Annotated in this window: 52 protein-coding genes and 1 tRNA gene (1 of these 53 running past the window's edge); 25 read left to right on the forward strand and 28 right to left on the reverse strand. The window is 60.3% G+C overall.

Annotation, left to right across the window (positions count from 1 at the left end):
• Positions 1-35 precede the first annotated feature (35 nt).
• A complete protein-coding gene (locus B3N48_RS12620; RefSeq protein ID WP_296184052.1) occupies positions 36-494 on the reverse strand; it encodes a MarR family winged helix-turn-helix transcriptional regulator in 459 nt (152 codons plus the stop codon).
• A gap of 266 nt (positions 495-760) precedes the next feature.
• Entirely contained in the window at positions 761-1,813 is a 1,053-nt protein-coding gene (locus tag B3N48_RS12625) for a 2,5-dihydroxypyridine 5,6-dioxygenase (RefSeq protein WP_296184054.1), read from the reverse strand.
• 343 nt (positions 1,814-2,156) lie between these two features.
• Between B3N48_RS12625 and B3N48_RS12630 the strand changes: the two genes are divergently transcribed.
• The 5 genes from B3N48_RS12630 to B3N48_RS12650 all read left to right on the forward strand — a co-directional run bounded on the left by B3N48_RS12630 (position 2,157) and on the right by B3N48_RS12650 (position 7,575).
• On the forward strand, positions 2,157-3,305 hold the full coding sequence (locus tag B3N48_RS12630; protein ID WP_296184055.1) for an FAD-dependent monooxygenase: 1,149 nt from the start codon (positions 2,157-2,159) through the stop codon (positions 3,303-3,305).
• On the forward strand, positions 3,302-4,120 hold the full coding sequence (locus B3N48_RS12635; protein WP_296184056.1) for an alpha/beta fold hydrolase: 819 nt from the start codon (positions 3,302-3,304) through the stop codon (positions 4,118-4,120). Before B3N48_RS12630 ends, B3N48_RS12635 begins: the two co-directional genes overlap by 4 nt.
• Before the next feature lie 168 nt (positions 4,121-4,288).
• Positions 4,289-4,936 (forward strand): N-carbamoylsarcosine amidohydrolase, encoded by a 648-nt coding sequence (locus B3N48_RS12640; protein WP_296184057.1) that lies wholly within the window; start codon positions 4,289-4,291, stop codon positions 4,934-4,936.
• Between the two features lie 92 nt (positions 4,937-5,028).
• On the forward strand, positions 5,029-6,342 hold the full coding sequence (locus tag B3N48_RS12645) for an MFS transporter (RefSeq protein WP_296184058.1): 1,314 nt from the start codon (positions 5,029-5,031) through the stop codon (positions 6,340-6,342).
• Between the two features lie 156 nt (positions 6,343-6,498).
• On the forward strand, positions 6,499-7,575 hold the full coding sequence (locus B3N48_RS12650) for a nucleoside hydrolase (protein ID WP_296184059.1): 1,077 nt from the start codon (positions 6,499-6,501) through the stop codon (positions 7,573-7,575).
• A 367-nt stretch (positions 7,576-7,942) separates the two neighbouring features.
• Here the strand turns inward: B3N48_RS12650 and B3N48_RS12655 are convergent, their stop codons facing one another.
• Entirely contained in the window at positions 7,943-8,905 is a 963-nt protein-coding gene (locus B3N48_RS12655; protein WP_296184060.1) for an aldo/keto reductase, read from the reverse strand.
• A gap of 197 nt (positions 8,906-9,102) precedes the next feature.
• On the opposite strand from B3N48_RS12655, the gene B3N48_RS12660 reads away from it, so the two are divergent.
• Positions 9,103-9,462 (forward strand): hypothetical protein, encoded by a 360-nt coding sequence (locus B3N48_RS12660; RefSeq protein WP_296184062.1) that lies wholly within the window; start codon positions 9,103-9,105, stop codon positions 9,460-9,462.
• Between the two features lie 869 nt (positions 9,463-10,331).
• Here B3N48_RS12660 and B3N48_RS12665 read toward each other — a convergent pair.
• Positions 10,332-10,673, reverse strand: a complete 342-nt coding sequence (locus B3N48_RS12665; protein ID WP_296184063.1) for a carboxymuconolactone decarboxylase family protein — start codon at positions 10,671-10,673, stop codon at positions 10,332-10,334.
• A gap of 113 nt (positions 10,674-10,786) precedes the next feature.
• Between B3N48_RS12665 and B3N48_RS12670 the strand changes: the two genes are divergently transcribed.
• On the forward strand, positions 10,787-11,173 hold the full coding sequence (locus tag B3N48_RS12670) for a cupin domain-containing protein (RefSeq protein ID WP_414704229.1): 387 nt from the start codon (positions 10,787-10,789) through the stop codon (positions 11,171-11,173).
• 198 nt (positions 11,174-11,371) lie between these two features.
• Here the strand turns inward: B3N48_RS12670 and ligD are convergent, their stop codons facing one another.
• Together ligD and B3N48_RS12680 are read right to left on the reverse strand one after the other, a co-directional pair.
• On the reverse strand, positions 11,372-14,029 hold the full coding sequence (ligD, locus tag B3N48_RS12675; RefSeq protein WP_296184065.1) for a DNA ligase D: 2,658 nt from the start codon (positions 14,027-14,029) through the stop codon (positions 11,372-11,374).
• A 78-nt stretch (positions 14,030-14,107) separates the two neighbouring features.
• The gene (locus B3N48_RS12680; protein ID WP_296184068.1) at positions 14,108-15,028 is read right to left on the reverse strand and encodes a Ku protein; all 921 of its coding nucleotides are present in this window, start codon (positions 15,026-15,028) and stop codon (positions 14,108-14,110) included.
• A 245-nt stretch (positions 15,029-15,273) separates the two neighbouring features.
• Here B3N48_RS12680 and B3N48_RS12685 point away from each other — a divergent pair, with 245 nt between their 5' ends.
• Positions 15,274-16,467 (forward strand): MFS transporter, encoded by a 1,194-nt coding sequence (locus B3N48_RS12685; protein WP_296184480.1) that lies wholly within the window; start codon positions 15,274-15,276, stop codon positions 16,465-16,467.
• Between the two features lie 170 nt (positions 16,468-16,637).
• Entirely contained in the window at positions 16,638-17,360 is a 723-nt protein-coding gene (locus B3N48_RS12690; RefSeq protein WP_296184069.1) for an SDR family oxidoreductase, read from the forward strand.
• 57 nt (positions 17,361-17,417) lie between these two features.
• On the opposite strand, the gene B3N48_RS12695 is transcribed toward B3N48_RS12690, so the two are convergent.
• The 8 genes from B3N48_RS12695 to B3N48_RS12730 form a co-directional block, all read right to left on the reverse strand.
• Positions 17,418-17,588 (reverse strand): hypothetical protein, encoded by a 171-nt coding sequence (locus tag B3N48_RS12695; RefSeq protein WP_296184070.1) that lies wholly within the window; start codon positions 17,586-17,588, stop codon positions 17,418-17,420.
• 354 nt (positions 17,589-17,942) lie between these two features.
• A complete protein-coding gene (gene metC, locus B3N48_RS12700) occupies positions 17,943-20,684 on the reverse strand; it encodes a cystathionine beta-lyase (protein ID WP_296184071.1) in 2,742 nt (913 codons plus the stop codon).
• A 201-nt stretch (positions 20,685-20,885) separates the two neighbouring features.
• A complete protein-coding gene (locus tag B3N48_RS12705; RefSeq protein ID WP_296184072.1) occupies positions 20,886-21,542 on the reverse strand; it encodes a glutathione S-transferase family protein in 657 nt (218 codons plus the stop codon).
• The gene (locus B3N48_RS12710) at positions 21,539-22,135 is read right to left on the reverse strand and encodes a cysteine dioxygenase (RefSeq protein ID WP_296184074.1); all 597 of its coding nucleotides are present in this window, start codon (positions 22,133-22,135) and stop codon (positions 21,539-21,541) included. Before B3N48_RS12710 ends, B3N48_RS12705 begins: the two co-directional genes overlap by 4 nt.
• A gap of 195 nt (positions 22,136-22,330) precedes the next feature.
• Positions 22,331-23,170, reverse strand: coding sequence for an amino acid ABC transporter ATP-binding protein (locus B3N48_RS12715; RefSeq protein WP_296184075.1), 840 nt, complete (start codon positions 23,168-23,170; stop codon positions 22,331-22,333).
• The gene (locus B3N48_RS12720) at positions 23,157-23,945 is read right to left on the reverse strand and encodes an amino acid ABC transporter permease (RefSeq protein ID WP_296184077.1); all 789 of its coding nucleotides are present in this window, start codon (positions 23,943-23,945) and stop codon (positions 23,157-23,159) included. The genes B3N48_RS12715 and B3N48_RS12720 overlap by 14 nt, the downstream gene beginning before the upstream one ends.
• A complete protein-coding gene (locus tag B3N48_RS12725) occupies positions 23,935-24,687 on the reverse strand; it encodes an amino acid ABC transporter permease (protein ID WP_296184078.1) in 753 nt (250 codons plus the stop codon). The genes B3N48_RS12720 and B3N48_RS12725 overlap by 11 nt, the downstream gene beginning before the upstream one ends.
• A gap of 3 nt (positions 24,688-24,690) precedes the next feature.
• The gene (locus B3N48_RS12730; protein WP_296184080.1) at positions 24,691-25,533 is read right to left on the reverse strand and encodes a transporter substrate-binding domain-containing protein; all 843 of its coding nucleotides are present in this window, start codon (positions 25,531-25,533) and stop codon (positions 24,691-24,693) included.
• Positions 25,534-25,914: 381 nt separating this feature from the next.
• Here B3N48_RS12730 and B3N48_RS12735 point away from each other — a divergent pair, with 381 nt between their 5' ends.
• Positions 25,915-26,769 carry a LysR substrate-binding domain-containing protein gene (locus tag B3N48_RS12735; RefSeq protein ID WP_296184082.1) on the forward strand — a complete coding sequence of 285 codons (855 nt, stop codon included), beginning with the start codon at positions 25,915-25,917 and terminating at the stop codon, positions 26,767-26,769.
• Between the two features lie 97 nt (positions 26,770-26,866).
• Here B3N48_RS12735 and B3N48_RS12740 read toward each other — a convergent pair whose 3' ends face one another.
• The 3 genes from B3N48_RS12740 to B3N48_RS12750 form a co-directional block, all read right to left on the reverse strand.
• Positions 26,867-27,586: an alpha/beta hydrolase gene (locus B3N48_RS12740; RefSeq protein ID WP_296184084.1), complete on the reverse strand. Its 720-nt coding sequence runs from the start codon at positions 27,584-27,586 to the stop codon at positions 26,867-26,869.
• Positions 27,587-27,856: 270 nt separating this feature from the next.
• Complete coding sequence (locus B3N48_RS12745; protein WP_296184085.1) at positions 27,857-29,182, reverse strand: LLM class flavin-dependent oxidoreductase; 1,326 nt, start codon at positions 29,180-29,182, stop codon at positions 27,857-27,859.
• Between the two features lie 15 nt (positions 29,183-29,197).
• Entirely contained in the window at positions 29,198-30,145 is a 948-nt protein-coding gene (locus tag B3N48_RS12750; RefSeq protein WP_296184086.1) for an aliphatic sulfonate ABC transporter substrate-binding protein, read from the reverse strand.
• A 218-nt stretch (positions 30,146-30,363) separates the two neighbouring features.
• On the opposite strand from B3N48_RS12750, the gene B3N48_RS12755 reads away from it, so the two are divergent.
• Entirely contained in the window at positions 30,364-30,813 is a 450-nt protein-coding gene (locus B3N48_RS12755; protein WP_296184088.1) for a hemerythrin domain-containing protein, read from the forward strand.
• A 163-nt stretch (positions 30,814-30,976) separates the two neighbouring features.
• Here the strand turns inward: B3N48_RS12755 and B3N48_RS12760 are convergent, their stop codons facing one another.
• The 5 genes from B3N48_RS12760 to B3N48_RS12780 all read right to left on the reverse strand — a co-directional run bounded on the left by B3N48_RS12760 (position 30,977) and on the right by B3N48_RS12780 (position 37,103).
• A complete protein-coding gene (locus tag B3N48_RS12760; protein ID WP_296184090.1) occupies positions 30,977-33,643 on the reverse strand; it encodes a DUF3616 domain-containing protein in 2,667 nt (888 codons plus the stop codon).
• 144 nt (positions 33,644-33,787) lie between these two features.
• The gene (locus B3N48_RS12765; protein ID WP_296184093.1) at positions 33,788-34,786 is read right to left on the reverse strand and encodes a bile acid:sodium symporter family protein; all 999 of its coding nucleotides are present in this window, start codon (positions 34,784-34,786) and stop codon (positions 33,788-33,790) included.
• A gap of 110 nt (positions 34,787-34,896) precedes the next feature.
• The gene (locus tag B3N48_RS12770; protein ID WP_296184095.1) at positions 34,897-35,127 is read right to left on the reverse strand and encodes a hypothetical protein; all 231 of its coding nucleotides are present in this window, start codon (positions 35,125-35,127) and stop codon (positions 34,897-34,899) included.
• A 186-nt stretch (positions 35,128-35,313) separates the two neighbouring features.
• A complete protein-coding gene (locus B3N48_RS12775) occupies positions 35,314-36,489 on the reverse strand; it encodes a GGDEF domain-containing protein (RefSeq protein ID WP_296184097.1) in 1,176 nt (391 codons plus the stop codon).
• Between the two features lie 314 nt (positions 36,490-36,803).
• Positions 36,804-37,103, reverse strand: coding sequence for an ArsR/SmtB family transcription factor (locus tag B3N48_RS12780; RefSeq protein WP_296184099.1), 300 nt, complete (start codon positions 37,101-37,103; stop codon positions 36,804-36,806).
• Positions 37,104-37,191: 88 nt separating this feature from the next.
• Here B3N48_RS12780 and B3N48_RS12785 point away from each other — a divergent pair, with 88 nt between their 5' ends.
• Together B3N48_RS12785 and B3N48_RS12790 are read left to right on the forward strand one after the other, a co-directional pair.
• Positions 37,192-38,283, forward strand: a complete 1,092-nt coding sequence (locus tag B3N48_RS12785) for an NADH:flavin oxidoreductase/NADH oxidase (protein ID WP_296184101.1) — start codon at positions 37,192-37,194, stop codon at positions 38,281-38,283.
• A gap of 297 nt (positions 38,284-38,580) precedes the next feature.
• Positions 38,581-38,991, forward strand: a complete 411-nt coding sequence (locus B3N48_RS12790) for a hypothetical protein (protein WP_296184102.1) — start codon at positions 38,581-38,583, stop codon at positions 38,989-38,991.
• A 185-nt stretch (positions 38,992-39,176) separates the two neighbouring features.
• Here the strand turns inward: B3N48_RS12790 and B3N48_RS12795 are convergent, their stop codons facing one another.
• Together B3N48_RS12795 and B3N48_RS12800 are read right to left on the reverse strand one after the other, a co-directional pair.
• Positions 39,177-39,317, reverse strand: a complete 141-nt coding sequence (locus B3N48_RS12795) for a hypothetical protein (RefSeq protein ID WP_296184489.1) — start codon at positions 39,315-39,317, stop codon at positions 39,177-39,179.
• Between the two features lie 16 nt (positions 39,318-39,333).
• Positions 39,334-39,582, reverse strand: coding sequence for a hypothetical protein (locus B3N48_RS12800; RefSeq protein WP_296184103.1), 249 nt, complete (start codon positions 39,580-39,582; stop codon positions 39,334-39,336).
• Between the two features lie 105 nt (positions 39,583-39,687).
• On the opposite strand from B3N48_RS12800, the gene B3N48_RS12805 reads away from it, so the two are divergent.
• From B3N48_RS12805 to B3N48_RS12830, 6 genes are all read left to right on the forward strand, one after another.
• Positions 39,688-40,005, forward strand: coding sequence for a hypothetical protein (locus B3N48_RS12805; RefSeq protein ID WP_296184104.1), 318 nt, complete (start codon positions 39,688-39,690; stop codon positions 40,003-40,005).
• Positions 40,006-40,091: 86 nt separating this feature from the next.
• Positions 40,092-40,532 carry a tryptophan-rich sensory protein TspO gene (gene tspO / locus B3N48_RS12810; RefSeq protein WP_296184105.1) on the forward strand — a complete coding sequence of 147 codons (441 nt, stop codon included), beginning with the start codon at positions 40,092-40,094 and terminating at the stop codon, positions 40,530-40,532.
• A 333-nt stretch (positions 40,533-40,865) separates the two neighbouring features.
• The gene (locus B3N48_RS12815) at positions 40,866-41,345 is read left to right on the forward strand and encodes a formate dehydrogenase subunit gamma (protein WP_296184107.1); all 480 of its coding nucleotides are present in this window, start codon (positions 40,866-40,868) and stop codon (positions 41,343-41,345) included.
• Complete coding sequence (locus tag B3N48_RS12820) at positions 41,342-42,901, forward strand: NADH-ubiquinone oxidoreductase-F iron-sulfur binding region domain-containing protein (protein WP_296184108.1); 1,560 nt, start codon at positions 41,342-41,344, stop codon at positions 42,899-42,901. The genes B3N48_RS12815 and B3N48_RS12820 overlap by 4 nt, the downstream gene beginning before the upstream one ends.
• Positions 42,898-45,783 (forward strand): formate dehydrogenase subunit alpha, encoded by a 2,886-nt coding sequence (gene fdhF / locus B3N48_RS12825; protein WP_296184110.1) that lies wholly within the window; start codon positions 42,898-42,900, stop codon positions 45,781-45,783. Before B3N48_RS12820 ends, fdhF begins: the two co-directional genes overlap by 4 nt.
• Positions 45,780-45,995 (forward strand): formate dehydrogenase subunit delta, encoded by a 216-nt coding sequence (locus B3N48_RS12830; RefSeq protein ID WP_296184112.1) that lies wholly within the window; start codon positions 45,780-45,782, stop codon positions 45,993-45,995. Before fdhF ends, B3N48_RS12830 begins: the two co-directional genes overlap by 4 nt.
• A gap of 89 nt (positions 45,996-46,084) precedes the next feature.
• Here the strand turns inward: B3N48_RS12830 and B3N48_RS12835 are convergent, their stop codons facing one another.
• From B3N48_RS12835 to B3N48_RS12845, 3 genes are all read right to left on the reverse strand, one after another.
• Complete coding sequence (locus B3N48_RS12835) at positions 46,085-46,912, reverse strand: DMT family transporter (RefSeq protein ID WP_296184113.1); 828 nt, start codon at positions 46,910-46,912, stop codon at positions 46,085-46,087.
• A gap of 75 nt (positions 46,913-46,987) precedes the next feature.
• Positions 46,988-47,893 (reverse strand): transcriptional regulator GcvA, encoded by a 906-nt coding sequence (gene gcvA / locus B3N48_RS12840; RefSeq protein ID WP_296184114.1) that lies wholly within the window; start codon positions 47,891-47,893, stop codon positions 46,988-46,990.
• A 154-nt stretch (positions 47,894-48,047) separates the two neighbouring features.
• A complete protein-coding gene (locus B3N48_RS12845; protein ID WP_296184115.1) occupies positions 48,048-49,586 on the reverse strand; it encodes an IclR family transcriptional regulator domain-containing protein in 1,539 nt (512 codons plus the stop codon).
• 170 nt (positions 49,587-49,756) lie between these two features.
• On the opposite strand from B3N48_RS12845, the gene B3N48_RS12850 reads away from it, so the two are divergent.
• The 4 genes from B3N48_RS12850 to B3N48_RS12865 all read left to right on the forward strand — a co-directional run bounded on the left by B3N48_RS12850 (position 49,757) and on the right by B3N48_RS12865 (position 54,025).
• Complete coding sequence (locus B3N48_RS12850; protein ID WP_296184117.1) at positions 49,757-51,103, forward strand: MFS transporter; 1,347 nt, start codon at positions 49,757-49,759, stop codon at positions 51,101-51,103.
• Between the two features lie 10 nt (positions 51,104-51,113).
• Complete coding sequence (locus B3N48_RS12855; RefSeq protein ID WP_296184119.1) at positions 51,114-52,088, forward strand: hydroxyacid dehydrogenase; 975 nt, start codon at positions 51,114-51,116, stop codon at positions 52,086-52,088.
• Between the two features lie 28 nt (positions 52,089-52,116).
• Positions 52,117-52,755, forward strand: a complete 639-nt coding sequence (locus tag B3N48_RS12860) for an RraA family protein (RefSeq protein WP_296184121.1) — start codon at positions 52,117-52,119, stop codon at positions 52,753-52,755.
• 307 nt (positions 52,756-53,062) lie between these two features.
• On the forward strand, positions 53,063-54,025 hold the full coding sequence (locus tag B3N48_RS12865) for an AEC family transporter (RefSeq protein WP_296184124.1): 963 nt from the start codon (positions 53,063-53,065) through the stop codon (positions 54,023-54,025).
• A gap of 321 nt (positions 54,026-54,346) precedes the next feature.
• Here the strand turns inward: B3N48_RS12865 and B3N48_RS12870 are convergent.
• Positions 54,347-54,437, reverse strand: a tRNA-Ser gene (locus B3N48_RS12870).
• A 255-nt stretch (positions 54,438-54,692) separates the two neighbouring features.
• On the opposite strand from B3N48_RS12870, the gene B3N48_RS12875 reads away from it, so the two are divergent.
• On the forward strand, positions 54,693-55,367 hold the full coding sequence (locus tag B3N48_RS12875) for a Bax inhibitor-1/YccA family protein (RefSeq protein WP_296184126.1): 675 nt from the start codon (positions 54,693-54,695) through the stop codon (positions 55,365-55,367).
• Positions 55,368-55,476: 109 nt separating this feature from the next.
• Positions 55,477-55,736, forward strand: partial view of a sulfurtransferase complex subunit TusD gene (tusD, locus tag B3N48_RS12880; protein ID WP_296184127.1) — the 5' portion only. It continues 133 nt past the right edge of the window; 260 of the gene's 393 nt are visible here — the first part of the coding sequence; its start codon is at positions 55,477-55,479; its stop codon lies beyond the right edge, outside the window.

Genomic DNA, 55,736 nt, shown 5'->3' on the forward strand with positions numbered 1-55,736 from the left:
CAAGCGCGCTCCTACAGGTGAGGGATCGTGAAGGTTTATTCCTCCGGCTCATCAATCAGCTTGCGCAACAGAAACAACACTGCCACGCGTTCGGCCGGATTGAGTTTGCCGAGGGTGATTTCGCTGATCTGTGCGGCGCGGGGCACCGTTTCCTGCACCAATTGGAGGCCGCTGTCGGTCAGGCTGCAAATGACTTTTCGTCGATCCTGCGGGTCCGGTTCCAAGGTGATCAGGTCGCGAGCCTTTAGCCGGTCGACGATGCCACGAATGGTGGCTTGGTCCACTGCGGTGGCCTTGACCAACTCGGTCTGCGAGCTGGGGCCGTGATCGCGCAAGGCGCACAGGGTGACAAACTGCACTGCCGTGAGCTGGGAATCGCCAACGTTCTGCTGGAAGATCGCCAAGTGACGCTGGTAGGCCTTGCGCAGCAAATGGCCGACCTGTTCGGAAAAGGTGTAGGACTGATCGTTGCGGGAGGGGTTGTCAGTGGACACGGATGACTCGTCGGGCGGGCAGTTGAGAATGGTGGGTACATTAACGGTTGCGGGGGACTAAAGGGAGTCTTCAGATCAACGCAAGTCGAAACTGCAAAGCAGAGCGTGTTCGCGATCGCAGAGTGTCAGCGACTCAATCAGCGCCTGGAAGGACGCATTCGCCAGCAAGCCGGCTCCCACAGATCACGAGGAACCTGAGGACCTGCTTCTGGCCGAAGGCCGTGGGAGCCGGCTTGCTGGCGAACGGTGTGACGCGGTCTTAAGCCTTACTTTGCCTTCGAGGCCTCTGGCGCCACCACATCACCACCCAGCACCACCGCCAGGTCATCCAGATAGATGTCGCAATGGCGCAGCGGGATGTCCAGGTGACAAGGCGTCTTGCGCTTTCCGCCTACTTCCGTGTTAGGCCCGGTGGAGAACAGGAAGTTGCCGTAGAACGCCCGGGCATCCATGCACATGCCGTCGTTCTTGTCATGCAGGCCCATGGCCGTCCACTGTGCTCGCGGTTGCAGTCCCCAGCCGATATGGGAAATGCCATACACCTCGGGGTCGTTGAAATACTTCATGTAATCGCGCAGGTATTCAGCTTCGAACCCGCCGTGAATCCGGGTGATGAAGCCCTTGTCGATCTCGAGGGTGATTTGCTCGCGGGAATAGGTTTTGAACGGCAACATGATGTCGCCCACGTCGATGACCAGCGTGCCCTCGGCGGTATCTTCGTTGGGCCAGGAGAACAGAAAACCGCTGGGCCAATGGTCCCAACGCCCCGGCTCGTCAGCGAAGCCGTATTCGGTCACGGAAGGGTACTGGCCCAATTGCGCCCGGAAATCGCTGCCCGCGCGCGATTTCACCTGGATCGACCGCGCGCCTTTCAGCACCTGCTCAGCGGCCAGCACCCGCGCTTTGTCCGCCAGCGTCGGCAGCATGCGCGCCAGTACTTCCGGGGGTTCGACCGCCAGCAAAATCCGCGTGCCGGTCTTGAGGATCTGCTCCTGCTCCGGCGAATGCAGCAGCATCATCGTATCGACGATCAGGTCTGCCGCTTCCAGCGCTCGTTGTGCGGCGAGATTGCCGGTGAGCGCCGTGTCGCCGCAATAAGCGGTCATGTCGTTGCCCATGGCCTTGGGGTGATTGAACGACGGCAACTCCACCGCATAGACCTTCGCGCCCAGACGCTGGGCGGCCTCCATCGCCGAGCGCACGGTGCGCTGATCGGAATAATGGCTCTTGAGCACGGCAACACTCTGCGTGGCGTCGACTTTCGACAGTTTCAACACGTGCTCGAACATTTGGGTCAATTCGCAATCGCTAACCGGCATTTCTCGTCTCCTCGTCATTCGGCCTTTCGCCAAATGCACCATTGAAAGGCATCGCGCTTCAGACTAGTGCATATTTTCAAGCGTATACACTGTATAAAAGCGATCAGACATCAAAAGGATGCTGCGTGCAATAGCCACGCCACTTCGTTACCAACGCACACAAACCCCTATTTTCAAGGTTACCAAGGGTGACATGCCTGTTTGCGACGTCGCACGATTATTTTCGAGACGCCTATTCACATTTAAAAAATTCAGCGTATACACTCTAAAAACACCATGCGACGAAGAACCTTCATCGCCTGTCACTCATCCGAGATTCACGAAACACGAAGGAAAGCGCGCCATGTCCACTACGCAAAAAATCGCCATCGTCGGAGCCGGTCTGGGTGGAGCAGCTGCCGCCACGCTGCTGCAACAGGCAGGGTTTCAGGTCGATGTGTATGAGCAAGCTCCGGAGTTTTCCCGCATTGGTGCAGGGATCCACATGGGGCCCAACATCATGAAAATTTTCCGGCGCATGGGCATCGAGCAGGCGCTGAGCGACATGGGCTCGCACCCTGATTTCTGGTTCAGCCGCGATGGCGCCACCGGTGACTACCTGTCGCGTATCGCACTCGGCGAATTTTCCCGAAAGGAATACGGCGCGGCCTACATCACGGTGCACCGCGGCGACCTGCATGCCCTGCAAATGTCGACGCTGGCGCCGGGCAGCGTGCACTTCAGCAAGTGCCTGACCACCCTCGAAGAACGCGACAACGGTGTGCGCCTGAACTTCGCCGATGGCACCCACGCTGACGCCGACATCGTGATAGGCGCCGACGGCATCAACTCGAAGATCCGCGAAGAACTCCTCGGTCATGAAAAACCGCTATACAGCGGCTGGGTCGCCCACCGCGCGCTGATCCGCAGCGAGGTCCTGACCAGGTACAACCTGGACTTCGAAAACTGCGTGAAATGGTGGAGCGAGGACCGTCACATGATGGTCTACCACACCACCGGCAAGCGCGATGAGTACTACTACGTCACCGGCGTGCCGCACCCTGCATGGGATTTCGACGGCAACTTCGTCGACAGCAGTCAGGCAGAAATGTACGAAGCCTTCGCCGGTTATCACCCCACCGTGCAGGCGCTGATCGAGTCCACTGAAACCGTCACCAAATGGCCATTGCTCAATCGCAACCCGCTGCCGCTGTGGAGTCGCGGGCGTCTGGTGCTGTTGGGCGACGCCTGCCATCCGATGAAACCGCACATGGCTCAAGGTGCCGGCATGGCCATCGAAGACGCCGCGATGCTGACCCGTTGCCTGCAAGAGACTGGCATCAGCGACTATCGCACCGCCTTTGAATTGTATGAAGCCAATCGCAAGGAACGCGCGTCCCGCGTGCAGGCCGTGTCCAACGCCAACACCTGGCTGCGCACCCAGGAAGACCCGGCCTGGGTCTACGGTTACGACCTCTACGGCCAGGAACTGAAATCGGGGGTGATCGCATGAGCACGTTCATTCACGGCGGCAACGTTCAAGCCAACGGCATTCGCCAGCATTATTTGCGCTACGGCGGCACCCAACACGCGGGCAAACCGGCGCTGATCCTGATTCCCGGCATCACCAGCCCGGCGATCACCTGGGGCTTCGTCGCCGAACGCTTCGGTCAGTCGTTCGACACCTATGTGCTCGACGCCCGCGGACGTGGTTTGTCGTCCACAGGCCCCGATCTGGATTACAGCGTCGACACCTGCGCCGATGACATCAGCGCCTTTGCCGCCGCAATGGGCATTCACAGCTATCACTTGGTGGGGCATTCGATGGGTGCGCGGTTCATCGCGCGAACCTCGGTGCGTCACCCAAGCGGCCTGAAAAGCCTGGTGCTGATCGATCCGCCGGTGTCCGGCCCGGGTCGCCGCGAGTACCCGTCGAAACTGCCGTGGTACGTCGACTCGATTCGTCAGGCACAGAACGGCATGAGCGCCGACGACATGCGCGCCTTCTGCCCGACCTGGACCGAAGAGCAATTGCAACTGCGCGCCGAGTGGCTGCACACCTGCTACGAACCGGCCATCGTTCGTGCTTTCAACGACTTCCATGAAGAAGATTTCCATCAGGACCTGCCGAAGATGCCGGTCCCTGCCCTGCTCATCGTCGCGACACGTGGCGGCGTGATTCAGGCCGAAGACGAAGCCGAAATCCGACAACTGCAGCCGAACATTCAGATCGCGCGGGTCGAAGACGCCGGGCACATGATTCCGTGGGACAACCTGTCGGGGTTCCTTGCAGCGTTTGGGGATTTTTTGGGTGCGCCTTTGGCTTAACGCTATGCGCGCTCTCTGTAGGAGTGAGCTTGCTCGCGATTGAGATACGTCAGGCACTGTTGCAGCGTCTGGTTCGACGCATCGCGAGCAAGCTCACTCCTACAGGATCCGGATCAGACTTCAGACCGGATGCCACTATTCGAAACCGTGCGTCCAAAGGAGAACGGGATGAGCAACCACCAAACCGCCAACGCCAATTACCAAGGCGTCTGGGGCAATCGCATCGGCTTCGGGCAAAAACCGGCGCTGCTGATGATCGATTTCATGCAAGGCTACACCCAACCCGGCGCGCCGTTGTTCGCGCCCGGTGTGGTCAGTGCCGTGGCCGAAAGCGTCGAGCTGCTGGCCAGCGCGCGGCAGCACGGCATTCCGGTGGTGCACACCAACATCCGCTACCATCCGACACATTTTGCCGACGGCGGGATCTGGGTGAAAAAAGCGCCAGTGATGAAGGACATGGTTGAGGGCAACCCCCTGGCCGCGTTCTGCGAAGGCGTGCTACCGCTGCCGGAAGAAGTGGTGATCAGCAAGCAATACGCCAGTTCGTTCTTCGGCACCTCGTTGGCATCGATGCTGCACGCTCGAGGGATCGACACCGTGGTGCTGGCCGGTTGCTCCACCAGCGGCTGCATTCGGGCCACGGCAGTGGACGCGGTGCAACACGGCTTTCGCACCATCGTCGTGCGCGAATGCGTCGGCGACCGTCACCCCGATCCCCATGAGGCCAATCTGTTCGACATCGACAGCAAATACGGCGATGTCGTCAGCAAGCACGAGGCGCTGGAGCAGTTTCGAGCGACACGCCAGGAGCTATGAGCTACGAGTTGCAAACTAGAAGCTAGAGCGCGACGCAGCCTGCTCTTCTCTTGAAGCTTGCAGCTCGCAACTAACGACGCCAGGAGACACCCATGCCCTCTGCGAATGTAGAAACCGCTGCGACAGACGCCGCGGACCCGATCAAAGCGCTCTACCACAAGATCACCTGGAAGCTCATCCCGTTCCTGTGTTTCTGCTACCTGGCGGCCTACCTGGACCGCATCAACATCGGCTTCGCCAAGCTGCAGATGCTCGACCAGCTGCATTTCAGCGAAACCGCGTTCGGCCTCGGCGCCGGGCTGTTTTTCGTGGGCTACATCCTGTTCGAAGTGCCGAGCAATCTGGTGCTGGAGAAAGTCGGGGCGAAAATATGGATCGCCCGGATCATGATCACCTGGGGTGCGCTGTCGGTGTGCACGCTGTTCGTCAGCACGCCAATGCAGTTTTACGTGCTGCGTTTCTTCCTCGGCGCCGCCGAGGCGGGTTTCCTGCCAGGCGTGCTGTTCTACCTGACCACTTGGTTCCCGACCTATCGCCGCGGGCGCATCATCGCTTTGTTCATGATCGGCCTGCCGCTGTCCAGCGTCATTGGCGGCCCGCTGTCGGGCTGGATCATGGGCCATTTCGATCAGACGGCCGGGCTGCGTGGTTGGCAGTGGCTGTTCCTCATCGAAGGCATTCCCAGCGTGTTGCTCGGCGTGCTGACATTCTGGGCCCTGCCGAATGCGCCAAAAGACGCGAAATGGCTGAACACGGCTGAGCAGACGTTGCTCGAAGGCGAGCTGCGCCTGGACGATGCCGAGGGCAAGGACAGCAAGCACAGCTTCCGCGATGGCTTCTTCAATCTGAAAGTGTGGATGCTCGGCGGCATCGATTTTTCGATTCTGCTCAGCGCCTACGCCATGGGCTTCTGGATGCCGACCTTCATCAAAAACGCCGGGGTCACCGACACTTTCCATATCGGGGTACTGACCGCCCTGCCCAGCGTGGCCGCGCTGATCGGCATGCTGATGATCGGCGCCAGTTCCGACCGCCGCCGTGAGCGCCGTTGGCACATCATCGTGCCGTTCTGGATCGGCGCCGTGGCCATGGCCGCCAGCCCGTTCTTCACCCATAACGTCATCGCTACGGTCGCCCTGTTCGCTGTGGCTTCGGCTGCGATCATCGGCGCGGTGCCAGTCTTCTTCAGCTTGCCCGCGACCTTCCTCAAGGGGCGCGCGGCCGCGACGGGTTTCGCCCTCGCCTGCTCGCTGGCGAATATCGCCGGGCTGGTGAGCAACTCGATGATGGGCATCGCCATCGACGTCACTGGGAGCAGCGCCGGAGCGCTATGGTTCTTCGCCGGGTGTCTGGTGCTCAGCAGTTTGCTGGTGGTGGCATTGCCAGCGAAGTTGGTGAATCGGTAATTTCTCCAGCCAGACACGGTCCCTGTGGGAGCCGGCTTGCTGGCGAAAGCGGTGTATTAGCAGCAGAGGTGGCGCCTGACACGCCGCCTTACCCAGCAAGCCGGCCCCCACACTGGAACTGCGTTTATCCAATAACAACCTTGGAACGAACCAACCATGCAGGCACTCCTCAAACGCTGCGCTCTGGCCATCACCCTGGGCCTATCTGGCACTTCGCTGTCGGCGGCAGAAAAAGTCATCTTCGACACCGATTTCAACGTGCTCAACGACGACGGTCAGGCCTTCATCATGCTGGCGCAACTGCACGCGCAGAAACGCATCGACCTGCTGGGCATGACTCTGGTCAGCGGCAACGCGTGGGTGGATCAAGAACAGGTCGACGCGCTCAAAGCTGTCGAGCGCATGGGCGTGGAGAAAGAGATCGGCGTGTATTCCGGCGCGGCCTATCCGCTGCTGCACGATTACGCCACGTATGAGCAAGAAAAAGCCCTGTTCGGCGCAGGCTGGCCGGGGGCGTTCAAGCACCCGCGCCCGACTTCGCCTTCACAGCTGGTCGCGCCGCCCGATGGTCTGGCGACCCACACAAAACTGCGCAACGAATCCGCCGCTCAGTTCATTGTCGACAGCGTGAAGAAGAACCCCCATGAGGTGACGATTCTCGCCGTCGGCCCGCTGACCAACATTGCGCTGGCGATTCGCAGCGCGCCGGAGATCGTGCCGCTGATCAAGCGCATCGTGTACATGGGCGGCGCCATTGAAATCCCCGGCAACACCACCCCTGCGGCGGAATTCAACTGGTGGTTCGATCCGGAGGCCGCAAAAATCGTCCTGCGCTCGCCGATCGAACACGTGATCTTCCCCAATGATGTCTGCGAGAAAGTCACTTTCAACGCGTCGGTGTATCAACGGATCATCGGCAAACCCGGGGTGATTCCGGACCTGTACAAAACCGTTCTGGGCCCTGAATTCAGCAACGACCCGAACTACCAGAGCTTTACCTGGGACAGCCTGCCCGCGCTGTACCTCGTACACCCGGAACTGGTGACGGAATCGAAGGATCTCTGGGTCGACATCGACACCCATTTCGGCCCGGACTACGGCCGCTCGCTGGGCTACAAAAAAGGTGCGCCAGTAGGCACGCAAAAGGCCAAGGTGGTGTATGCCGTCGATCAGCCGAAGTTCTGGGACGAATACGTGAAACTGGTGACGCTGCCTGCGCCGGTGAAGCGTTGATACGCCGCCTTCTCGCGGATATCTCCTGTGGGAGCCGGCTTGCTGGCGAAGGCGGTGAGTCAGTCAATTCATATGAACCTGACAACCCGAATTCGCCAGCAAGCCGGCCGCCTTCTCGCGGATATTTCCCCTGTGGGAGCCGGCTTGCTGGCGAAGGCGGTGTGTCAGTCAACCTATATGAACCTGACAACTCGAATTCGCCAGCAAGCCGGCCGCCTTCTCGCGGATATTTCCCCTGTGGGAGCCGGCTTGCTGGCGAAGGCGGTGTGTCAGTCAACCTATATGAACCTGACAACCCGAATTCGCCAGCAAGCCGGCTCCCACAGAATAAAAGCCTGCTGCATGACCGCATTCAGCCCCTCAACGCCTAACCCATCAGCGCAATCAACTGCTGCCGCTGCGCATCGGTCAACAGCGGTCCCAGCGCCGCCCCGGCGTTGTCCTTCATGTATTTGGGGTTGCCCGTGCCCGGGATCGCGCAGGTCACGGCAGGGTGCGAGATCAGGAATTTCAGCGCCAATTGCGCCCAGCTGTTGGCCTGCACTTCCCCAGCCCAGCCTGGCAACGGTTTGTCACGCAGCCGCCCGAGCAACCCGCCGCCGCCAAAGGGTCGATTGCAGATCACCGCCACTCCACGTTCCCGGCATAACGGCAACAACCGCGCCTCGACCGCCCGGTCGTCGAGCGCGTAGTTGATTTGCAAGAAGTCCAGTGGCTCGGCCTTGAGCACGGCTTCCACTTCGTCGTAGGCCGATGGGGTGTAATGAGTGATGCCGATGTATCGAATGCGCCCCTGCTCCTTCCACTGTCGCAAGGTGGGCAGGTGAGTTTTCCAGTCCAGCAGATTATGGATTTGCATCAGGTCGATGCGGTCGGTTTGCAATAAGCGAAAAGAGTCCTCCATCTGCGCAATGCCCTCCCGTTTGCCCCGGGTCCAGACTTTGGTGGCCAGAAAGGCAGGCGAGCGCGGCTGATGGATCGACAGCAATTCCCCTGTCGTCTGTTCAGCGCGGCCGTACATGGGCGAGCTGTCGATCAGCGTGCCGCCGGCCATGAACAGTTCATCGATGACATGGGGCAGCGCTTTATAGTCGTCAGTGTCGGGCGCGACGTCGAAGCCTCGGTAGGTGCCGACGCCGATCATCGGTAACGGTTCGCCACTGGAAGGGATGTTTCGGGTAAGCATCGTGCGACCTCCTTGAGTACCAGCCGTTGTGACCTGTGGGAGTGAACCTGCGCGTACGGCAGCAGCCTTCAGCATCAGCGCGGCCGAAGCGCCCGCCGCAAGGATGAGCAGGCGTCGTCGAGTGAGAGCGGTCGAGTCAGTCATGCTGGGCACCGCATCGATGCGCGCCGGGGAGGTGTCTGGAGCGGGCCATGGCGGCTCTCCTGGTCGGGCCATGAAGGATCGACCGTCGAAGGTCGGGATCGGTTCACCGGCTATTTCGTCCACGCCGACAAGATAGGCGGAACGCACCTTGTGAGCTGCGCGTCACACCTTATGCACTCACCCACGGAGCCAACGACATGAAAGCGCTGATTACCTTGCAAGAACTCGCTGAAGCAGACCTGCGTCCTTATAAAGAAATCTGGCTGACCTCGGCACGAGCGGTGGCCGAAAGCGGTCATCAGGAAGATGAGTTGTGCCTTTGGCGATCCGACATGGTCTTCAATCACGACATGATGAGCGAAGGCACCCACGATCAGAACCTGCAAGGCATCTGGCTGGTGGTGGACAACCTCGACGACCCCGATCAAGTACTGGAAGTCGAAGACGAAGTGCGTCAGCGATTGATAGCGCTGAACATGGAAGGCGAGTTCTACCCGGCGGAAGTGGGCGATGGGCATTCGTTTGCGCAATCAGCGACGCACCCACAGGGCGATTGAGCCTGCCACCTGAATCCCTGCTGAACAGGCTGTGTCGACACCATCGGTTTCGGCCACAGATTGCCCCTCGAACACAGGGAAGAAGCCGCTTTGCGCATCGAATTCAAGACAAACGGCTTCAGCGAGGTAAACCTGTGCTGCGCTACCAGCCAGCAACGGGCTGAAATACTGAGTCCTCTCAAAGCCGAACGCGCCGCCCCCGCTGAACGCTGAACATCCATCAGCACCTTAGTAGACGTCGACGCCAGCGGCCCGGTGCCGCCATTACCGTAGCGCTCAGGAAATCGTCATGAAGGTGATGATGTCCGCCGCGACCGAGATGGCCACCGAAGGCGTGTAGTGCGGGTGCCTGATTGAGCAGTCTGGAAGGCAGCCCCAAAGACAGTCCCGTGTAGGGGCTTTCCGAAAATCCTGTAGTCAGGCCGTTTTTGGCGGTGTGTCTGATGACACCTGTCGAATCGCGTCTCTATCGTTGCGTCCTCATTTCACTGGAGCAGGACGCTTTTCCCGTGTCGAAACCTCACGTATTTGTGAACGATCGGCCCAGTCCTACCACGACTTGCGCGACCGCCTGCTTGCTATCCCCAATGGCGCTCGTCCAAAGTTCGATCAACTCAATCAGTACCACAGCGCGACTGCGTTAATGATGTGCCGCTGAGCCTGCGTATCTGGACAGCGGGCCCCATATTGAGCAGTTGTCTGATGCTGGTGGCCGCCGTTGGCTATTGGTTTTTGGAGCAGATCTGGAAGGAGCAGTCCGGCTTGCCGGCGGTAGCGATTTGAATGGCGCCACAACCGGCAAGCCGGACTGCTAAGAAACGATATCGCCTTCATCAACAAGCGGAACGGTTACAGAACGACTGCTCGCCTCACTTCTTCAACGCATCAAACGCCTCAAGCGCGTGCATCGAGTAGATGTACGCCGCCCCGGCATTCAGCGAGATGGCGGTCGCGGCGGCGGCCGCCACTTCTTCACGGGTCGCACCGGCGGCAATGGCGGCTTCGGCGTGAGCCCCAAGACAACCGTCGCAGCGGGTGGTGATGGCCACGGCGAGGGAAATCAGCTCGCGGGTCTTGGCGTCGAGGACGTTGTTTTCCGCCGAGGCCTCGCCAAGGGCCATGTAGGCCTTGACCATTTTCGGGTTGGATTTGGACAACGCGCCAAAGGACTGCTTGATGGTGGAAACGAGGTCGGGCCAATTGCTGAACATGGTGGTATCTCCTGAGGGCGGCGACTAGACTGCGCCGGGAACACATACAGTTTCCGCCAGCAAGGCTTTCCTGACTTGCTCGTTTGGCTCATTTCTTTGTCCGAAAGTCGCATATGCACGCCATCGACACGCTCATCACACTTGCCGACGTTCGCGGGCGCCTCGATCTTCGCTGTCAATTCCAGGGCGACTGGGCCCTTGACCATGAGGCGGAAGCCGATGGCGTCGCGCCCTACCACATTGTGCTGGCGGGCCACTGTCAGGTGGAGTTGCCCGATGGCCCTCGGTTGAAGCTGGTCGCCGGAGACATCCTGGTGCTACCAGGCGGCATCCCTCATGTTTTGGTGAGTCCTGGCCCGCGAGTGCCTGCATCGACACCGCGCGCAGAAACCGGGGGGCTGTTGACGGTCCACAGGCTGGGTGAAGGTGCCGAGTCGGACCTGCTTTGCGGGCGATCGGGTGACATCCCGGCTCGAGAAATACTGTTCGGATTTCACTGATTGGCGCTTGGGCAGATTCTGTAGGAGTGAGCTTGCTCGCGAAAAGGCCTGCCCAGGCGTTGCATCTCCTGCGCCTGGCAAGCAGCCTTCGTGAGCAAGCTCGGCCTACCGGTACACGACTCGCTGACAAACAGATTGAGCATCCATGGGCTTAGCCTGGCCGCGAAGGGTGATTTCAGATGTTGCCCATTTGACCAATCATACCGGTGCCTTTACCCCCAGTCGCTTCCACATCGGCTTGGTCAGGCGCTGGGTGTTTTTGTACCCCGCCCAGGGGTCGGCTTTGAGTTTGCGCAGGCGTTTGAGCAGGTTGCCGATGTTCCACTGGGCTGAGGATTTCAGCCCGGCGAGTTCATCACGAGCGATGGGCACCGAGACTGGCAACCCTGGCCGAGCACGGACCGAATAGGCGACGACGGTGCTGGCGCCTCGCGAATTGCGCAGGTAGTCGATGAATATTTTGCCGACGCGGTTTTTCGGGCCGGACGTCGCGGTGAAGCGCTCGGGCAATTGCTGCGTGATGAACTGGGCGAGCGCTTTGGCAAAGGCTTTCACGGTGTCCCAATCGGCCTTGCGCGCCAGCGGCACCAGGATATGCATGCCCTTGCCGCCGCTGGTTTTGACGTAGGCGTCCAGCCCCAACTCATCGAGCACCGAAAGGGTCAGTTGCGTGGCTTCGACCATGCTCCGCCAAGGCAGATCGGGGTCCGGGTCAAGGTCGAGGACGAAGTGGTCGGGCAGTTCGATCTTGTCGTAGGTCGAGCCCCACGTGTGTAACTCGATAGTGCCCATCTGCGCCGCACCGACCAGCGCCTGTACGGTGTCGATTTCCATCAACCGCGCATGACCGGGATCAAGCCCGGGCTCCAGCTGTTTGATGTTGGGAATGGCCAGCCGCTCGGAATGCTTCTGAAAGAACTGCTCGCCCTCGACCCCTTCCGGACAGCGCAACAGCGCCACGGGGCGATGATCGAGGTGGGGCAGAATCCAGTCGGCAATCGACTCGTAATAGTGCGCAAGGTCGATTTTGTGCAGCCCGCTCTCCTTGTCGATCACCCGCTCGGGATGGCTGATGATCACACCTGCCACGTCTACCTTCTCCTTTGCCGTCCGTTTACTGGCCGGTTTGGGCGGCGACGCTGGCGCTGCAGAGGCCCCGGATTTCGAGGCCTTGGATTTAAAAGGCGCTTTGATGTCTTTAGGTGTTTTCGGGTATTCGTGGACCACTTCACTGGCTGGTTTGTCGCTGCGCAGGGCAATAAAGGCCGCATGACGAATGATGCCCTCGCGGGTCCACTCGCCAAACTCCACCTCACCCACCAATGTCGGTGCGATCCAGTGCACGCCCCGGGCCTGGGCGCTGGTGAGCTTTTTCTTCAGCGGCGACGCGTCCTGCTCCAGCATCTTCATCTGCTCAAACATCTCCCCAAGCATCTTCTGGTTGAAGCCGGTCCCCACGCGGCCGGCGTACACCAACCCGGCACCCTCTTCGTTCACCGCCAGCAGCAACGCGCCGAAGCCGCTGCGTGAGCCCTGGGGTCGGGTGTAGCCGACGATGACGAACTCCTGCCGCAACTTGCACTTGAGCTTGATCCAGTCAGGACTGCGACGGGACTGATAGGGGCTGCCCGAGCGCTTGCCCACGACCCCTTCCAGCTGCAACAACGCGGCGCTTTCGACAATGTCGCGATGATTGGCCGAGAACGCATCCGAGAACCTGAGCATGCCCTTGCGTTGCCGACCGAGCATTTTCTTCAGCAATGCCCGGCGTTCTTCCACCGGTTTTTCGCGAATGTCTTCGCCTTCAAAAAACGGCACATCGAACACGTAGTAAACGATGTCTTTGCTGCGACCGATCTCGAACGCGTTTTGCAACGCTTGAAAATCCGGCAGTCCCGCGTCATTGAGTACGACCATTTCGCCGTCGAGCCAGCCATCGCCCAACTTCAGATCGGCAATCGCCTTGGCCTGCAAGGGCATACGCTCGGTCCAGTCGTGACCGTTGCGGGTGATCAGGCGCACCTCGCCGTCCAGAATCCGGGCCATGATCCGGTAGCCGTCGAATTTGATTTCGTACAGCCAGTCGCCTTCAGGCGGCGTGTCCATCAGGGTCGCTAATTGCGGCGAGAGCTTGTCCGGTACACGGGATGTTTTCTTCGCAGGCTTCTTGCCCGCCTTGCTCGAGGGTTTCGGCTCCGATGCTTTCCGATCAGCAGCGTTTTCATCGGTAGCCTGGGTTGACGCAGCCTTTTTGCGCTTCGAGGGCTTGGCCGGGGCGCGCGCCTCGCCGACTGTCGCGCCACTGACCACGCTTTCCGGCCTGTCCAGGACGATGTCGTACTCCTCTTCGGGACGCACCGCGTGATCCTTTTCCTTGATCAGCAGCCACTGCTCCTTGTCGCCGCTGCCGCGCAAATGCGTGCGCACCAAGGCCCAATCGCCTGTGAGTTTTTCACCGATGAGGGTGAACTTGAGCTTGCCGGCGGTGTAGGTTTCTTGGGGATCGCCATGGGGCTGCCAGATGCCCCGGTCCCAGACGATCACGTCACCTGCGCCGTATTGCCCTTCGGGGATGCTGCCTTCGAAACTGCCGTAGCCCAGGGGATGATCTTCGACGTGCACGGCGAGGCGCTTGTTTTTCGGGTCCAAGCTCGGCCCTTTGGGCACCGCCCAGCTTTTCAACGTGCCGTCCAGTTCCAGGCGGAAGTCGTAATGAAGATTGCGCGCATCGTGTTTGTGAATGACGAACGTCAGCGCCTTGCCCTTGCTGCTGCGCGCCCTACCCGCGCTTTCCGGAGGCTCGGAGGTGATGTCGAAATTGCGCTTGCGGGTGTACTCACTCACAGGTTTTGCCATGATCGATCAATCCTCTGCACCCCGCGCGCGATGCGCCGGGCAGTTGTCAACACAAGGCGCTGCGTCTCCAATCGGGCCTCAGGACGCCTTGGTCGTCTTTTTCCTTGCAGGGGCTCGCCGTTTGGCCGGGGCTACGTCATCAGCGTCTGCGGTTTTGCTCTTGCTGGCAGCTTTGGTTTTGGCTGGAGCCTTGGTGGAACCGCCGCGGCTGCCCAGGCTACGTTTAAGCAGTTCAGTCAGATCGATGACATCTGCCGATTTACGCTCGGTCTCCCCGGCGTCGGTTTCCACGTCCTCGATCTTGCCTTCCCGGGCCTTGGTCTCGACCAGCGTCATGATCTGGTCCTGGAACGTGTCGCGGTATTCTTCGGCGTCAGGGGTCCACTCGGTGCTCATGTCCTTGACCAGCCGTTTAGCCATGTCCAACTCGCTCTTGCTGAGCTTCACGTCGGTGGCTTCCTTCGGCAGGTCCAGACTGTCCAGGCCCCGCACTTCAGCGGGCCAGCGCAGCAGCACCAGAATGATCGCCGAGTCCAGCGGCATCACCGCCGCCAAGTGCTGGCTGGTTCGAATGACCACATGAGCCAGCGCGACCTTGCCGGTGTCTACCAGCGTCTGCCGTAACAGAGCGTAGACCTTCTCACCGCGCTTGTCGGGGGCGAGGAAATACGGTGTGTCGATGTTCTGCAGCGGAATCTGACCGGCGTCGACAAAGCCGAAAATGTCGATGGTCTGCGTGGATTTGGGGTGCGCAGCGCGAATCTCGTCTTCGCTGATCACCACATAACGGCCCTTCTCGTACTGCACGCCCTTGACGATGTTCTCCTTGGTCATTTCCTTGCCGGTGACCTTGTTGATGCGCTTGTAACCGACCGGGTCCATGCTGCGCTTGTCCAGCCAGTCGAAATCGACACCCTGCTGCGACGTCGCTGATACCAGCGCCACAGGGATGTGCACCAGCCCGAAACTGATCGCGCCTTTCCAGATTGACCGAGCCATCGCGTTTATTCCCAAGGGGTATGTGTAGCAATGACTGGGGAGGCAGAGGAAAAGTTTCGGATGGATGACGGGTGCCCGCGCGACGGCCCCTGGCCATTCCTTTGAGGCATAGATCATATCGATCCAATCGGCCTTCTTAACGCTACGAAAAGGCGTTAGCCTCCTTCACATTCTTCATCCCATGCCCGTGGCAGAGCGTTTCTGTCACCGCGGCGACGCTTTATCGAGACTGCGCCATGACTTCCATGCCTCACCCCGCCGCCCACGGCGCTACCATGACCAAAGGGTTGGCGATGCTGTTCGCCTTTTGCTGCGGCGCCATCGTAGCCAACATTTATTACGCTCAGCCGATCATTGGCCTGATCGCCCCGGACATCGGGTTGTCGAGCACGCTGGCCAGTCTGATCGTTTCGTTGACGCAGATCGGCTACGCGGTCGGACTGTTTTTTCTAGTGCCGCTGGGCGACTTGCTGGAGAACCGCAAGTTGATGATGGCCACTACCGCCGTGGCGATCCTGAGTCTGCTGAGCGCGGCGTTCGCCCAGACGCCGAATCTGTTTCTACTGGCCTCGCTGCTGGTGGGGTTCAGCTCGGTGGCGGTACAGATTCTGATTCCGCTGGCCGCGCATCTGGCCCCCGAAGAAACCCGTGGCCGCGTGGTCGGCAGCATCATGGGCGGCTTGTTGTTGGGGATTTTGCTGGCCCGTCCCGCTTCGAGCCTGATCGCCGACCATTTTGGCTGGCGCGCGGTGTTTGGCACGGCAGCGGTGATGATGCTGCTGATCAGCGGCGTACTGGCGACCACCATTCCCAAGCATCAGCCCGCCCATAACGCCAGTTACGGACAGCTGTTGAAATCGCTGTGGACGTTGCTCGCCAAGCAACCGGTCCTGCGCCAGCGTGCGTTTTATCAGGCGTGCATGTTCGCCACGTTCAGCCTGTTCTGGACCGCCGTGCCGCTGGAGCTGGCGAGCCATTACGGCCTGTCACAAAGCCAGATTGCGCTGTTCGCGCTGGTCGGGGCAATCGGCGCCATTGCCGCGCCGATCGCTGGAAGGCTGGCCGACGCCGGCCACAGCCGTCAGGCGAGTCTGTTTGCAATGCTGTTCGCCGCCTTGAGCTTTCTGCCCAGCCTGGTGCAACCGGCTTACGCGGTCATCGGCATGGCGGTGACCGGCGTCGTGCTGGACTTCTGCGTGCAAATGAACATGGTCGTCGGCCAGCGCGCGGTGTATGCCCTGGATGCCAAGAGCCGCAGCCGCCTGAATGCGTTGTACATGACCAGTATTTTCCTGGGTGGCGCCACCGGTTCAGTGATCGCCAGTGCGCTGTACGACCACGGCGGCTGGGGCTGGATCGTCATCGCGGGCAGCGCCTTTGCGCTGGTGGCCTTGCTGGTGTTTTTGAAGAACTCGGCTGGCGCATCCCGGCCCCTTTGAGTTTTTCGACGACGCGATTTACCCGAGACCTGTAGGAATGAGCTCGCTCACGAAATCGCGGGATCAGAAAAAAAACGATGCACCTGATCCACAGCCTTCTTGAGCAAGCTCACTCCCACAGGGAATCCGCTTCCACTCATCTTCGTTTCAAACCTTTAAGGAGTGATGTCATGCCCCAACGCACCTTCCTCATCACCGGCGCCAGCAAAGGCATCGGTCGCGCCCTTTCCGACCACCTCGCAGCCGCTGGTCATCAAGTTGTCGGCATCGCCCGCAATGCCGACGACCCGACATTCCCCGGCGTGCTCATCGAGATGGACCTCAGCGACAAGGCACAGATTCGCCGGGGCCTGGCCGAACTGGCGCAGCATTACCGCTTCGACGGGTTGGTCAACAACGTGGGCCTCGTGCGTCCACAGCCTTTGGGCGAAATCGAACTGGAAGACTTTGACGCGGTGATGAGTGTCAACCTCCACTCCGCCCTCCTCGCCACCCAGGCCCTGCTGCCGAACATGCGCGAACAGGGCTGGGGGCGCATCGTCAACATTTCCAGCCTGACGGTGCTCGGCATCACTCAGCGCACCGCTTACGCCGCCGCCAAGGCCGCGTTGATCAGCTTCACCCGCTCATGGGCGCTGGAACTCGCGCAGACCGGCATCACGGTCAACGCCATCGCCCCCGGCCCGACCGAAACCGAACTGTTCCGCCAAAACAACCCGCCGGGCAGCGACGGCGAAAAACGCTACCTGTCCGGGGTGCCGATGGGGCGTTTCGGCCAGCCAGAAGAAATCGCCTCGGCGATCGCCTTCCTGCTATCGGAGCAAAGCGGGTTCATCACCGGTCAGACATTGTTCGTCGATGGCGGGGCGTCGGTGGGTAAGGCGGGGTTTTAAGCGAACACGATGACTGCAGATAAAAACCGCCGAAATCGGCGGTTTTTATTGGACTGTTCAATCTCTAGGCCCAGCCAGTGGGCCTGCTGGCTCAAGGTCTTTGCCATGGGCAAGACCTACTCGTAAAAAACGCTTCTGATTCTCCGAAAAAACATCGGCAAGCATCCGTGCCTCTGCTTTCAGCTCAACCATTGACTGCATTTTTGCTTTGCGCTTTTTGGCGGTCATAGACACCTCCTGCGTGTGCTCAATGACGGCTATGTTAGGAGCCACCTACCGAAATGACAAAGCGGCGCGCCTCGAAGACACTGCGCATTTTTTCGTTGATGAGTGCACGGGCTCGGGACCGGAAAATTTGATCCCTTAGCGCCGTGGCCTTTCCATGTCGTCTCATTGCCAATGTTCATTGAAAACTCAAGGACGAATGGTGAAGGCATAAAGAAAAGCATGTGCGGTACATATTTATTGAGCAACCGCGTCCCTGGTATGACACCGTCCCCGTGGTGGCGAATTCATTCGCGAAGGGCTACCAGCGTCTATCTTTGTCTGGTCCATTTTCCGCGAATGAATGCGCTCCCCCCGTCATCGAATCGCTGCAAAACCTCGTTCCAGATCCTCGATTAACGCGCTGACGTCCTCCAGTCCGATGTGCAATCTCAGCAGCGGGTTGAGGGTCTTGTCGGTGGCGTTCTGTCGGTCGTGGACATTGGCGGGGATGATCAGGCTTTCGAAACCACCCCACGACGCGCCGAGGCCGAACAGGTGCAGGGCTTCGATGAACGGCGCCAGCAAGGTGGGATCGTTGTCAGCCAGTTCGAAGGTCAGCAGGCCGTTGCTGCCGGTGAAGTCGCGTTTCCACAGGGCATGATTCGGGTGATCCGGCAGCGCCGGGTGGAAGACGCGTTTGACCTGCGGATGCCGCTGAAGCCAGCCGGCGACCTCCAGGGCCTGGCGCTCATGCGCGTCCAGCCGCGCGGCGAGGGTGCGGGCGCCGCGCAGCACAAGATAGGCATCGTCAGGGCTGACGACGCTGCCGAAGGTGTCGGACATGACAGCCAGCGGCTGCCAGACGGCTTGGGTAGTGCAAACGCTGCCCATCACCACGTCGCTGTGCCCGGACAGGTATTTGGTCAGAGCCATGATGGAAATGTCCGCGCCCAAGGTCAGCGGTCGGTATTGGTAGCCCGAGCCATAAGTGTTATCCACCGCCAGCAAAATCCCCCGCGCCTTGCACAGCGTGGCGATGGCCGGCAGGTCGGCCAGTTCGTACAGCAGGGAACCGGGCACTTCGGCGTAGACCATTCTGGTGTTGGTTTGCAGTGTGTCTTCCAGCCCGCTGCCGTCGGCATTGAAGTAGCTGTAGTGAATGCCGAACGGTTTGAGGAACTCTTCAGCCACTTGCCGCACCGGCGAGTACACCGCGTCGGTGATCAGCACGTGATCGCCGGGGCGCAGGTAAGCCAGAAAGGTCTGCGCGACGGCTGCCAGTCCGGTGCTGAACAGTCGCGTGCGATAGCCGCCTTCCAGTTCAGTGACCAGGTCTTCCAGCTCGAACGCCGTCGGATTGCCCCGCGCGCCGTAGCTCAGCACACGTTCGGTGTCACGGCGTTTACGGGCGTCGCGCATCTCGTGGAGGCTGTCGAACAGCACGGTGCTCATGCGCGACACGGACGGGTTGACCCAACGCACCCCGCTGCCCTTTTCCCCGCGGGCGGCGTGGATCAGGCGCGTGCGCACCCGGTTCTCGTTCGCGCTGGATGCCAAGGGCTTGAGGCTGGCAATTTCCTGCGTTGTCATCTGTCCCAGCAAGCCGATTTCCCACGCCAGGTATTGGCGTGCGGCGTCTTTGTTGCCCGAGTGGCGATCATGGGTGAAGAACAGGAAATCGATGCACTGCTCGTCGGGTGGATTGCTGGCATCTTCGCCAAGCGCAAAACCCGCTGCCTGCCAGGTTGTGAAATCCAGCCAGCGGGCATGCTGACGTTGCGATTGCGGCAGCTCAAGGGCGGCGATGGCGGCGAGGTTTGCATCGTCTGCGACGAGGACGATCGGCTGGGTCCGCGCAGCAAGATCATCAGCCAGGCGCGTGCGAATCGACCACGCCGACCCGGCAATGTGCGCCTTGCGATAGGCCATGCTGCCCCGCAGATCAATCAGCGCAACGGTGTCGTCGCGCAGCGCATCCTGCAACGCTGCCGCGCTGATTTCGGGCAACGCTGGAGCGACCGATACCTCACTGATCGGCAACGCCAGACCACTCTGCAAACCGCCCTCCAGCACATAGGCCTCATGACCCAACTGACGCAGCCAACTGGCGACGATGGGCGCACGCACGCCGTCGTTGTCGAGCAGCACCAGACGTGCCCCGCGCACCCCGACGTAAAGATCAGTGGACTGAATCAACTGTCCGCCAGGTGTGTGTTGCGCACCCGGCAAACTGCCGAGGGCAAATTCTTCCGGCGTACGCACGTCGCCCAGAAACAGGCTGCGCGATGGGTCCTGCGACCACGCGATAACCTGCTCGGCCTTCACCGTCCGCACACCGGCGCGTTTAGCCAGCTGCTGCGCGGCGTCACGCTGCGGGGCCAACGACGCGGTGGGCGATACGTCCGGATAGCGTCGAGCGCTGCCGTGTTCAAGTGGCAGATCGGCGAGGTACCAGCCCTGCGTGCCGTTTTCCAGCGCGTAGACCGGGTTTTTCACGCCGAGGTCGATCAGGGTTTGCGCGCCGATGATACTGCGGGTGCGGCCGGCGCAATTGACGATGATGGGGGTGGTCTCATCCGCCACCAGGTCTTTCAGGCGATAGCCCAGTTCGCCGTTGGGGCAGCAGATGGAGCCGGGAATGGTCATCTTGCGGTATTCGTCGAACGGGCGACCATCCAGCAGCACCAGCGGTTCGCCCCGGGCCTGCCAGTCGGCCAGTTCGGTGGCGCTGATGTGCGGCGTGTGGCTCGCTTCTTCGACCCGTTCACCAAAGGCCTTGGACGGCACATGCACCCCGGCGAACAGCTGCAACCCGGCAGCCAGCCAGCCCTCGGCGCCGCCTTCGAGTACGTGCACACGGCTGTAACCCAGTTGCTCCAGACGCTGCGCGGCCTTGAGCGAGACGTCATTGCCGGTCTGGTCGTAGACCACCAGACGCACGTTGGGGTTGGGCGCCAGGCGACGGGCTTCGAGTTCAAGACGGCTGTAGGGCAGGTTCACCCCGTGAAACAGATGCGCTTCGCCGTACTGGCCGTGTTCCCGTACGTCGAACAGGGCGATTTCCTGCCCGTCGAACAGCCAGGTTTGCAGGTGGTGCGGGGTGACTTTTTGGCTCATGGGGGTTCTCGAGATTCTGTTGTGTGGCTTGGTCTGGTGACTAACGCGACCTTGTAGGAGCGCGGCTTGCCCCGCGACCGGCTGCGAAGCAGTCGCAAATCCATACACCCGGCCGTGTCAGATGAGCCGAATTCGACGGATTTACGACGACTTCGTCGCCGGTCGCGGGGCAAGCCGCGCTCCTACAGGAACAGGGTGGGGTTACTGCAACACCAACGACCTCTCACCGGCCGCCACTTCCCGGCCCTTCTCGTACGCGCGCTGCACCGCCGGTCGGGCCTTGATGCGGTCGCGCCAGGCGTGGATGTTCGGGTAATCCGCCAGGTCCTGGCCCTGACGCAATGGCTGAATCCACGGGAAGATCGCCATGTCGGCAATCGAGTAATCACCCGCTACGTACGGCACTTCGCCCAGACGTTTTTCCAGCACGCCGTACAGCCGAGCGGCCTCGGCGCCGAGCAGGTCGAGGGCGAAGGGAATCGGCTCTGGTGCCTTTTCCCGGAACACCTGCCACTGGCTCAGGTAAGGCGTGATATGCCCCACCTGCCAGAACAGCCATTCCTGCACGCGCTGGCGTTCGGCAGTGCCTTGCGCTGGCAGAAAACGCCCGGCCTTGTTCGCCAGATAATTGAGAATAGCCCCGGATTCGAAGAGGCTCAGCGGCTCGCCCGCGGGCGCCGGTGCAGGGTCGACAATCGCCGGAATCCGGCCGTTAGCGCTGATCGCCTGGAACCATTCCTGCTTCTGTTCGCCGGTGCGAATGTTGATTGGCAACAGGCGGTACTCCTGCTCAAGCTCTTCAAGCAGGATGCCGACTTTCAGGCCGTTGCCGGTAGGCCAGTAGTAGAGATCGATCATGCGTAGGCCTTGATCGACGGGGCCATTTGCGAGGCGTTGTAGTTGAGGACCTTGCCCTCGGTATTGACGCCGTAACGCCCGTTCAGCGACTCCAGCGGACGGCCGTACAGGTGGAAATGCAGGGTCGGGGTTTCACCATCGACCTTGATGCCGTGCAGGTCTTCGCCGAGAAAGCTGATCGACGTGCCCGGTTGAACCACGACTTCCTTTTCCAGCTCCAGCTTGGCGAACGCAGGGTCGCTGCCATCGTCGGTACGGGCCCAGACGTAATTGATCTCCTGACCCTGCACCGCCACGATCACCGCCCAGGTTTCGTGGTTGTGCGGCAGCGTGCTTTTGCCGGGCAGCAGCGAGTTCATGTACAGCGTTGGCGTTTCGCCGTCGTCGTTCAGGCGATAACGAAACGCAGTGTCGCCCTCCCCCGGAACCGGCGCCGGGAAGGTGTCGAAGTTGAACAGATCACGACGCTCGGCCAGGCCCTCCAGCAGGCTGACGATTTCTTGCAGTGCTGCGCGGTCTACCCCGCGTTGGTGAATGACGCGGATTTTCTGAAGGAAATCTTCGATCACGGGGCTGCGGGTTTCGATGCTCATCAGGTGCTCCTTTTATTCATATTCAGGGCTTGGAATACATAGTGCTCATCTGACGCTATTCCCCTGTGGGAGCCGGCTTGCTAGCGAAAGCGTTGTATCAGCTAACACTGCATTGGCTGACACACCGCCTTCGCCAGCAAGCCGGCTCCTACAAGAGCGTTGCTGCGTCTGGCAATGTGGCGATCACGCACTCGCTCAAACCGACAGGCTATACCGGCTGATATTGCTCAACAGAAACGGGTCGCCGACGGCTACCGGGCGCCGTCCGGCATCGCCCAGGGCGTGGCGTAAAAAACTCTGGGTGCGCTCGCTTTCCGGGCGCTGGAAAATCTGCTCGGCGCTGCCGTGTTCGACGATCAGACCGTTCTCGGTGAAATACACCACGTCGCTGATGTCCTCGGCGAAGCGCATCTCATGGGTCACCAGCACGCAGGTCATGCCCTCTTCGGTCAGTTCGCGAATCACCGTCAACACTTCGCCCACGGTTTCCGGATCCAGCGCGGACGTCACTTCATCGAACAGAATCAGTTCGGGTCGCATCGCCAGTGCGCGGGCGATGGCCACGCGCTGCTGCTGACCGCCGGACAACTGCCCCGGATACGCATCGGCCTTGTGCTCCATACGTACTTTGGCGAGCAAGGCGCGGGCTTCTTTTTCGGCGTCCACCGCATTGCGCCCCAGCACCTTGCGCGGCGCGATGACCAGGTTTTCCAGCACCGACAAGTGCGGGAACAGGTTGTACTGCTGAAACACAAACCCCACGCGTTTGCGCAACTCGATGCGCTGCCCCTCGTTGGCCAGCGTGTGCACCTCGGTGTCGCCCACGCGAATCGTGCCGCGCTGGGGTTGCAACAGGCCGGTGATGCAACGCAGGATCGTCGATTTGCCCGAACCCGACGGACCGATGATCGACACCGCCTGGCCGCGCTGCACGTCGAGGTCGATGCCCTTGAGCACGCGGTTGCTGCCGAAGGACAGATGAATGTCGCGCAGGCTGATCAGAGGTCGCTCGGCGCGCGTTTCAGGAGAAGGCATAACGTCGCTCCAGGTATTGAGTGAGGCGGGAAATCGGGTAGCAATAGGCGAAGAACAGCGCGAGCACGCTGAAGTAAATCAGCACCGTGAAGCCCGTCCGGTTGATCGTATTGCTGGCGATCTGCGCGGTGTCGATCAGGTCATGCACCCCCACCAGCGACGCCAGCGCGGTGCCCATGGTGATCACCGCGTAGAGGTTCATCCACGGCGGCAGCATGCGCTTGAAGCACTGCGGCAGGATGATCGAGCGGAAGATCTGCCCTCGGGTGAACGCCAGCGAACGCGAGGCTTCCCACTGGGTGCTGGGAATCGAACCGATGGCCCCGCGAAAAATCTCCGCGACGTTGGCGCTGGCAGGCAACGCCAGGCCGATGGTGACTTTCACCCAGTCGGGGAAGGCGATCCATGACGTGCCAATGTGCAGTTCGAACGGAAAGACGTAGGTGGTGAAATAGATCAGCACCAGCCACGGCGCGTTGCGAAACACCTGCACCCAGATTCGCGCAGGCAGTCGCGTGATCCACAGCGGCGACACGCCCAGCGCGCCGATCAACAGGCCCAGTACCGAACCAATGGCAATGGCCAACAGGCTGATCAGAATGTTCTGGCCGAAGCCCACTGCCAGTGCCGGGGACCACTCGTAGAGCGCCGCGAACACCGGGCTTTTTGGCGCGCCAAAGATCAGCAATGCCAACAGCCCAGCGACCAGCATCAGCTTGCCCGGATGACGACGGGACCAGGACAACGGCAGGCTTGCGGACGATTCAATGGCCATAACCGGGCATCCTCAATCTGGCTTCGAGGGCACGGCCCACACAGTTGACGATGAAGCTGAGCAAGCCAAAAAACGTCAGCAGCAGGATCATCAGTTCCAGCACGTTGTCGCTCTGCGTCCAGATCATGATCGAAGCGTAGGTGATGTCGCCCACGGCAATGGCCGAGGCCACGGCGGTCATCTTCACCAGGTCGATCAGGTTGTTGATCAGCGAGGGCAAGGCAAAGCGCAGGGCCAGCGGCAGCTGTACATTCCAAAGCAGTTGGCGGCTGCTGAACGCCAGGGAACTCGCCGCTTCCAGCGTCACGGCAGGCACCGCTTCGATCCCGGCGCGCAGGGCCTCGGCATGAAACGCGCCCTTGTGCAGCGAGATCACGATCACCACCCAGGCGAACGGCGTCAGCGGGTTGGCCGCGCCCACGGCCTGGGTCAGCAACATGTTCAACACCAGAAACGCGCAGTACAGCTGCACCAGCGTCGGCGTGTTGCGGGTGACTGCGATGAACACCCGCGCAGGCTTGGCGAGAGACGGCTTGCCGCTGGTCAGCATGGCCGCCAGCCCGACGCCGGCGAGCAGGCTGCCGACGATGGTGAACAGGCACAGCAGCACGGTCGTCAGCGCGCCGTTGACCATCGAGCCGCGCTGATACGCGTCCAGCAGAAAGCTGTAGTTCAGGCCAAACTTGGCCGTCCACTGCACAAAGCCAGTCAGCCATTCATCAGGGGCCAGCCAATAGCTCATGCGTCAGGCGCCTGTGGCCTGGAACTTGTCATGTAGCTCGACCAGCGCAGGAGATGCCGGGGTGATGTGGTGGCGTTTCTCGCCCTCGATCAGCCAGCCGGTGCGGTGCCAGTCTTTGACGATGGCGTCGAGTTTTGCCTGGGTGTCGGCCTCCCCTGGGCGGGTCCAGATCACCGACGGCGCAGGGTTGAGTTCAGAGGTGATGGCGCGGTAGTCCTTCCACTCGGCGCTGTCGGCGATCAGCGGATTGATCAGCGTGGCGTCGTGCACGGCGGCGACGCAGTTGTTGCCGCGAAGGGCCAGCAGGGATTCGGAGGAGCTTTTGAACGCCTTGAGTTCAGCGCCGTACTCGGTCAGCGGCTTGACGTAGCTGCTGCCCTGAGACGTGCAAACCGGCTGACCCTTGAGATCTTCCCAACGGGTGATCTTGCTGTCCTTGAGCACCGCAGCCGTGCCGCCGACGCGATAGAACGGCGTTGGCACAAAGCCCAGCTGCTGGCCGCGCTCGGCGGTCCACTCCATGTTGGCGATCAGCAAATCAACCTTGCCCTGTTGCAGGAACTGCACGCGGTTGGCAGGAAGGACCGGCACCAGCTCGACTTCAGCGCCGAGACGACGGCCAAGGTCTTCAGCCATGTCGACGTTCAGGCCCTTGGGCTTCTGATTGCTCGGGTCGATGGAACCGAACGGCCCACCCGACAGCAACACGCCGACCACCACCCGATGACGCTGCTCGATCTTGTCCAGCGTGGCGTCGGCCTGAGCGGCAAAACTGGCGCCAAGGGCGGTGACGGCACCGACGAACAACGGCAGCAAACGGGTAATGGGCGAGCGCGTGTACGGCATGGAAGTCCCCTTGAGATGGTCATCGGCTGGGCGCATTTTTTAAGCGCCTCGTCATGACTCGCATCCTAGGGAGCGTATCGGAGCAACGGAAATGAAAATATCAAATATGGTTATAACTTTCTGATTTCGGCGATTTGCATGATCAGTTATAAGCCCCGTATTTCGGGGCGCCGTTGATATTTACGAAGAGAATGCTGCTCCAAAGCATAAAAATCCGTAATGTATTCTGCATTCCGATTGATGGAATTCAGCTCTTGTAGGAGTGAGCTTGCTCGCGATAGCGGTGTGTCAATGCCTATGATTTGCTTGACGCTACGCTATCGCGAGCAAGCTCACTCCTACAGAGGGCCGCGCTTCGACCTGACTGATAAGTGAGTCCAAATGTCCGACACCCTCGATCTCGAACTGCTGCGCACCTTCGTCGCCGTTGTCGACCATCACAGCTTCGCCGGGGCCGGCGCGCAGTTGTCGCGCACGCAGTCATCGGTGACCCAGCACATGCAGCGTCTGGAACAGCAGATCGGCGTGAGCCTGTTTCAGAAACAGGGTCGGCAGAAGCAGCTCACCGAGCCGGGCCGCCAGCTTTTACGCCATGCCCGGCAGATGCTCTCGCTCAACGACGACGCGCTCAATTCCCTGCGTGAGAGCAGCCTTAGCGGCGTGCTGCGCATCGGCTCCCCTCACGACATCGCCGACACCATTCTGCCGCCGATCCTGAGCCACATCGCCCGCTCGGCGCCGAAACTGCGGCTGGAGATCGACGTGGGGCGCAGCCCGTTTCTGATGGACGATCTGCACCGCGGCAAGGTCGACATGGTGATCTCCACCCGCGAAGACCCAGGCTTGGAAGGCTTTGCACTGAGGACATCGCCGGTATGGTGGATCTGCTCGGCGCAGTACCAGCACGTGCCGGGTGAGCCGATTCCGCTGATTCTGGTGGATGAGCCGAGCATCTATCGGCGCTACGCCATCGAGGCGCTGGAGCGGGCGAACATTGCCTGGCGCCAGGCGTACCTGGCCTCGAACCTCATCGGCATCAAGGCCGCAACCCGCGCAGGACTGGGGGTAACGGCGCGCAGCATGGAAATGCTCGGCCCGGACATGCGGGTGCTGGGCGAAGCCGACGGGCTGCCGAGAATGCCCGACGTGACGTATCACCTGTGGATTCGGCCCAACACCGTGAACCCGCTGGCGCGGCGGGCATACGAGTTGATTCGGGTGAGTCAGGGGTTGTAACCGGTTCGTCGCTGACTGGCTGATGTCACGCGATTCCCCTCTGTAGGAGCGAATTCATTCGCCCCCAGAGGGAGTCTGTGTTGAGGGGTAGCGATCGCTACTTCAACACAGCCTCAATCCAGCGCTTCAAATCCGCCACCTCAGCAGAGGTGATGGTGTGCCCCGCCCCGGCGTATGCATGAAACTCAGGATTGATCAGCAGGTTTTCCAGCACCGTGCGCGCTTCGGTCGCGCCGGAGAACGGAACGCGGGTGTCCGCCGAACCATGACCGATGAAGACCTTCAACGGCTTGAGGCGATCGTCCGGTTTCAGCCGTGCGTGGAGTGCCGCCAGGATCTTGCCACTCAGCGGCGCGATCCCTCGCACCAGGTCAGGGTGTTGCAGTCCGATCTGATAACTCATCATCGCGCCCTGACTGAACCCCACCAAAACCACCTTGTTTGGCTGAGTGCCGTATTTTTCCGTGGCTTGCTCGATGAACGTTCTGAGGGTGTCGGTGCTTTTGTCCACGTCGCTGGTCACGCCCTCGTACTCGGCCTGATCGGCGTCCTGGGTGAACCACTTGTAGCCCCCGCCATCAACCTCCAGCGGCGCCCGCACTGAGAGAAAGGTGTAATCCGGCGACAGCTCGTCCCTGATACCAAACAAGTCACGTTCATCGCTGCCGTAGCCGTGCAGGAAGATGATCAGAGGTTTGTCTTTGGAATCGGCGGGGGCCGCTGCGAGATAAGGCAGCGCCAGATCGGTGAGCAACGCGGATTCGGCATGGGCGAAGCCTGTGAACACACAGAGCAGCGCAGCAAAAAACTTCATCATTGAAAACGGGCCCTTTGAGAAAAACGTCGGGCCCATCATACGCAGGCGGGTTCAGATGTCAGCCCGTGATCGACCGGGGGATGCTGTCAGATCGCTGTACGGCGTGCAGATTTTTTCTCACACCGCATAACAACCACCACTGAATACTTGAGGGAGGGAGCTTGCTCACGAAGGCTGACTTTCAGTCACCACAGCTGTGTGGGGTTGATTGGCCGTTTCGGGAGCAAGCTCACTGCCACAGAGGGCATGCTGAGGGTTCACGGCAGGCGTTCAGTCCTCCAGCGCCGACAGACCCAAATGCTCGCGTAACGTCGAGCCTTCATAGGCCGTGCGGAACAGCCCCTTGCGCTGAAGATGCGGGATCACGCTTTCAACGAACTCACTGAACGACCCCGGCAGATACGCAGGGGAAATCACGAAACCGTCGCACCCGCCCTGGGTGAACATCTCTGCCAGTTGATCGGCGATCTGCGCCCCGGTGCCCACCAGTTGCGGCACGCGCACGCTGCTGGCAAAGATCCGGCCCAGCTCTTCCAGCGTGGTGTCGGCCCCCTGCATCAGCAGTTTCTCGGCCGCTGCCGGGTGAATCGACGGTGCTTTGGCGATGTCCGCCAGCGTGGCCGACAGCGGAAACGGCGACAGGTCGACGTTCAGTTGCGAGGCCAGGGTCACCAAACCCAACTCAGGACGTGCCAAGGCGTTGTGCTGGTCGCGCTTGGCCCGCGCTTCAGCCTCAGTGCCGCCAATGAATGGCATCACCGCCGTCAGCACCTTGCAACTGTCGGCATCGCGCCCTTGTTGTACGACCTGCCCGCGCACGTCTTTGCGGAACGCGTGCATGGCCTTGAGATGCGGGTGGATGGTGAAGATTGCCTCGGCCCAGCGCGCGCCGAAACGCCGTCCACGCCCTGACGATCCGGCCTGAATCAACACCGGTCGTCCTTGAGGCGTGCGCGGGATGTTCAGCGGGCCTTCGACCTTGAACCACTCCCCCCGATGCTGCACCGAGGTGATCAGGCCAGGATCGGCCAGTACGCCGCTTTCCCGGTCGAGCTTCAATGCGCCCGGTGCCCAGCTGCGCCAGAGTTTCAGCGCGACTTCGACAAACTCGTCGGCGCGGTCGTAGCGCAGGTCATGTTCCAGGTGCTTGTCCTTGCCGAACAGGCGCCCTTCGCTGTCGTTCATCGACGTGACAATGTTCCACGCTGCCCGGCCTTTGGACAGGTGATCAAGGGTCGCGAACTCGCGCGCGATGTGCGCGGGTTCGAAGTAAGTGGTCGAACGGGTGGCGCCCAGGCCCAGCTTGCTCGTTTGCCCCACCAGATAGGACAGGATCGGCAGCGGATCAAGGCGCGTGGCGTCCTGTGCGCCGTAACGCAGGGCGATGTCTCTCGACCCGCCCATCTGATCGCCTACCGCCAGCCGGTCGGCGAAGAACAGGAAATCGAACAGGCCTTCCTCTACCACGCGAGCGGTGCGCGCATAGTAGTCAGGGTCGAGGTAATTGCCGAGGGTTTCCGGATGACGCCAGGCCGCGTGACTGTGGATGACCGGCCCGCTCAGCAGGAACGCAGAGAGGTGAATTTGGCGACTCATGAATGCGCTCCTGTCTTATTCGGATTTGGCTTTCGGCACCCACACCGCGATGTCGGAAATCTTCAGCGGTTTTGGAATCAACTTGGCTTCGTAGTAGTAATCGGCGATGCGCTGCTGCTCGGCAAGCTGATCGATTTTGACCGGCACGATGTCGTAGCTGCGACGGCTGTTGGCGAGCTCCACGGTCTCGGTCGGAATATTGCCCCACAGCGGCGCCAGGTTCTTCGCGGCTTCTTGCGGATGGCCTTTGACCCACTGCCCGGCGTCGTGAAGGGTGTCGAACACCACTTGCAGCACCTCGGGATGAGCCTTGGCGAAGCGGGTGTTGGCGACATAAAACCGGTTGTAGTTCGCAACATCATGGGTGCCGTCGGCCAGCACGCGAACATGGTGTTCACGTTGTTGGGTGGCCAGGAACGGGTCCCAGATCGCCCAGGCATCGACGTTGCCGCTGGAGAATGCGGCCACGCCGTCCGGCGCTTCCAGGTAGACCGGCTTGATGTCAGCCAGGGTCAGACCGGCTTTCTTGAGGGCCGAGATCAGCAGGAAGTTACTGCCCGAGCCTTTCGACACCGCCACACTTTTGCCCTTAAGGTCTGCGACGCTGTGAATCGGCGAGTTGTCCTGGACAATGATTGCCTGCGCAGTCGGCGAAGGATTCTCACGCGCGTAATAGGTCAACGGCGTGTTCGCCGCTTGAGTGAACAGCGCGAAGGCATCGGCCACGTCAGCGTGCAAATCGACACTCCCGGCATTCATCGCGCTCAACAACCCGCTACTGAATTCATGCCAGTTCACTGTGAAGCCCAACGGCTTGAGGCGCTGCTCCAGCTGCCCGTCGTTTTTCAGCAGGATCCACAGCGTCGAAGAACGTTGGTAGCCGATGTTGATGACCTGCTCGGCGTGGGCGGTAGCGGTCGCCAGCAGCAATGCGGCGGCGACGAAAAGTTTACGAACGGACATGACGATCCCTGGAATGGCTGGACAGCGAAAACGCTCAGATCCGGATGGCATGAGCGCGAAGAAAAAAAGTCGTTTTGATTATAAAAACTGCTGAGAATTATGAAAGAAACGTATGGTTCTAAGCTTATGCCGCCCCAACGGCGGCGACCGCGGTTGAACGCTCGTTTACGTGATGCTGTCTAGCCATACATATTGATCAGCAATGTGAGGACGACACCGTGAACATCTTCGAAGCCCTGAGAGAAAGCCATGAACGTCAGCGCGGCTACGCCGATGCATTGATCAAGACACACGGTGACAGCGAGGAGCGCGCCGAAGTCTATAAGCTGCTGAGGGCCGAATTGCACGCCCATGAGACCGCTGAAGAGCGCTTCTTCTATATTCCGCTGATGCAGACCGAGAACGGCGTGGATCCCAGCCGTCATGCCATATCCGAGCATCATGAGATGGACGAGATGATGGAAGAGCTGGACGAAACCGAGATGTCCAGTCCGGCCTGGCTGGCCACCGCCAAGAAACTCGCCGAAAAGGTGCATCACCACCTTGAGGAAGAGGAACACAAGTTTTTTCAACAGGCCGGGAAGTTGTTGGGCGACAAGGAGAAAGTGTCGCTCGCCAGCCAGTATCAGAAGGAATACGAAGCGCAGTTGGAAGAGGCGCAAGGCTGACACGGGCTCGCCCTCACCCGAGCGCGTGAGGAGACGCGCTGGGTGAGGACGGCCGCGAGGGCGGCGGTTCAGGCAGGCCCGTGCGAAGCCCCTGACCGCTTCGCGGCCGTCGTAACTCCGGCAGCTGCTACAGGTTCAGCATCAACCGTTAACGGACGGTTACTCAGCCGGCCTGGATTTCAGTGTGCACGCTCAATGCGCCGGTTTGGACGATCGGGACGTAGCTTGGTGAGCCGATCGACGTTGGGTTGGCGGCGGGCGTGAACGAGCCATACTGCCCCGCCACCGCTCCGATGTAATGCGGATCACTGACCGACACACCATCCCACACTGCCGAAGCCGTGGCCGTACTGCCATACGCGGCACCGGCGTGCTCACCGTCCTTGAAATTATCATTCGTGGCCGGGGCCTGGATCGCGAGCACCGAGCCATCGGAAGCGAGGACAGGGTCTGTGTCGTAGTCAAACGCCGTAGCCACGTTACCGTGGGCGTCGAACACAATCACGGCATCTTCCTTGCCCAGTCCTGGCCCGCTGATACTGATCACATTGGCGTTGTCTGACAGGCCCCATGCCGTTTTGAATTTTGCGACATCGTCACCGTTCGAGAGCACCACCAGCGTCTGCCCCGCTGCCAGACTCAGTCCGGAAGGTAATGCGACGGCGCTGCTGAAACTGCCCGCTTCGTCATTCATCTTCCAGCCACTCAAATCGATGGCTGCCGTGCCGTAGTTGTAGAGCTCGAAAAAATCGCCGCCTTTGGCGTTGGAGTTCACCTCCGAGATCAGGATGCTGTAGTGCGGCGCATCGCCGGTTGTGAACCCGATACTGGAGCTCGCCAATGCATTGTCTGAGTGATCGGTCACGGCGTGGTCATTGATCACCAGCTTGTATGGCGTATCGGGTTTGAGCTTAACAGTCGGCTGCAGAATGATTGTGTTGTAGTCGACTTTCACACCCGCATCGCCCGCCTTGAAGCGCTGCACCGTCGCGCCGTTGGCATCCTGCAACTCAATTGCCCCGGTGCCGAACGCAACGCCTTCGTCGAACGTCAGGGTCAATGCGCTGCTGATCGGCAACCCCTCGCTGTTGTTGGCAGGAGAAGCCGCTACCAATGAAGGCGCGGTGTGATCCTCCACCGGCGACCCCAGCGTAATCACGTTGCCCTTGAATTGCTGGTCGGCGGGTTTCAAGTCTTTCGACACTTCAGTCTGGCCGGGCCAGAGGGTGTCGCCGTTGTCCTGCAGCAATTGAATCTGAGTGCCGGGCTTGATGCTTGCAGGGGACACGATGGATTCGAAGCTGCCACCGGTGGCTTTGAGCAGCGCGTCAAGATTGTTGTTCAGCTCCACTGGCGGATCTTCAGGTTTTCCGTCCCAGGTGTACAGGCGGAAGTCGTTGGTCACAGCGTCGGTCGCCACGCCAGACGGGCCCGCTATGATCAGGTAGCCGCTGCCGTCTGCAGCCTTGTCAATGGAGCGAATGCCTCGGCCGCCCAGGTTCAGCTCGATAGCCGCTCCAAAGGTCGGCGCAACGCTCATGCCCGAGTCGGCCAGCACTGCCTGATAATTGGTCACGGGAACAATCAGTGCCTTGTCGCGGGTCGTGGTGTCGGTCTGGGGGGCGCGAAAACCGAGCCATAGCTCGGAATCATCGATGGAGGTGGTCATGCCTTCGATTGAAAAACCGTTGGTGTTCTCCGGCGCGAGCCCTGGTCCGGACGACGCGGCAAACCCGAAATAGCCCGCAGGATGACCGCTGGCACCCCCATTATCCCAGGCCACCAGCGCCGCTTCGAAGCCGGTGAACTTACCTTGATAATCAAAGGTGGTCGCAGCGCCCATGCCGCTTACTTTGACGCTGAACAGAATCTCACGGCTGTCGGCATCGACCCCTTTTTTGGTGTTGCTGTGGGAGCCAGTGATGTAAAGCGTGTCGCCAACCAGGGTCAATGCTTCCATGTCGACTTCATCGGTGCTGCCGGTGACCTGGCTGTAATCCCACTCCACCAAAGCGTCGCCGCCCGCGCGATCGTAGACACGCAACACGTTGGATTCGTCATCGCCGACGATCATGTATTTATCGCCCCACGCCACAGCCCCGGACGCATCGGACGAACCGGACGTGCTGCCTTCGTGCGGTGTGAAAATCGCTTCGGTTGGGGTCGTCGGGTTGCTCGGTGGCGTCGGCGACGTGCCGCCTGAGGCGATCAGATGATTGGCCGTTTCCTTGATCAACTCGATTGGTGATTTACCACCCGGGTTCTGCACAATGCTCTGCACCTCGGCTTCCGACGGCGAGCGGCCCAGCAAACCGTTGTAGGTCAGTACGATCTGGGTTTTCACGGCGGTGGTGGTCTGGGTTTCCTGGGAGCTGCTGATCGACGTCAGCAGTTGATCGCGGCTCAGGCCGTTGGCCAGTTGCGCGGCCCAGTAACTCAGGCCGTCGGCATCCGGCGTGCGCCCCAGTGCGTGTTGATAAAGGGCAGTGACGAACGCGGTGTTATCGGCACTGACGGTCTGAGCGAACTCCTGAGATTGCGTGAACGCTTGGGCGATGTTGCCCAGGCTCAGGCCGTTCTGCTGGGCGTTGACCCAATAGTGCAAGCCTGCGGCGTCCGGCACGCGACCAAACGCGGTGAAGTAAAGATTGACGATGGGCGCGACCTGAGTCGCGGCCTCGGCCGACAGGGCGAAAGCGGATACCACATCGGCCACGGTTTCGACGCCGCTGTCGATACGCCCGACCCAATAGGCGATTTCGCTGCTGGAGCCCTCGCGGCCGAGGATATTCTTATAGAAGGAAGTGACCGTTTCGAGTGGGGTAGCCATGAAGGAACGTCCGCCGCTGATATCAAAATGATCCCGGACGTTACCAACAGACGTTTACCGAATTGTTTCAGGCTGGGTACCTGGCTGTGACAGGACACAACTCCGGCGTCCTGCCGTTACGGTTTCGATGCAGGCCGACGCAGCTCAGGGATCGACCTGCGCCATGATCTCGGACACCGAGTCCTGCCGTTTGGCGTAACGTTGGGCGAGCACTGCACAGACCATCAGCTGAATCTGATGAAACAGCATCAGGGGCAAGATCAGCACGCCGATGGTGCTGCCGGCGAACAGCACTTGAGCCATCGGTACGCCGGTGGCGAGGCTCTTCTTCGAGCCGCAAAACAGGATGGTGATGCGGTCTTCGATGCCGAAACCGAACAACTTGCCCAGCAGCGTCGATATCATCAGGACCAGCGCCAACACCACACCGCACACGACCACCAGCCCGATCAGATCCCACAACGGAATCTTGTGCCAGAGGCCTTCGTTCACCGCTTCGCTGAACGCCCCGTACACCACCAACAGAATCGAGCCCTGATCGACGTATTTCAGCCAGGACTTGTTGCGCCCGACCCAGTCCCCGATCCAGCGGCGGGCAATCTGACCGGCCACGAACGGCAGCAGCAATTGAATGCTGATCTTCACGATCGCATCGAGGGTGGAGCCGCCATCGCCGTGGACATTCAGCAACAACGTCACCAGCAGCGGTGTGATGAAAATGCCAAACAGGCTGGACGCCGCCGCGCTGCAAATCGCCGCAGGAACGTTGCCCCGCGCCAGCGACGTAAAGGCGATCGCCGACTGCACCGTGGCCGGCAAGGCGCACAGATAAAGGATGCCCATGTAAAGGTCATGGCCGATGAGCGGCGTGAGCACGGGCTTGAGCGCCAGCCCCAGCAGCGGAAACACCACGAACGTCAGGCTGAAGACCAGCAGGTGCAAACGCCAGTGTCCGGCCCCCGCGATGATCGACTCTCTGGACAGTTTGGCGCCGTGCAAGAAGAACAGCAGCGCGATGGCAACGTTGGTCAGCCAGCCAAAGCCCACGGCGACTTGGCCGCTGGCAGGCAACACACTGGCGATGATTACCACGGCCACGAGGGTGAGGGTGAAATTGTCGGGGAGAAAGCGGGGACGGCTCATTGGTGACATCCGGTCATGGCAAGGGACAGTGTGGCGACTTTACCCCCTTGATCCAGTGCCGGCTAACGCCAATGAGCCCATGAATAGCGCTCAACGGACAGCGTTGATCGTCAGGACAAGCCCCCTTCGATCACCCGCAGGACCGTCACGCGACGTTTTCCCGGCGCATGACTGATCATTTCGCTCAACGCGGCCTGCCACTTGTGTACGTCTTTTTCCTTGGAAAGCGCCATCAATTGCTCCCAACCCATTGCGTCCTGCGCCATACCATTCGCGCTGGAACCCTCAGTCATACGTTCACGCTTCAACAAATTTGCTGCAATTTCCGAGAGGGTGCTCAAGGCTGGCTCCATGACACGCCCCGTTGTGAGCGCGTCGATTCAAATGTCCGGGAGGGTTGCAAACGGGCGTAAACGTCAAATTTCGGCAATCGTCGCCCTTGCCCTCACCCTTGAGCAATCTTCAGACCATAAACGGGGCCGTGGCCGAAGATTCGGACGGGGGACATTTTTCCGCCAAACGACGCGTCAGGGGGTCTGAAGCAATCCTTCGCTCACCTGCGTGCGATCCACCACACGCACGCTGTCGCGGCCGCCGCGCTTGGACGCGTACAACGCGGCATCGCCCTGCTCGATCAAGGCGGAAAGACTGGCCGGGGTCTGGTCGAACAAGCTTGCACCAATGCTCAATGTCACCGGCTGCGGCGTGGCGAATGACTGAGTGGCGTCGTGGAAACGTTCGCGCAGCGCGCTGCCCAGTTCGGTGATCTGCGCGCTGGAGGTGTCACCCAACAGGATCACGAATTCATCCCCGCCCAGTCGGGCCGCCAGCGCCCTATTAGGCAAGGCGGAACGGATGATCTCGCTGAGCATGATCAACAACCGGTCGCCGGCGATGTGCCCGAACAGGTCGTTGACAGACTTGAAGTGGTCGATGTCGATCAGCAACAGCGCGCCCGGTCGTGACGCGCAAACGTCTTCCAGCAGACGCGGCGCCCGGACGTCCAGCGCACGCCGGTTGTACAGGGCGGTCAGCGGATCCCGAGCGGCCAGTCGTTCGATGCGTTTTTCCCGGCGATAGCGTTCCGAGCCGGTCATCGAGAGCGCGATCAACATGATTGCCATCGCGCCTTCCACCAGAGAAATCTGAATGATTTCGCCACGAAACGCCGCCAGGTCGATCAGCGTGCCCGGCATCGCTGCAGTGATCGCCTTGGCCAGATAAAACAGGCCGTGCCCCAACAATACGTATCGCAGTTGCCCGGCCCCGACACTCAGGGATTTGCCGTGTGGGCGCAACAACGCGCTGGCCTTGAACATCATCAGCGCCACGAGCGCCGAATTCACCAGCAGCATGACTTTCGACCACCACGGCCCTTCCGGCAGCAGCAACATCGCTACCCAAACAGCAAAAATCCCGTACCAGCTCCGCGGCAGCCGCGCCTCGGTAAATCGGGCCACGCCCAGCAAAAACAGCCAATGCGCTGTCACCAGCAAGCCGTTGGCGAACCAGATGCCGACCAGCAGGATGCCGCTACTGCGTAACAGCGCGAGCGTGGAGCCGAGGCTGATCGTGGCGAACCCGGCGCTCCAGAACAGCAGCGAAGCCTCCCGAACATGCCGCCACTCCGCGGCCAGGTACAGCGCAGCAGCAGCGGCGAGCGCGATCGAGAGGGTCAACATCGTGATGGGGTCGAGCGCCATAAACTGCCTGGTCTGTCGGAAATGCGGTACGGGGGGCGATTGTAAGCGGTTGGCGGTTTTTTTCGGAGCGGTGGAATCATATTGCCATGACCAACGGCTAAATGCCGGACGGGTGGCATGAACGCAATGCATCGGTCATTGCTGCTTCAACATCACCCGTGGTCATTGTCCGAACGCCTTTGCGCGCGCATTTCTTGCAGAGCGGGTTCTCCCCCAGCAGATGGCTCTGGCGAGGCTAACGATGCACTTGACGGTGCGCAGGCTTGCGGCAGCGGCTCAACAGGAGGACTCAAGACCTTTGAGTCAAGCGTCATTCAGTCCTGCGCCAAAATACTCTTCAACAATCCCGGAAAGCGCTGTTCCAATTCTGCCGCACGCAAGGAATTCATGTGCGTGGTGCCGACAGTGCGGGTGTGTACGAGGCCTGCGTCGCGCAGGACGCGGAAGTGGTGAGACACGCTGGACTTGGGCCGGCCACCGTCCAGTTCCCCACAGGAAGCTTCGTCCAGCCCTGCCAAGCAGCGGACGATTTCGAGACGTACAGGGTCGCTCAACGCGTACAGGAGACGTTCGAGCGAGAAATCGGCGGGCATGGGATGTTTATGGGTGCGCATAGGGCGGATGATAACGAGGACTATCTTCGAACGCTATATTTCGAATACTATCGAACAAGCGAAAAAACACTTATGAGGTAACTTCCCAATGTCAGCACTGTTCGAGCCGTTCACCCTGAAGGACGTCACCCTACGCAATCGCATCGCGATTCCACCGATGTGTCAGTACATGGCCGACAACGGTGTGGTCAACGACTGGCACCACGTGCACCTGGCCAGCATGGCTCGCGGCGGCGCCGGTCTGGTCGTGGTCGAAGCGACCGCAGTGTCTCCCGAAGGCCGCATTACCCCAGGTTGCGCAGGCATCTGGAGCGACGAGCACGCACAAGCGTTCGTGCCAATGGTGCAGGCGATCAAAGCCGCAGGTGCCGTGCCCGGCATTCAGATTGCCCATGCCGGTCGCAAGGCCAGCGCCAATCGTCCTTGGGAGGGCGACGATCACATTGCCGAAAACGATCCGCGTGGCTGGAACACCCTCGGCCCCTCCCCTGTCGCCTTCGGCGCGAACCTGCCGAAGGTCCCTCAGGAAATGACCCTGGCCGATATCGCCAGGGTGCGTGAGGACTTCGTCAACGCCGCCCGTCGCGCCCGGGAGGCCGGTTTCGAATGGATCGAGCTGCACTTCGCTCACGGCTACCTGGCGCAAAGTTTCTTCTCCGAACACTCCAACAAACGCACTGACGCGTACGGCGGCAGCTTCGACAACCGCAGCCGTTTCCTGCTGGAAACCCTGGCGGCGGTGCGCGAGGTGTGGCCAGAAAACCTGCCGCTGACCGCGCGTTTCGGTGTTATCGAATACGACGGCCGCGACGAACAGACCCTTTCGGAATCCATCGAGCTTGCCCGCCGTTTCAAGGATGGCGGTCTTGACCTGTTGAGCGTGAGCGTCGGGTTTACCATTCCTGAAACCAACATTCCGTGGGGGCCGGCGTTCATGGGGCCGATCGCCGAGCGCGTGCGTCGTGAAGCCAGTCTGCCGGTCACGTCCGCGTGGGGCTTCGGCACGCCGCAACTGGCACAGACCGCCATCGAATCCGGCCATCTGGATCTGGTGTCGGTGGGTCGAGCGCATTTGGCTGACCCACACTGGGCGTATTTTGCCGCCAAGGAATTGGGCGCAGAAAACGCGTCCTGGACCTTGCCAGCGCCATACGCCCATTGGCTGGAACGTTACCGCTAAGTTGACAGGCTCGCGCCGAGAGTCCTGCTGAGCCACCAAGACGCCCCTCCACCTCATCAGGTGCGGGGCGTCTTGGTTTAGGAACCTCTTCCGCTCCGGCCAGTATTGGTTCACTCCCGTAAAAACATCCCTGTTTTTCAAGCTTGGCTTAAGGCATATCCCTGCCGGACAAGGGCCCGTCCACACTGGGCGTCCAAAGCGCCCACCAGGCTCGACAAATAAATCCCATGTTTCCCCTCAGGGCGTGCCATGCTGGGGCTCACACATGGAATGGGGAGACACGATATGACTTCGCCAATGGACATCTCCGACATCCCCGACATTCGTGGTATTGCAGTGGTGGTTTTTGAATCATCGATGCTGCAACGCGTGCTCGTCGCTGTCCGCACCCTCGGGCTTGAGGCCGAAGGCTTCGACGATGCAAGCGAAGCCATGGCGTACATAGCGCACCCGCAGACAACGATCAGCATCGTGGTGGCAGGCGCCCATTTGCCGGGCGTACTCAACGGACCGGACCTCACGACCACACTTTCTCGCGCCTATCCGACGCTTCCTTTCGTGATAGCCGATCACTATGAAGGGCTCGTCGAGAGCAATGTCATGTGCCTCGACAACCCGTGGACTCTGAACGATATAGAGGAAAAAGTAGCGAGCATGCTCGTGAAGCTGCCCGTTGGTAAACAGCCGACCCTTGAGTCGACCGTTTAGCGCCAGTCGATTGAGTGCCCACATCGAACCAGTGTCAGCAGGCTTCAAAGGTGTGAGGGCATCGTCGGCGTTTAAATGACGGACGGCTTTGCCCACCTTTAGGGTGTCGCTCAGCCGCTGGCGCAGGGGCTGACGGCGCCTCGGCGGAGTGCCGCGAAGAGGCGCCGTTCAGCAAGCCAGTTGCTTCAGCTCACCCCGGGCGGAATGCCGTCTTTATTGAAGTCCTTGAGCCGCTCCTTCTCTTCCTCGGTGGAATGCGCAGGTACGTCATTCTTTTCCGGTGCTTCTTCTTTCTCGCGTACGGGCGGTTTGTCCTGGCTCATCATGCATCGCTCCAATTGATCAATCGTGGGGGATCACGCCGGTCATGGCGGTGAACTGACTCTGGCGGTGCTGCACTCTGTCGAGCAGCTCCGGCGGCGTCGACTCACGGAACACCACCATATGCCCGACATCCTTGCCCCCTTCGGTCACGCGCTCGATGTCGTTGATCATCCAGGTTTTCAGTTCCTCGGCGGTGATGCCCAGTTCGTCGGCCACGCGTTGGTGAAGGCGTTCCGCATCGTATTGGTTGAATTGATCGGTGTTCATCACGGTCTCTCCTGTGCGGGCTGTCCCTATCAGGCCGTGCCGTGGCGGCACAAGTTCACTCGAATGCTTGCCTCGGCAGACCCTTGACCCGATGGAGCATGCGACATGTACCCCACCACCCCAGACGGCCGCTACTTTGTGGTGAAAGATCGGCTCTGGCGCTGTTCCAACCCTGCTCTCGACGAAGATGAACGTCAGCGCCGGGTGAACGAATTGATGGCTGGACGACGCGCAGTCAAGGTGGCGAAGGCGGCGGAAGATTCGGCGCAACTGAAAGCTGCGCGGGCACAGGTGGATGCGGCCAAGGTTGCACTGGGTGAGCGAGGCCCGGTCTGGTGGGACGACGGCGCTCCCGATTTCAATCGGCGCAAGGTCGGCAACACGCCCTATGCGCAGTGGTACGCGTCGCAGGATGCGCCCTAGCCATGATCCGGCAGGACCTTTTGCCGTGCTGAGCGTCCAATCCCAAATAACAGCCCCTCCCGAACGTTTACGCCAAAGGACGCCCAATGACTTTCTACATCTTTCTGATTGCCTGCTGCGCTGCTGCAAGTACAGGCGTGATTTTCAAGCCCGGCAGCTGGTACGAAGCCCTGCAAAAACCAGCCTTCACCCCGCCCGACTGGTTGTTCCCGGTGGCCTGGACGATCATTTATCTGCTGCTGGCGTGGGCCGGTTATCGCCTGACGCTGTTGCCAGAGAGCCAGATCGCGCTGGCGTTGTGGGCCGCGCAAATCGCCCTCAACACGCTGTGGACACCGGTATTCTTTGGCGCCCACCGCATCGTCGCAGGCATGGTCATCCTGACACTGCTCTGGCTGACCGTTGCCACGCTGATCGTCGTCGCCATGCCGCTCGACCTGATCACTGGGCTGATCCTGTTTCCTTACCTGATCTGGCTGAGCGTGGCCGCCGCGCTGAATTTCTCGATTCTGCGGCACAACCGCTGATCGCCTGAACCTTCCCATTTTCGTGTCGCCCCCTCCCTCGCGATGACTGGGTCGGGCGACACGAGATGTCACGGTCTATGCTGATGACAGTCGCGAACAGCATTGGCAACGTCGCTTTTGAAGCATGCCTTCAAAATCGGCATGCCAAGCTGCGCGACATACCCAATCACAGGCGCGACAAAGATCACGCCGGGTACAACAAGATGCCCGACAGGGGTGCCCTGGCCTCGGCCTGAAAATCCACGAAACGTGACGTGGTAAACAAGTGCCGCAGCCGACACTTTCGGACCGCCGACAACCTATGGGTGTGTCCGTGACCGTGAGGACTGCTGTATGCCTGATCCGATGTTGATTCTGCCCATGGTCAACAGCCTGCTGGAGCGCCATAAAGGCTCGCCAGGCGCTTTGTTGCCTATCCTTCATGAGATTCAAGAGGGCATCGGCTACATCCCCGACGCCGCCATTCCCGACATCGCTCACGCCCTCAATCAAAGCCAGGCCGAAGTGCGTGGCGTCATCAGTTTCTATCATGACTTCCGCACCGCACCGCCCGCTCGACACATCCTGCGCTTGTGCCGTGCCGAGTCCTGCAAAAGTCGCGGCGCCGAGCAGCTCGCCGCGCAACTGCGAGAGCGCCTGCAATTGGACGATCACGGCCACAGCGCCGACGGCCACATCAGCCTGCGCCCGGTCTATTGCCTAGGGGCGTGCGCCTGTTCCCCCGCGCTGGAGCTGGACGGAAAAGTGCACGCGCGCCTCAGCGCCGAGCGTCTGGACGCCTTGCTCGACACCTGCCGGGAGGACACTCAATGACGCGCCTTTACCTCCCTGGCGATTCCGTCGCCCGCGCCGTCGGCGCTGATGCCGTGGCTGTGGCCATCGCCAGTGAAGCGCAAAAACGCAACCTGCCTCTGGACCTGCACCACACCAGTTCCCGAGGGCTGTATTGGCTGGAGCCGTTGCTGGAAGTCGACAGCCCGCAAGGCCGCCTCGGTTTCGGGCCGTTGACCGAAGGCGACGTGGCAAGCGTGCTCGATGCTCTGCAAGGCGATCCGTCCCGGCACCCATTGGCGCTGGGTTTGGTAGAAGAGCTGCCTTATCTGAAAACCCAACAACGTCTCTTGTTTGCCCGTGCTGGCATCACGCAGCCGCTCTCACTAGAGGATTACAAGGCTTATGGCGGGTTCGAGGGTTTGACCCGCGCCCTCGCCATTGGCCCCGACGAAACCGCCACGGCAGTGTTCGACTCCGGCCTGCGCGGCCGAGGCGGCGCGGCCTTTCCTGCCGGGATCAAATGGCGCACCGTCCGGGGCACCCAGGCCGCGCAGAAATACGTAGTGTGCAACGCCGACGAAGGCGACTCGGGCACCTTCGCCGACCGCATGCTGATGGAAGGCGACCCCTTCCTGCTGATCGAAGGCATGGCCATCGCCGGGATCAGCGTCGGCGCCAGTTTCGGCTACATCTATGTGCGTTCGGAATACCCGCAGGCCATCGCCAACCTGCGCGAGGCCATCACGATTGCTCGCGCTGCCGGGTATCTCGGAGCGGACGTCGATGGCAGCGGCCTGGCGTTCGATCTAGAAGTGCGGGTGGGCGCAGGCGCCTACATCTGCGGCGAAGAAACCGCGCTGCTGGACTCGCTGGAAGGCAAGCGCGGGCTGGTACGCGCCAAGCCGCCGATCCCGGCGCTGAAAGGGCTGTTTGGCCAACCGACGCTGGTGCACAACGTGCTGACCCTGGCCTCGGTGCCGCTGATTCTGGCCAAGGGCGCAGCGTTCTATCGTGACTACGGCATGGGCCGATCCACAGGCACCATGCCGTTTCAACTGGCGGGCAATATTCGACAGGGGGGCCTGGTCGAGCGGGCGTTTGGCCTGACGCTTCGGGAACTGGTCGAAGGCTACGGTGGCGGGACAGCGAGTGGTCGTCCGCTCAAAGCCGCGCAGGTTGGCGGCCCGCTGGGCGCCTGGGTGCCGCCGTCGCAGTTCGACACGCCGCTGGACTATGAAGCGTTCGCTGCCATCGGCGCGATGCTGGGTCACGGCGGGGTGGTGGTCGCCGACGACACCCTGGACATGGCGCACATGGCGCGTTTTGCCCTGCAGTTCTGCGCCGAAGAATCCTGCGGCAAATGCACGCCCTGCCGCATCGGCTCGACCCGTGGCGTTGAGGTCATCGATCGGATACTGGCCGCACCCGACCCGCACGCACGGGATCAGCAGGCCATCGTCCTCAGGGACCTGTGCGACACCCTGCAATTCGGTTCGCTCTGTGCACTGGGCGGCATGACCGCTTATCCCGTCGCCAGCGCGCTCAAGCACTTCCCCGCCGACTTTGGTCTGCACCTTCCGGAGGCCGAGCAATGATCACGATATTCGACCCGAAAACCGACGCCGATTTAGGCACGCCCGCCCGCCGTAGCGACGTGCAGATCACCCTGACCATCGATGGCCAGCGCATCAGCGTGCCTGAAGGCACCTCCGTCATGCGCGCAGCAGCGCTGATGGGTACCACCATTCCAAAACTGTGCGCCACTGACAGCCTTGAGGCCTTCGGCTCCTGCCGCATGTGTCTGGTCGAAATCGAAGGCATGCGCGGCTACCCGGCCTCGTGCACCACACCGGTCACCGAAGGTATGAGCGTAAACACCCAGACGCCCAAACTCGCGACGCTGCGTCGCAACGTCATGGAGCTGTACATCTCCGACCACCCGCTCGACTGCCTCACCTGCTCAGCCAACGGCAACTGCGAACTGCAAACCGTCGCTGGCCAGGTCGGCCTGCGGGAAGTGCGCTACGGCTATGACGGCGAGAACCACCTGGCGGACAAAAAAGACGTCTCCAACCCTTACTTCGATTACGACCCGAGCAAGTGCATCGTCTGCAGCCGCTGCGTGCGAGCCTGTGAAGAAACCCAAGGCACCTTCGCCCTGACGATCACCGGACGCGGCTTCGACTCCCGCGTGTCAGCCGCCGGTGGCAATGACTTCCTTGACTCGGAATGCGTGTCCTGCGGCGCCTGTGTGCAGGCCTGCCCGACTGCAACCCTGATGGAAAAGAGCGTGGTAGAGAAAGGCCAGCCCGAGCACAGTGTCATCACCACCTGCGCCTATTGCGGCGTGGGCTGCTCGTTCCGCGCGGAAATGAAAGGCGACCAACTGGTGCGCATGGTTCCGGACAAGAACGGCCACGCCAACCATGGCCACTCCTGCGTCAAAGGCCGTTTCGCCTGGGGTTACGCAACGCATCCGGACCGTATCACCAAACCGATGATCCGCAAGCACATCAGCGACCCGTGGCAGGAAGTCAGTTGGGACGAGGCCGTGACCTACGCCGCCAGCGAATTCCGCCGCTTGCAACAGCAATACGGTCGCGATTCGATTGGCGGCATCACCTCCAGCCGTTGCACCAACGAAGAAACCTATCTGGTGCAGAAACTGGTGCGCGCTGCGTTTGGCAACAACAACGTCGACACCTGCGCGCGCGTCTGCCATTCGCCGACCGGCTATGGCCTGAAACAGACCTTGGGCGAGTCCGCTGGCACCCAGAGTTTCGACTCGGTGATGAAGGCCGACGTCATCCTGGTGATGGGCGCCAACCCGAGCGATGCCCACCCGGTGTTCGGCTCGCAACTCAAGCGCCGCCTGCGCGAAGGTGCGCAACTGATCGTCATTGACCCACGGCGCATCGATCTGGTGGATGCAGTGCATGGCCGCGCCAAGATTCATCTGGCACTGCGCCCCGGCACCAACGTCGCCATGCTCAATGCCTTGGCTCACGTGATCGTCACCGAAGGCTTGCTCGACCAGCCGTTCATCGACGCCCGCTGCGAAGGCAATGACTTTGCCCGCTGGCGCGAATTCGTCAGCCGCGCAGAAAATGCGCCGGAAGTGCTGGGGATGATCTGTGGTGTGGATGCTGCCGATATTCGCGCCGCCGCCCGTCTCTACGCCAGCGCCAACAACGCCGCCATTTATTACGGGCTGGGCGTCACCGAACACAGTCAGGGCAGCACCGCTGTCATGGGCATTGCCAACCTGGCCATGGCCACTGGCAACATTGGCCGTGAAGGCGTGGGCGTGAACCCGCTGCGTGGTCAAAACAACGTGCAGGGCTCCTGCGACATGGGCTCCTTTCCCCACGAACTGCCGGGCTATCGCCACATCTCCAACGACGTCGTGCGCTCCCAGTTTGAAAACGCCTGGCACGTTACGCTGCAACCCGACCCGGGCCTGCGCATTCCCAACATGTTCGAGTCGGCGCTGGCCGGGCAATTCAAGGGCTTGTACTGCCAGGGCGAAGACATTGCGCAAAGCGATCCCAATACCCAACACGTGACCGCAGCCCTGACAGCCATGGAATGCGTGGTGGTGCAGGACATCTTCCTCAATGAAACCGCGAAGTTCGCCCATGTGTTCCTGCCGGGTGCTTCGTTCCTGGAAAAAGACGGCACCTTTACCAACGCCGAGCGCCGCATTTCACGGGTGCGCAAGGTCATGGAGCCGCTGGGCGGCAAGGCTGACTGGGAGGGCACCGTCGCGCTGGCCAACGCCTTGGGCTACCCGATGAGCTACACACACCCGTCGGAGATCATGGACGAAATCGCCCGCCTGACACCGACCTTCACTCACGTCAGCTATGCCGCGCTCGACGCCCGTGGCAGCCTGCAATGGCCCTGCAACGAAAATGCTCCCGACGGCACGCCGACCATGCACATTGATCAGTTCGCGCGTGGCAAGGGTCGCTTCATGCTCACCGGCTATGTGCCCACTGAGGAAAAGGTCAACACCCGCTATCCGCTGCTGCTCACCACCGGCCGCATTCTCAGCCAGTACAACGTCGGCGCGCAGACCCGTCGCACTGAAAACGTCGCGTGGCATGAAGAAGACCGCCTGGAAATCCACCCGACCGACGCCGAGAGCCGCGGCATCAACGAAGGCGACTGGGTCGGCATCGGCAGCCGCGCCGGGCAGACCGTATTACGCGCACGGGTGACCGAACGGGTCGCAGCAGGCGTGGTGTACACCACTTTCCACTTCCCGGAATCCGGCGCCAACGTGATCACCACCGACAACTCTGACTGGGCGACCAATTGCCCGGAGTACAAGGTGACTGCCGTGGAAGTCAGCCGCGTCTACCACCCTTCCGAATGGCAAAAACGCTACCAGGCGTTCAGCGACGAGCAGCAACGCCTGCTCGACGACCGCCGCCAGGCCCGTCACGCCGACAAAGCGGAGGTGCGCCGATGAGCGACGCCAACCTGATCAAAATGGCCAACCAGATCGCTAAATACTTCGCCACCGAGCCCGATCCGCAGGCCGCTGTCCTCGGCGTGCGCAACCACATTCAGATGTTCTGGACACCGGGCATGAAAAAGGAGCTCGTGGCGTTGCAGGCCGCGAACCAGGCTGCGGATCTTCATCCACTGGCCCAGGACGCTGTACGCGGGGCCGGATGGTGACCGCTGACTGTACCGTTCGAAAACAAAAAGCCCCGAGCGATCGGGGCTTGTGTGAGTGAAATGCGCGACGGGAGCGCGCGCTCGCGCCGTCAATTGATGAGCATCGTGCCCGCCGCAATCACACCGCAGGCCAACATTTTGCGCACAGTCAGCGCTTCGCCCAGGAAGAAGTGGCTGATCAGCACCGCGAACAGCACGCTGGTTTCCCTCAATGCCGAGACAGCGCCCATCGGGGCGCCCGACATCGCGTAGATGATGATGCCGTAAGCGAGCAGCGAAACCAGACCGCCCATGAACGCTGTGATGAAGCCGGCCCTCGGCGTGATCAAACTGCGGGCATCGCGCAGCAGGATGTACACCGGCGGCATCAGCACGCCCCACATCACACACATCCACACGGTATACGCCACCGGCGTGCTGGACAGTCGCGCACCGATTCCGTCGGTCACGCTGTATGCGGCGATGAAACTGCCGGTGCCCAACGCGTACGGCAACTGCGGCATTGACACCTTGCGCCCTTTGAACGCCAGCGAAATGATCCCGGCGGACACCAGCCCGATGCCGAGCAAGGCATTTGCGCTGACCTGCTCGCCGGCAAAAATCGAGGCGTACAGCGTGATAAGGACAGGCGAAGATCCTCGGGCGATGGGGTAGGTCTGGCCCATGTCGCCCGCGCGGTAACTGCGCACCAGAAACAGGTTGTACCCTACGTGCAGCACCGCCGAGAGCACTGCATAGGGCCAGCTTTCCAGCGCTGGCAGCGGCAGAAACAGCGCGGCAATCGCACTGGCAGACGCGACAGCGACACACATGATGGTCATTGACCATAGCTGATCGGCGCCACTGCGCAGCAGGGCATTCCAGGCAGCGTGGAGGAAAGCGGCGAACAGAACGAGAGAAAGGATGTGTAAAGGCATGCGCCATCGTAAGGGGTTTCATGCCGCAGACTGAAGCGAAGCCTTTTCAGCAAGCCATGAGTAAATCCTCATGATTCAGCCATACGCTTGAACGGATTTGGCGGACTCCTCCCTTAGCCAGTTTCGAAACAGCACAATGTGCGGCTGCGATTCCAGGCCTTTTGGGCAAACGAAATGATAGGCGACGGGTGAAGGGAACGCGACGTCGAACAACTTGATCAGACTGCCCTCGCCCACTTCCTTTTCAACATGGCCACTGCGCACCAGCGCAACGCCTTGTCCCAACAGTGCTGCCTCCACCGTCATGTTCGTGTCAGAGAATCGGACGCTTTCCCGCAGATCGGATATGCCTATGCCTACATGCTGAAACCACACCTCCCACTTGGGCACCAAATCCGAGCCGTCACGGGTGAGCATCGGGTATCGCAACAATTCCGACGGCTCGCGAGGCATTCCGAAGCGCTGCAGCAGATCGGGGCTGGCGACCGGAAAGATCTGCTCCCTGAACATGAACTCCGAGAACAGCGCCGGGTACTTGCCGCCGCCCAAGCGAATCGCCACGTCGGCCTCTGCCTCGGCAAAATTGATCGCCCGGTCTGTCGTGTCCAGCGTCACCAGGATTTCGGGGTGCAACCGGGACAACGCGGGCAGCCTCGGCAACAACCATTTGATGGCGAACGAATACGTCATGCTGACCGTCAGTCGAACCCTGCCGTTCTGCTCCTTGAGGTCACTGAGCGTCGCTTCCAGATTGCCGAAAAATTCCCGCACGATCGGCGCCAGCGCGGCCCCGGCAGGCGTCAGACTCAACGTCTTGCCGCGATGAAACAGCTGCAGCCCCCACAAATCCTCCAAGTGCTTGAGCTGATGGCTGACCGCGCTCTGCGTGACGTGCAACTCTTCAGAAGCCGAGGTGAATGTCGAATGGCGAGTGGCGACCTCGAACGCACGCAGGGCCGCGGTGGGGGGCAGAGCTTTCATTCCGATGACGTACAGGCCTTGGCAATGGCCCGCCTCTTTATGAGCGAATGCTCATCATGGCGGAGCGAGGACGTTCTGTCATTCTGCGCGAATGGCCCTGGGGAAGCGGCGATAGGTGAATCGGCACAAGCAGCAAAGCAACTGATGGGCACGGCTAGCGGGAAACGCCAAGGGACAGAAGCCTACCAATTTTCCGCGTCGCTTCCTGCATCAGCTGAGTCAGCATTGGAAGGTCACGTTCATCCTTACGATATTGAGGGATGGTGGCGGAGATCGAGCCACGGATTTTACCGTCGACGAAAAACGGAACCGCCAAACCGAAAGCGCCTGGCACTCGCTCCCCCGTCCCCGTCGCCCACCCTCGCTGAGCGATCTGATTCAAATCGGCGTTCAGTTGTTCACGGTCGGTGATCGTGGCCTCGGTAATTTTTATCAGCTCAGTGGAATCAATGGTTTGCCGGTCACAATATGCAAGCACTGCCTTCCCTGCTGCACCCGCATAAAGGGGTACGTCGGTGCTGACTGAAAGCTGATACTGGATGGGTCTCCAGCCCTGAATGACATCGAGAAATTCGGCTCGTTTAAGGTCCTCATCGAACGACAAGATGGCGATGGTTTCACCCGTTTCCTGTACGAGCTGATGCACGGTCGAGCGCGTCAGATCGGCAATGTTGTCCCTATAACCCAGCCTGGACGCCCACTGATAGAGCTTGGGGCCGGGATACAACGTCGAGCCCATTGAAACAACAATCCCCGCCTGTTCACCGGAATGCACCAGACGCTTGGCAGTGGCGGCATTGCACAGCAATTGATCCTGAAGCCCTACCGTGTATTTAACGCCTTGCGGACAAACACATGCGATAAGCAGAAGCCGCTCCAACCGCGATACCGTTGACTTCGTGTCTTCCAAGGTCACTACCGGATTGGCGTTATCAGGTTGGTTCAAGGCCTCGTTCACTGCCGCAACGAGTTTGTCCGCAAAACGCAGAACAAGGTGCTCAGCGTGTTCCGAGACTTGAACCTGTCCGCCGTCTGCGGAATGGACGGATACCGCGATGATCAACCCGCTATGAAGCTGTTGAACGGTCACCGACAAGGGCTCCGGGAACTCGGACTTCCACAGCGCTCCTTGCAAACTCGTGAGCGGTGAGCCATCGCTGCACGGACTCGCATCTGAGAGGGACGGATTCAACGCCCCAGCATCCAGGAAAGCGGCGAACTGTCTCCCCATCCCTCCGAACGACCGTGGATGCACGACACCCAGTTCGGGCCTAAACGTCAACGTAGCTCGAGGCTCGCTACAGGCTGCAACGAAGTATTTCCCATCAATTGGGTTGCATATCGAAATCAGCGCAGTGGCGTGTGTGGCATTCGCCAGTTCTGCCAATCCGTCCTGGCCAATTTGTAGCAAAACACTTCTGGATGATAACGCGTTGGTCAGCACACTCAGCCTGGGCCCGATGGTGTACTTACCGGCTCCCGCTTCAAGGGCGAAGCCTTGTTCTACCAATGAAAGCAGGATCCGATTGATGGTGCTGCGACTCTCATCCAATTCAGCGGCCAGCTCTCGAACGCCCCATGGCTCGGCACCGACCCGAAAAACGAGCGCGTCGAGCACTTCGATCAAACGTGTGTGATTGGATGCCGGTGAATGGCTTTGGAGGCCTTGCCGTGCGGGGATTTCTTGAGCCATTGGAAGATCGAGTTGTTGTCTGGGAGCGCCATTTTGCGGGCGAACCAGTCCCAACCGCAATGACACTCGGCAGTTGACAACCCTCTTGGCCTTCTAGATTCTATAAAAAACAAAAGCAGGACACTGTCCCATTTTTTGTAAATGGCAGTGTTCGATAATCTGGAGTAGCCATGAATAACAACAACGTTATGGCGGAACCCGTCGTGGTGCCGACCAAAACCAAAGAACAGGTAACGAAGGCCAAGAAGGCTACCCGCGCGGCCGTTTTTGGCACATTCGTCGAATACTACGACTTCAGCGTGTATGGCTATGTTGCCGCCACGCTCGCCATGGTCTTTTTCCCATCTGACGATCCCACAATTGGATTGCTCAACACTTTCCTGGTGTTTGGCTCAGCCTTTCTCGTCCGACCGTTGGGGGCCATCGGATTCGGTTGGCTAGGCGACAAAGTGGGTCGCCGTACCAGTCTGATTGCCAGTATCACGTTGATGGGGGCGGCAGCGACTCTAATCGGCCTGCTACCAGGTTATGCGGTCATCGGCGTTTGGGCGCCGATTCTGCTGGTCGCGCTGCGGATGCTTCAAGGCTTCTCCGCCGGTGGAGAGATTGGTGGGGCAGCCAGCTACATCCGCGAGTGGGCGCCGGCCAATCGACGCTCGCTGTACATTTCTTTCCTGCCGTCCATCGCCCAGCTCGGCAAAGGCCTGGCCGCTGCCATCGCAGGCCTTGCTGCGGCCACGCTGACCGATCCGCAGATGCTCGAATGGGGCTGGCGCGTGCCATTCCTCCTCGCTCTGCCCTTGGGCATCATTGGCCTGTGGATGCGCCTGAGCATTGAGGACAGCCCTGAATTCGAATCGAAGAAAGACGAGACAGCGGTCAAGAAGAGCCAACCCTTTGCCGAGCTGATTAGCAGTTACCCCCGGGCGCTGTTCAAGGTAATCCTCATTGCCCTCGTGCAAAACATCGGTACCTATATCGGTACCGTGTTCATCGCCGCGTACTTCAGCTCTATCCTGGGCTACACCAAGGGGCAGGCCTCGACCATTGTTCTGATCGCCGTAATCCTCGCTGCTTTCCTGATCCCGCTCGCGGGCCAGCTTGGCTCGTACCGGGGCGGGAAGTCGATCTTGCGTCTCTCTTATCTCGCCTATGCCGTGCTTTCGATCCCGTCTTTCATCTTGATGCAGCAGGGCTCCGTCAACCTCGCAATCGCAGGTCTGGCATTGGGAATGATCCCGTACGCCCTGTGCCAAGCGGGTACCTATTCGGTAATGCCCGAGTTTTTCCCGATGCACATCCGCCACACCGGCGTTGCTTTCGGCCATAGCGTAGGAGCCGTGATCGGTGGTGGCGCCGGCCCTTACTTCGCTACCTGGCTCATCGGTGCCACGGGCAATCAGTACACCCCCGCTTACATCTTGTGTGTTGCCGGCCTCATTGGGCTGATCGTCATCTCGACCGTTCGCAAGAACGTGTCAACCGATCAAGACACCACTTCACATCAATATTCCTAAGGTGCCGATCATGCCTTTGATTTATGTCACTAGCCCCGTCCATAAAGACGTGTTGACTCAGCTCGCAACCGTTGGAGAAGTGCGTCTTGGCTATGGCCCAAACGCTGTGTCTTACGCAGAAATTCAAAAACAGGTGGATGCTGTATTTCTTCGTGGGGGACATATGTCTGCCGAGATGATTGCCGCTTCGCCAAAGCTGCGAATTGTGGCTCGCCACGGCGCCGGTTATGACAACGTCGACTTCAAGGCCGCTGCCGATTACGGCGTCTGGGTCACCAATACCCCTGGCGCCAATAGAAGGAGCGTCGTGGAGCACGTGTTTGCTCTGCTTCTGAGCCTGAGCCGCAAATTGCAGATGGCATCCGAGCAGACCCGTAACGGTATCTGGGCCGAGGATCGCCTGTCATTGACCGGCATCGAGCTGGAAGGTCGCACGCTTGGCCTGATCGGTTTCGGGGACATTGGTCAACATGTTGCACCGGTCGCAGAGGCGTTCGGCATGAAGGTGCTGGCGACCGACCCGGCCTACGATTCAAGCTTCGACAGACGCCTGGTCAGCCTGGATACTCTTCTGGCGGAATCCGACGTCGTCAGCCTCCACGTCCCACTCCTGCCTGGCACTCGCAAGCTGATCGGACATGCGCAATTGGAGAAGATGAAGACGGGCGCCATCCTGATCAATACCAGCCGCGGCGGTGTGATGGATGAAGCCGCCGTAGCCGCCGCGCTCAAATCGGGGAAGCTTGCCGGTGCTGGCGTGGATGTTCTGGACGCTGAGAACGTGGACATGATTCACCCGTTCAAGCACAACGAATTCCCCATCTCCGATCTGCCAAACCTGATCGTTACCCCGCATGTAGCGGGGCAGACCAATGAATCTCTCCTTCGGGTAGGGATGAGTGCCGTCGATGCCATCGCAGCGGTACTCCGAGGGGAAGCCCCTCTGCATCCCGTAAATAAGCCAGTCGCAAAATCGTTCGACTGAGAGCCGTCCCCCACTGTCAGAGGTCACTATGTTCATCAATGCATCCGATGAAAACATCGCCGTGAGCGATAGCTGGGAGCGCGCGCCGCTCAATCTGATTGAAGACATTTCCCGCTACCCGGTCGCGTTGATCGGCGATGTTCTTCAACGTCTGGGTATGATGGCCTCCGCCATCCGCCACGTCGCCGGTAAGCCGTCTTTTTTTGGGACGGTTTTGCCGATCCTGACCTGGGAGGGAGACAACCTCGCGATCCACCGAGCCTTGGATGATGCTCAGCCAGGGGATGTTTTGGTCATCAATGGCAACGGCGAAACCAACCGCGCCGTTTTTGGCGACTTGCTCGGTGAAGTCTGCCTTGCACGCAAAGTGGCAGGCGTCGTCATCGACGGCGCAGTCCGTGACATTGAAGAACTGGACATCATGGGGTTGCCTGTCTATGCACGAGCCGTCAACCCGGCCGGGCCCTCCAAGTACGGCCCCGGCCACGTTGGATCCCCGGTAGCGTGTGGCAACGTGGTGTGCAATGCCGGCGACGCGATAGTGGGGGATCGCGACGGCATCATCGTCATCAGCCGACATATCCTGCCAACGCTGGCGGACAAGCTCAACGTTCAGGATGGCATCGAAAACGCCTTCCGCGAGCGAGTGAGGGCGACCATTCGTTAGTTCCGGGATCGGATAACGCGAAGCCCATTACGGCTTCGCTCATAGCGTATGTGGATTGCTCATGTCGGTCTGAGGGCAATCCTGAGGGTTGACCCGATCGGTGAGCCACGCCTGCGGATCACTGCTCAGAAGGCAGTGCTGAACACCCCTCTGACGTTCGCTGGCGACCCGGGCAATGACCCCTATCTCATTGAATCGTCCTCTGCGACCATACAGCCCGTGAACAGTGCTGCGGGAGTCAGACCATGGCGTCCCCCATCGCATCCATTGTCCTGGCGAGATAAGCCCACAATCCGAGGAAACATTGATGATGGGGCCGGTTTTCCAGGCACTGATTCCAGTGGTCACTCTGATCATCTTAGGGTTTCTGGTTGTCCGTGCCGGATGGCTGCAAGCCGAGGGAATGAGGGATATTTCCAATATTGCCTTTCTGGTGCTAGCCCCGGCCCTGCTCTTTCGCAGCATGGCGACCGTGCATCTTGCTGAAATCGACTTCACTCCCGTCGCTATCTACTTTTGCGCGATATGGGTGGTCTTCGCCATCGTCATGGCGAAGCATGGGTTCAACAAAAAGGCAGCCGTCCTCGCCCTGTCTACGACGTTTTCAAACACACTGATGATAGGTGTGCCACTGGTGAGCATGGCCTATGGTCAGGAAGGCCTCGTCACCCTGTTTGCACTGATGTCGGTGCACTCTCTCATCATGCTGACAATGGTGACCAGTATTGTGGAATTCGCGGACGCGCGTGAGGCCAATGCTCATGCCCGGTCGTCTGAAGGCGGTTCGCGATTGGCCAGATTCGCCGTAACGCTGGTGAAGGCAGCGCGGGCAACGGTACTGCATCCCGTTCCCTTACCTATCTTGATTGGGCTGGTCTACTCGACCACCGGACTTGCCCTTCCCTCTCTCCTCGATCAAACGCTGCAATTGATCGGCAGTGCGTTTTCGCCTATCGCTTTGATGCTCGTAGGCGCGACACTTGCGATCAACAGGGATCTGGCGCATATCAAAACAGGTCTGTTGCTGGCACTTATCAAGAACTGCATTCACCCTCTAGTCATGTTCGCGCTCGGCATGCTGGTGGGTTTGAAAGGCGTTGGCTTCAAGGTCATGATTCTTTCCGCCGCGCTACCCATTGGCGCCAATGTGTATCTCTACGCCGCTCGCTACAAAGTCGCGGAGCAAGAGGTGACTGCCAGTATTGCGGCGTCCACCGTGCTGGCATTGGTCACCCTGACAATTGCGATGGTAGCGACTGCGCATATGTGATGAGGATTGAAGGACTTCATGCACACAATGCGCGCCCAGTCCGGGCCGACGTTTCTTCGCCCAACAGCGAGCGCAGATTTCGTTGGGTCAGCGTGCAGGAGCTCATCCCGTTTGCAGATTGCCATGTGGCGCTGCCCGGGAGCTTGAAGACTGATCGGGACAGCACGCTTCGTCCCAGGCTCATCTCCTGCATTCGCACCTGATTGGCTGCGGCTTGCGATTCTGGAGTTCGAGCGCGTGATCGCGCATACAGGGGATGACAACTTTTTAGACATGAAAAAAAAGGGCTCGGATCGCTCCAAGCCCTTTTTTTGCCGAGTGTGGCGGGAAACCAGGGATTCGAACCCTGGGAACGCTATTAACGTTCGCCGGTTTTCAAGACCGGTGCATTCAACCACTCTGCCAATTTCCCGGAAACTTCTATATGAAGGATGTAGTGTGCCGTCAGGATGCACGCACAGTGAAAACTCGGGCACCTTTTACGGCCGGCTGCTTTCAAGACGGCTGCCTTGAACCACTCGACCACACCTCCAATTGCGTAGCGGGCGCCATAATACCGTAATGAAACAAGCTGTCAAACTCTCTGGCTCGCGTACCCTCGCGGCTCTGTTATGATCTTTGCAACTTGAGATTTCAGATCACCCTTTCCACCATCAGGAGTAGCGCCATGCGCGAACAGGATTACGCAGTCAACAACCGCGTGCAGGTCGAGCAGCTAGAGGTTAGCCGCGTCCTGCGCAACACTTACGGCCTTCTCGCCCTTACCCTCGCATTCAGCGGGATCATGGCATTCGTCGCTCAACAGATGAACGTTCGCTATCCGAATGTCTTCGTCGTACTGATCGGCTTTTACGGGCTTTTCTTCCTCACCAACAAACTGCGCGATTCGGCGTGGGGTCTGGTGTCGGCGTTCGCGCTGACCGGCTTCATGGGGTTCATCCTCGGCCCGATCCTCAACCGTTACCTCGGCATGCAGGGCGGCGCTGAAGTCGTGTCGTCTGCTTTCGCGATGACGGCGCTGGTGTTCGGCGGATTGTCGGCCTACGTGCTGATCACCCGTAAGGACATGAGCTTCCTGGGCGGCTTTATCACCGCGGGCTTCTTCGTCCTGCTGGCCGCCGTGCTGGCGAGCATGTTCTTCCAGATCAGCGGGCTGCAACTGGCAATCAGCGCAGGCTTCGTGCTGTTCTCGTCGGTATGCATCCTGTTCCAGACCAGCGCAATCATCCACGGCGGTGAACGCAACTACATCATGGCGACCATCAGCCTGTATGTATCGATCTACAACCTGTTCATCAGCCTGTTGCAGATCTTCGGCATCATGGGCAGCAGCCGCGACTGATCCATAGCCTCAACAAAAAGCCCGCTTCGGCGGGCTTTTTGCTGTCTCCTTCCTTTGAATTCTTTATCATTGGCCTCATTCACCGTGTCACTTCCCTAACGAGCCGCCCATGAAGTTCGTCATCGCTCTCTATTCACCCGCTCACGCGCCCTCCTCGCGTCGGGCCCTGAGGTTCGCGCAGGCCGTGCTGGCCGGGGGGCATGAGATCGTGCGGCTGTTTTTCTATCAGGACGGGGTACACAGCGCGTCGGCGAATGGGGTCACGCCTCAGGACGAGCAGGACATTGCCGCCCAATGGCGTGAGTTCGTGACCCATCATGGGTTGGATGGCGTGGTGTGCATCGCCGCGGCTTTGCGCCGTGGCGTCTT

Origin of the sequence: Pseudomonas sp. UBA1879, from assembly GCF_002338065.1 — a bacterium.
GTDB lineage: Bacteria > Pseudomonadota > Gammaproteobacteria > Pseudomonadales > Pseudomonadaceae > Aquipseudomonas.

Excerpts from the sequence above, each read along its gene's own strand:
- B3N48_RS12625 (WP_296184054.1), bottom strand. The coding sequence starts at position 1,813 with ATGCCGGTTAGCGATTGCGAATTGACCCAAATGTTCGAGCACGTGTTG.
- B3N48_RS12630 (WP_296184055.1), top strand. The coding sequence starts at position 2,157 with ATGTCCACTACGCAAAAAATCGCCATCGTCGGAGCCGGTCTGGGTGGA.
- B3N48_RS12635 (WP_296184056.1), top strand. The coding sequence starts at position 3,302 with ATGAGCACGTTCATTCACGGCGGCAACGTTCAAGCCAACGGCATTCGC.
- B3N48_RS12640 (WP_296184057.1), top strand. The coding sequence starts at position 4,289 with ATGAGCAACCACCAAACCGCCAACGCCAATTACCAAGGCGTCTGGGGC.
- B3N48_RS12645 (WP_296184058.1), top strand. The coding sequence starts at position 5,029 with ATGCCCTCTGCGAATGTAGAAACCGCTGCGACAGACGCCGCGGACCCG.
- B3N48_RS12650 (WP_296184059.1), top strand. The coding sequence starts at position 6,499 with ATGCAGGCACTCCTCAAACGCTGCGCTCTGGCCATCACCCTGGGCCTA.
- B3N48_RS12655 (WP_296184060.1), bottom strand. The coding sequence starts at position 8,905 with ATGACTGACTCGACCGCTCTCACTCGACGACGCCTGCTCATCCTTGCG.
- B3N48_RS12660 (WP_296184062.1), top strand. The coding sequence starts at position 9,103 with ATGAAAGCGCTGATTACCTTGCAAGAACTCGCTGAAGCAGACCTGCGT.
- B3N48_RS12665 (WP_296184063.1), bottom strand. The coding sequence starts at position 10,673 with ATGTTCAGCAATTGGCCCGACCTCGTTTCCACCATCAAGCAGTCCTTT.
- B3N48_RS12670 (WP_414704229.1), top strand. The coding sequence starts at position 10,787 with ATGCACGCCATCGACACGCTCATCACACTTGCCGACGTTCGCGGGCGC.
- ligD (WP_296184065.1), bottom strand. The coding sequence starts at position 14,029 with ATGGCAAAACCTGTGAGTGAGTACACCCGCAAGCGCAATTTCGACATC.
- B3N48_RS12680 (WP_296184068.1), bottom strand. The coding sequence starts at position 15,028 with ATGGCTCGGTCAATCTGGAAAGGCGCGATCAGTTTCGGGCTGGTGCAC.
- B3N48_RS12685 (WP_296184480.1), top strand. The coding sequence starts at position 15,274 with ATGCCTCACCCCGCCGCCCACGGCGCTACCATGACCAAAGGGTTGGCG.
- B3N48_RS12690 (WP_296184069.1), top strand. The coding sequence starts at position 16,638 with ATGCCCCAACGCACCTTCCTCATCACCGGCGCCAGCAAAGGCATCGGT.
- B3N48_RS12695 (WP_296184070.1), bottom strand. The coding sequence starts at position 17,588 with ATGACCGCCAAAAAGCGCAAAGCAAAAATGCAGTCAATGGTTGAGCTG.
- metC (WP_296184071.1), bottom strand. The coding sequence starts at position 20,684 with ATGAGCCAAAAAGTCACCCCGCACCACCTGCAAACCTGGCTGTTCGAC.
- B3N48_RS12705 (WP_296184072.1), bottom strand. The coding sequence starts at position 21,542 with ATGATCGATCTCTACTACTGGCCTACCGGCAACGGCCTGAAAGTCGGC.
- B3N48_RS12710 (WP_296184074.1), bottom strand. The coding sequence starts at position 22,135 with ATGAGCATCGAAACCCGCAGCCCCGTGATCGAAGATTTCCTTCAGAAA.
- B3N48_RS12715 (WP_296184075.1), bottom strand. The coding sequence starts at position 23,170 with ATGCCTTCTCCTGAAACGCGCGCCGAGCGACCTCTGATCAGCCTGCGC.
- B3N48_RS12720 (WP_296184077.1), bottom strand. The coding sequence starts at position 23,945 with ATGGCCATTGAATCGTCCGCAAGCCTGCCGTTGTCCTGGTCCCGTCGT.
- B3N48_RS12725 (WP_296184078.1), bottom strand. The coding sequence starts at position 24,687 with ATGAGCTATTGGCTGGCCCCTGATGAATGGCTGACTGGCTTTGTGCAG.
- B3N48_RS12730 (WP_296184080.1), bottom strand. The coding sequence starts at position 25,533 with ATGCCGTACACGCGCTCGCCCATTACCCGTTTGCTGCCGTTGTTCGTC.
- B3N48_RS12735 (WP_296184082.1), top strand. The coding sequence starts at position 25,915 with ATGTCCGACACCCTCGATCTCGAACTGCTGCGCACCTTCGTCGCCGTT.
- B3N48_RS12740 (WP_296184084.1), bottom strand. The coding sequence starts at position 27,586 with ATGATGAAGTTTTTTGCTGCGCTGCTCTGTGTGTTCACAGGCTTCGCC.
- B3N48_RS12745 (WP_296184085.1), bottom strand. The coding sequence starts at position 29,182 with ATGAGTCGCCAAATTCACCTCTCTGCGTTCCTGCTGAGCGGGCCGGTC.
- B3N48_RS12750 (WP_296184086.1), bottom strand. The coding sequence starts at position 30,145 with ATGTCCGTTCGTAAACTTTTCGTCGCCGCCGCATTGCTGCTGGCGACC.
- B3N48_RS12760 (WP_296184090.1), bottom strand. The coding sequence starts at position 33,643 with ATGGCTACCCCACTCGAAACGGTCACTTCCTTCTATAAGAATATCCTC.
- B3N48_RS12765 (WP_296184093.1), bottom strand. The coding sequence starts at position 34,786 with ATGAGCCGTCCCCGCTTTCTCCCCGACAATTTCACCCTCACCCTCGTG.
- B3N48_RS12775 (WP_296184097.1), bottom strand. The coding sequence starts at position 36,489 with ATGGCGCTCGACCCCATCACGATGTTGACCCTCTCGATCGCGCTCGCC.
- B3N48_RS12780 (WP_296184099.1), bottom strand. The coding sequence starts at position 37,103 with ATGCGCACCCATAAACATCCCATGCCCGCCGATTTCTCGCTCGAACGT.
- B3N48_RS12785 (WP_296184101.1), top strand. The coding sequence starts at position 37,192 with ATGTCAGCACTGTTCGAGCCGTTCACCCTGAAGGACGTCACCCTACGC.
- B3N48_RS12790 (WP_296184102.1), top strand. The coding sequence starts at position 38,581 with ATGGACATCTCCGACATCCCCGACATTCGTGGTATTGCAGTGGTGGTT.
- B3N48_RS12795 (WP_296184489.1), bottom strand. The coding sequence starts at position 39,317 with ATGATGAGCCAGGACAAACCGCCCGTACGCGAGAAAGAAGAAGCACCG.
- B3N48_RS12800 (WP_296184103.1), bottom strand. The coding sequence starts at position 39,582 with ATGAACACCGATCAATTCAACCAATACGATGCGGAACGCCTTCACCAA.
- B3N48_RS12805 (WP_296184104.1), top strand. The coding sequence starts at position 39,688 with ATGTACCCCACCACCCCAGACGGCCGCTACTTTGTGGTGAAAGATCGG.
- tspO (WP_296184105.1), top strand. The coding sequence starts at position 40,092 with ATGACTTTCTACATCTTTCTGATTGCCTGCTGCGCTGCTGCAAGTACA.
- B3N48_RS12815 (WP_296184107.1), top strand. The coding sequence starts at position 40,866 with ATGCCTGATCCGATGTTGATTCTGCCCATGGTCAACAGCCTGCTGGAG.
- B3N48_RS12820 (WP_296184108.1), top strand. The coding sequence starts at position 41,342 with ATGACGCGCCTTTACCTCCCTGGCGATTCCGTCGCCCGCGCCGTCGGC.
- fdhF (WP_296184110.1), top strand. The coding sequence starts at position 42,898 with ATGATCACGATATTCGACCCGAAAACCGACGCCGATTTAGGCACGCCC.
- B3N48_RS12830 (WP_296184112.1), top strand. The coding sequence starts at position 45,780 with ATGAGCGACGCCAACCTGATCAAAATGGCCAACCAGATCGCTAAATAC.
- B3N48_RS12835 (WP_296184113.1), bottom strand. The coding sequence starts at position 46,912 with ATGCCTTTACACATCCTTTCTCTCGTTCTGTTCGCCGCTTTCCTCCAC.
- gcvA (WP_296184114.1), bottom strand. The coding sequence starts at position 47,893 with ATGAAAGCTCTGCCCCCCACCGCGGCCCTGCGTGCGTTCGAGGTCGCC.
- B3N48_RS12845 (WP_296184115.1), bottom strand. The coding sequence starts at position 49,586 with ATGGCTCAAGAAATCCCCGCACGGCAAGGCCTCCAAAGCCATTCACCG.
- B3N48_RS12850 (WP_296184117.1), top strand. The coding sequence starts at position 49,757 with ATGAATAACAACAACGTTATGGCGGAACCCGTCGTGGTGCCGACCAAA.
- B3N48_RS12855 (WP_296184119.1), top strand. The coding sequence starts at position 51,114 with ATGCCTTTGATTTATGTCACTAGCCCCGTCCATAAAGACGTGTTGACT.
- B3N48_RS12860 (WP_296184121.1), top strand. The coding sequence starts at position 52,117 with ATGTTCATCAATGCATCCGATGAAAACATCGCCGTGAGCGATAGCTGG.
- B3N48_RS12865 (WP_296184124.1), top strand. The coding sequence starts at position 53,063 with ATGATGGGGCCGGTTTTCCAGGCACTGATTCCAGTGGTCACTCTGATC.
- B3N48_RS12875 (WP_296184126.1), top strand. The coding sequence starts at position 54,693 with ATGCGCGAACAGGATTACGCAGTCAACAACCGCGTGCAGGTCGAGCAG.